Annotated in this window: 57 protein-coding genes (1 of these 57 cut by a window edge); 21 read left to right on the top strand and 36 right to left on the bottom strand. The window is 60.9% G+C overall.

What is annotated here, in order from left to right; translation table 11 throughout:
- Positions 1–73: 73 nt before the first annotated feature.
- Complete coding sequence (locus HX801_RS12275) at positions 74–865, bottom strand: crotonase/enoyl-CoA hydratase family protein (RefSeq protein WP_134326003.1); 792 nt, start codon at positions 863–865, stop codon at positions 74–76.
- A 423-nt stretch (positions 866–1,288) separates the two neighbouring features.
- On the opposite strand from HX801_RS12275, the gene HX801_RS12270 reads away from it, so the two are divergent.
- A complete protein-coding gene (locus HX801_RS12270) occupies positions 1,289–2,962 on the top strand; it encodes a DEAD/DEAH box helicase (protein WP_003209050.1) in 1,674 nt (557 codons plus the stop codon).
- Positions 2,963–3,031: 69 nt separating this feature from the next.
- On the opposite strand, the gene HX801_RS12265 is transcribed toward HX801_RS12270, so the two are convergent.
- Positions 3,032–3,799 (bottom strand): class III extradiol ring-cleavage dioxygenase, encoded by a 768-nt coding sequence (locus HX801_RS12265; protein WP_177022170.1) that lies wholly within the window; start codon positions 3,797–3,799, stop codon positions 3,032–3,034.
- A 102-nt stretch (positions 3,800–3,901) separates the two neighbouring features.
- Here HX801_RS12265 and HX801_RS12260 point away from each other — a divergent pair, with 102 nt between their 5' ends.
- Positions 3,902–4,558, top strand: coding sequence for a thiopurine S-methyltransferase (locus tag HX801_RS12260; protein ID WP_177022169.1), 657 nt, complete (start codon positions 3,902–3,904; stop codon positions 4,556–4,558).
- A 51-nt stretch (positions 4,559–4,609) separates the two neighbouring features.
- Here the strand turns inward: HX801_RS12260 and htpX are convergent, their stop codons facing one another.
- Both htpX and HX801_RS12250 read right to left on the bottom strand, forming a co-directional pair.
- Positions 4,610–5,497: a protease HtpX gene (gene htpX, locus HX801_RS12255; RefSeq protein ID WP_003209055.1), complete on the bottom strand. Its 888-nt coding sequence runs from the start codon at positions 5,495–5,497 to the stop codon at positions 4,610–4,612.
- A gap of 314 nt (positions 5,498–5,811) precedes the next feature.
- The gene (locus tag HX801_RS12250) at positions 5,812–7,023 is read right to left on the bottom strand and encodes a pyridoxal phosphate-dependent aminotransferase (protein ID WP_003209058.1); all 1,212 of its coding nucleotides are present in this window, start codon (positions 7,021–7,023) and stop codon (positions 5,812–5,814) included.
- A 202-nt stretch (positions 7,024–7,225) separates the two neighbouring features.
- Between HX801_RS12250 and msrB the strand changes: the two genes are divergently transcribed.
- The 3 genes from msrB to HX801_RS12235 all read left to right on the top strand — a co-directional run bounded on the left by msrB (position 7,226) and on the right by HX801_RS12235 (position 8,684).
- A complete protein-coding gene (gene msrB, locus HX801_RS12245; RefSeq protein WP_003209059.1) occupies positions 7,226–7,618 on the top strand; it encodes a peptide-methionine (R)-S-oxide reductase MsrB in 393 nt (130 codons plus the stop codon).
- A gap of 131 nt (positions 7,619–7,749) precedes the next feature.
- Positions 7,750–8,235 carry a glutathione peroxidase gene (locus HX801_RS12240; protein ID WP_003209061.1) on the top strand — a complete coding sequence of 162 codons (486 nt, stop codon included), beginning with the start codon at positions 7,750–7,752 and terminating at the stop codon, positions 8,233–8,235.
- Entirely contained in the window at positions 8,232–8,684 is a 453-nt protein-coding gene (locus tag HX801_RS12235) for a MarR family winged helix-turn-helix transcriptional regulator (RefSeq protein ID WP_177022168.1), read from the top strand. Before HX801_RS12240 ends, HX801_RS12235 begins: the two co-directional genes overlap by 4 nt.
- Here the strand turns inward: HX801_RS12235 and HX801_RS12230 are convergent.
- Entirely contained in the window at positions 8,668–10,977 is a 2,310-nt protein-coding gene (locus HX801_RS12230; RefSeq protein WP_003209064.1) for a response regulator, read from the bottom strand. The genes HX801_RS12235 and HX801_RS12230 overlap by 17 nt on opposite strands.
- Before the next feature lie 167 nt (positions 10,978–11,144).
- Between HX801_RS12230 and HX801_RS12225 the strand changes: the two genes are divergently transcribed.
- Positions 11,145–12,035: an ATP-binding protein gene (locus tag HX801_RS12225; protein WP_177022167.1), complete on the top strand. Its 891-nt coding sequence runs from the start codon at positions 11,145–11,147 to the stop codon at positions 12,033–12,035.
- Positions 12,032–12,514: a GAF domain-containing protein gene (locus HX801_RS12220; RefSeq protein ID WP_003209067.1), complete on the top strand. Its 483-nt coding sequence runs from the start codon at positions 12,032–12,034 to the stop codon at positions 12,512–12,514. The genes HX801_RS12225 and HX801_RS12220 overlap by 4 nt, the downstream gene beginning before the upstream one ends.
- Before the next feature lie 44 nt (positions 12,515–12,558).
- On the opposite strand, the gene HX801_RS12215 is transcribed toward HX801_RS12220, so the two are convergent.
- The 8 genes from HX801_RS12215 to HX801_RS12180 form a co-directional block, all read right to left on the bottom strand.
- The gene (locus HX801_RS12215; protein ID WP_032898907.1) at positions 12,559–16,191 is read right to left on the bottom strand and encodes a transporter substrate-binding domain-containing protein; all 3,633 of its coding nucleotides are present in this window, start codon (positions 16,189–16,191) and stop codon (positions 12,559–12,561) included.
- 8 nt (positions 16,192–16,199) lie between these two features.
- Positions 16,200–16,826: a response regulator transcription factor gene (locus HX801_RS12210; protein WP_003209072.1), complete on the bottom strand. Its 627-nt coding sequence runs from the start codon at positions 16,824–16,826 to the stop codon at positions 16,200–16,202.
- Between the two features lie 249 nt (positions 16,827–17,075).
- Complete coding sequence (locus HX801_RS12205) at positions 17,076–17,483, bottom strand: response regulator (RefSeq protein ID WP_003209073.1); 408 nt, start codon at positions 17,481–17,483, stop codon at positions 17,076–17,078.
- Between the two features lie 225 nt (positions 17,484–17,708).
- Positions 17,709–19,040, bottom strand: a complete 1,332-nt coding sequence (locus HX801_RS12200; protein WP_003209075.1) for a deoxyguanosinetriphosphate triphosphohydrolase — start codon at positions 19,038–19,040, stop codon at positions 17,709–17,711.
- A gap of 72 nt (positions 19,041–19,112) precedes the next feature.
- Entirely contained in the window at positions 19,113–20,276 is a 1,164-nt protein-coding gene (locus tag HX801_RS12195; protein ID WP_177022166.1) for an EAL domain-containing protein, read from the bottom strand.
- A gap of 92 nt (positions 20,277–20,368) precedes the next feature.
- Positions 20,369–20,710, bottom strand: a complete 342-nt coding sequence (locus HX801_RS12190; protein ID WP_008432159.1) for a hypothetical protein — start codon at positions 20,708–20,710, stop codon at positions 20,369–20,371.
- On the bottom strand, positions 20,707–21,093 hold the full coding sequence (locus tag HX801_RS12185; RefSeq protein WP_003209078.1) for a phage holin family protein: 387 nt from the start codon (positions 21,091–21,093) through the stop codon (positions 20,707–20,709). The genes HX801_RS12190 and HX801_RS12185 overlap by 4 nt, the downstream gene beginning before the upstream one ends.
- A gap of 2 nt (positions 21,094–21,095) precedes the next feature.
- Entirely contained in the window at positions 21,096–21,410 is a 315-nt protein-coding gene (locus HX801_RS12180) for a YqjD family protein (RefSeq protein ID WP_003209080.1), read from the bottom strand.
- A 348-nt stretch (positions 21,411–21,758) separates the two neighbouring features.
- Here HX801_RS12180 and HX801_RS12175 point away from each other — a divergent pair, with 348 nt between their 5' ends.
- The gene (locus HX801_RS12175) at positions 21,759–22,967 is read left to right on the top strand and encodes an ammonium transporter (protein WP_003209083.1); all 1,209 of its coding nucleotides are present in this window, start codon (positions 21,759–21,761) and stop codon (positions 22,965–22,967) included.
- Here HX801_RS12175 and HX801_RS12170 read toward each other — a convergent pair.
- Entirely contained in the window at positions 22,954–24,675 is a 1,722-nt protein-coding gene (locus tag HX801_RS12170; RefSeq protein WP_177022165.1) for a monovalent cation:proton antiporter-2 (CPA2) family protein, read from the bottom strand. The genes HX801_RS12175 and HX801_RS12170 overlap by 14 nt on opposite strands.
- A 141-nt stretch (positions 24,676–24,816) precedes the next feature.
- On the opposite strand from HX801_RS12170, the gene HX801_RS12165 reads away from it, so the two are divergent.
- The 3 genes from HX801_RS12165 to HX801_RS12155 all read left to right on the top strand — a co-directional run bounded on the left by HX801_RS12165 (position 24,817) and on the right by HX801_RS12155 (position 26,418).
- Positions 24,817–25,053: a glutaredoxin family protein gene (locus HX801_RS12165; RefSeq protein ID WP_177022164.1), complete on the top strand. Its 237-nt coding sequence runs from the start codon at positions 24,817–24,819 to the stop codon at positions 25,051–25,053.
- Positions 25,054–25,127: 74 nt separating this feature from the next.
- Positions 25,128–25,463, top strand: coding sequence for a hypothetical protein (locus tag HX801_RS12160; RefSeq protein ID WP_003209087.1), 336 nt, complete (start codon positions 25,128–25,130; stop codon positions 25,461–25,463).
- A gap of 70 nt (positions 25,464–25,533) precedes the next feature.
- Positions 25,534–26,418, top strand: a complete 885-nt coding sequence (locus tag HX801_RS12155; RefSeq protein ID WP_177022163.1) for a pseudouridine synthase — start codon at positions 25,534–25,536, stop codon at positions 26,416–26,418.
- Positions 26,419–26,474: 56 nt separating this feature from the next.
- On the opposite strand, the gene HX801_RS12150 is transcribed toward HX801_RS12155, so the two are convergent.
- Both HX801_RS12150 and mobA read right to left on the bottom strand, forming a co-directional pair.
- Entirely contained in the window at positions 26,475–26,696 is a 222-nt protein-coding gene (locus HX801_RS12150; RefSeq protein ID WP_003209090.1) for a YgdI/YgdR family lipoprotein, read from the bottom strand.
- An 80-nt stretch (positions 26,697–26,776) separates the two neighbouring features.
- Positions 26,777–27,379, bottom strand: a complete 603-nt coding sequence (gene mobA, locus HX801_RS12145; RefSeq protein ID WP_177022162.1) for a molybdenum cofactor guanylyltransferase MobA — start codon at positions 27,377–27,379, stop codon at positions 26,777–26,779.
- A 75-nt stretch (positions 27,380–27,454) separates the two neighbouring features.
- Here mobA and moaB point away from each other — a divergent pair, with 75 nt between their 5' ends.
- Together moaB and glp are read left to right on the top strand one after the other, a co-directional pair.
- Positions 27,455–27,994: a molybdenum cofactor biosynthesis protein B gene (gene moaB, locus HX801_RS12140; protein WP_177022161.1), complete on the top strand. Its 540-nt coding sequence runs from the start codon at positions 27,455–27,457 to the stop codon at positions 27,992–27,994.
- Complete coding sequence (gene glp, locus HX801_RS12135) at positions 27,978–29,204, top strand: gephyrin-like molybdotransferase Glp (protein ID WP_177022160.1); 1,227 nt, start codon at positions 27,978–27,980, stop codon at positions 29,202–29,204. The genes moaB and glp overlap by 17 nt, the downstream gene beginning before the upstream one ends.
- 144 nt (positions 29,205–29,348) lie before the next feature.
- On the opposite strand, the gene HX801_RS12130 is transcribed toward glp, so the two are convergent.
- The 5 genes from HX801_RS12130 to minC all read right to left on the bottom strand — a co-directional run bounded on the left by HX801_RS12130 (position 29,349) and on the right by minC (position 33,549).
- A complete protein-coding gene (locus HX801_RS12130) occupies positions 29,349–30,638 on the bottom strand; it encodes a M18 family aminopeptidase (RefSeq protein ID WP_003209095.1) in 1,290 nt (429 codons plus the stop codon).
- Positions 30,639–30,809: 171 nt separating this feature from the next.
- A complete protein-coding gene (locus tag HX801_RS12125) occupies positions 30,810–31,445 on the bottom strand; it encodes an RluA family pseudouridine synthase (RefSeq protein ID WP_008432172.1) in 636 nt (211 codons plus the stop codon).
- A gap of 96 nt (positions 31,446–31,541) precedes the next feature.
- On the bottom strand, positions 31,542–31,796 hold the full coding sequence (minE, locus tag HX801_RS12120) for a cell division topological specificity factor MinE (RefSeq protein ID WP_003175252.1): 255 nt from the start codon (positions 31,794–31,796) through the stop codon (positions 31,542–31,544).
- Positions 31,797–31,799: 3 nt separating this feature from the next.
- Positions 31,800–32,612: a septum site-determining protein MinD gene (gene minD / locus HX801_RS12115; RefSeq protein WP_003209098.1), complete on the bottom strand. Its 813-nt coding sequence runs from the start codon at positions 32,610–32,612 to the stop codon at positions 31,800–31,802.
- Positions 32,613–32,811: 199 nt separating this feature from the next.
- A complete protein-coding gene (minC, locus tag HX801_RS12110; RefSeq protein WP_003209099.1) occupies positions 32,812–33,549 on the bottom strand; it encodes a septum site-determining protein MinC in 738 nt (245 codons plus the stop codon).
- Positions 33,550–33,667: 118 nt separating this feature from the next.
- Between minC and HX801_RS12105 the strand changes: the two genes are divergently transcribed.
- On the top strand, positions 33,668–34,603 hold the full coding sequence (locus tag HX801_RS12105) for a lipid A biosynthesis lauroyl acyltransferase (RefSeq protein WP_003209101.1): 936 nt from the start codon (positions 33,668–33,670) through the stop codon (positions 34,601–34,603).
- Positions 34,604–34,635: 32 nt separating this feature from the next.
- Positions 34,636–35,787: a patatin-like phospholipase family protein gene (locus HX801_RS12100; RefSeq protein WP_177022159.1), complete on the top strand. Its 1,152-nt coding sequence runs from the start codon at positions 34,636–34,638 to the stop codon at positions 35,785–35,787.
- Positions 35,788–35,927: 140 nt separating this feature from the next.
- Here the strand turns inward: HX801_RS12100 and HX801_RS12095 are convergent, their stop codons facing one another.
- The 8 genes from HX801_RS12095 to puuE all read right to left on the bottom strand — a co-directional run bounded on the left by HX801_RS12095 (position 35,928) and on the right by puuE (position 43,205).
- Positions 35,928–36,713, bottom strand: coding sequence for an outer membrane protein OmpK (locus HX801_RS12095; protein ID WP_003209104.1), 786 nt, complete (start codon positions 36,711–36,713; stop codon positions 35,928–35,930).
- Complete coding sequence (locus HX801_RS12090) at positions 36,710–37,105, bottom strand: hypothetical protein (RefSeq protein WP_177009495.1); 396 nt, start codon at positions 37,103–37,105, stop codon at positions 36,710–36,712. The genes HX801_RS12095 and HX801_RS12090 overlap by 4 nt, the downstream gene beginning before the upstream one ends.
- A 43-nt stretch (positions 37,106–37,148) precedes the next feature.
- Positions 37,149–38,501: a nucleobase:cation symporter-2 family protein gene (locus HX801_RS12085; RefSeq protein WP_087694784.1), complete on the bottom strand. Its 1,353-nt coding sequence runs from the start codon at positions 38,499–38,501 to the stop codon at positions 37,149–37,151.
- 196 nt (positions 38,502–38,697) lie between these two features.
- Complete coding sequence (locus tag HX801_RS12080; RefSeq protein WP_087694785.1) at positions 38,698–39,999, bottom strand: urate hydroxylase PuuD; 1,302 nt, start codon at positions 39,997–39,999, stop codon at positions 38,698–38,700.
- Positions 40,000–40,049: 50 nt separating this feature from the next.
- Positions 40,050–40,553 (bottom strand): ureidoglycolate lyase, encoded by a 504-nt coding sequence (locus HX801_RS12075; RefSeq protein WP_003209110.1) that lies wholly within the window; start codon positions 40,551–40,553, stop codon positions 40,050–40,052.
- A 137-nt stretch (positions 40,554–40,690) separates the two neighbouring features.
- Entirely contained in the window at positions 40,691–41,686 is a 996-nt protein-coding gene (gene alc / locus HX801_RS12070) for an allantoicase (RefSeq protein WP_177022158.1), read from the bottom strand.
- 80 nt (positions 41,687–41,766) lie between these two features.
- A complete protein-coding gene (gene uraD / locus HX801_RS12065) occupies positions 41,767–42,282 on the bottom strand; it encodes a 2-oxo-4-hydroxy-4-carboxy-5-ureidoimidazoline decarboxylase (protein ID WP_102368455.1) in 516 nt (171 codons plus the stop codon).
- Positions 42,279–43,205, bottom strand: coding sequence for an allantoinase PuuE (puuE, locus tag HX801_RS12060; RefSeq protein ID WP_008432189.1), 927 nt, complete (start codon positions 43,203–43,205; stop codon positions 42,279–42,281). Before puuE ends, uraD begins: the two co-directional genes overlap by 4 nt.
- Before the next feature lie 461 nt (positions 43,206–43,666).
- Between puuE and uraH the strand changes: the two genes are divergently transcribed.
- Positions 43,667–44,020, top strand: a complete 354-nt coding sequence (gene uraH / locus HX801_RS12055; protein WP_003209117.1) for a hydroxyisourate hydrolase — start codon at positions 43,667–43,669, stop codon at positions 44,018–44,020.
- A gap of 130 nt (positions 44,021–44,150) precedes the next feature.
- Here the strand turns inward: uraH and HX801_RS12050 are convergent, their stop codons facing one another.
- From HX801_RS12050 to HX801_RS12040, 3 genes are all read right to left on the bottom strand, one after another.
- A complete protein-coding gene (locus tag HX801_RS12050; RefSeq protein WP_008432192.1) occupies positions 44,151–44,777 on the bottom strand; it encodes a LysE family translocator in 627 nt (208 codons plus the stop codon).
- Between the two features lie 63 nt (positions 44,778–44,840).
- The gene (locus HX801_RS12045) at positions 44,841–46,187 is read right to left on the bottom strand and encodes an NCS2 family permease (RefSeq protein WP_177022157.1); all 1,347 of its coding nucleotides are present in this window, start codon (positions 46,185–46,187) and stop codon (positions 44,841–44,843) included.
- A 191-nt stretch (positions 46,188–46,378) separates the two neighbouring features.
- Entirely contained in the window at positions 46,379–46,813 is a 435-nt protein-coding gene (locus HX801_RS12040; protein WP_003212841.1) for a MarR family winged helix-turn-helix transcriptional regulator, read from the bottom strand.
- A gap of 82 nt (positions 46,814–46,895) precedes the next feature.
- Here HX801_RS12040 and HX801_RS12035 point away from each other — a divergent pair, with 82 nt between their 5' ends.
- A complete protein-coding gene (locus HX801_RS12035) occupies positions 46,896–48,062 on the top strand; it encodes a PLP-dependent aminotransferase family protein (protein ID WP_003212839.1) in 1,167 nt (388 codons plus the stop codon).
- 10 nt (positions 48,063–48,072) lie between these two features.
- Positions 48,073–48,675, top strand: a complete 603-nt coding sequence (locus HX801_RS12030; RefSeq protein WP_008432197.1) for a glutathione S-transferase family protein — start codon at positions 48,073–48,075, stop codon at positions 48,673–48,675.
- Between the two features lie 105 nt (positions 48,676–48,780).
- Here the strand turns inward: HX801_RS12030 and HX801_RS12025 are convergent, their stop codons facing one another.
- Positions 48,781–49,677, bottom strand: coding sequence for a LysR family transcriptional regulator (locus tag HX801_RS12025; protein WP_177022156.1), 897 nt, complete (start codon positions 49,675–49,677; stop codon positions 48,781–48,783).
- 131 nt (positions 49,678–49,808) lie between these two features.
- Here HX801_RS12025 and HX801_RS12020 point away from each other — a divergent pair, with 131 nt between their 5' ends.
- From HX801_RS12020 to HX801_RS12010, 3 genes are read left to right on the top strand one after another with little or no spacing between them, the layout of a single operon-like run.
- The gene (locus HX801_RS12020; RefSeq protein WP_003213142.1) at positions 49,809–51,101 is read left to right on the top strand and encodes a CitMHS family transporter; all 1,293 of its coding nucleotides are present in this window, start codon (positions 49,809–49,811) and stop codon (positions 51,099–51,101) included.
- Between the two features lies 1 nt (position 51,102).
- The gene (locus tag HX801_RS12015; RefSeq protein ID WP_177022155.1) at positions 51,103–52,434 is read left to right on the top strand and encodes an acyclic terpene utilization AtuA family protein; all 1,332 of its coding nucleotides are present in this window, start codon (positions 51,103–51,105) and stop codon (positions 52,432–52,434) included.
- A complete protein-coding gene (locus HX801_RS12010; RefSeq protein WP_087694789.1) occupies positions 52,431–52,751 on the top strand; it encodes a hypothetical protein in 321 nt (106 codons plus the stop codon). Before HX801_RS12015 ends, HX801_RS12010 begins: the two co-directional genes overlap by 4 nt.
- A gap of 42 nt (positions 52,752–52,793) precedes the next feature.
- On the opposite strand, the gene HX801_RS12005 is transcribed toward HX801_RS12010, so the two are convergent.
- The 3 genes from HX801_RS12005 to HX801_RS11995 all read right to left on the bottom strand — a co-directional run.
- A complete protein-coding gene (locus HX801_RS12005; RefSeq protein WP_063031984.1) occupies positions 52,794–53,165 on the bottom strand; it encodes a glutathione S-transferase N-terminal domain-containing protein in 372 nt (123 codons plus the stop codon).
- Between the two features lie 102 nt (positions 53,166–53,267).
- Positions 53,268–53,813: a GTP cyclohydrolase I FolE gene (gene folE / locus HX801_RS12000; protein WP_003204506.1), complete on the bottom strand. Its 546-nt coding sequence runs from the start codon at positions 53,811–53,813 to the stop codon at positions 53,268–53,270.
- A 79-nt stretch (positions 53,814–53,892) separates the two neighbouring features.
- Positions 53,893–54,142: the 3' portion of a Smr/MutS family protein gene (locus HX801_RS11995; protein WP_003213135.1), read on the bottom strand. It continues 308 nt past the right edge of the window; the window shows 250 of its 558 coding nt (coding positions 309–558); its start codon lies off the right edge, out of view; the stop codon is at positions 53,893–53,895.

Here is a 54,142-nt window from a genome sequence, read left to right as displayed (position 1 = left end):
CTGTAAGAGCGGAACCAATAGTGGCCGTTACCTAAATAACGGATATGTACCCCGCCCCAAGCCCCCTCCACAATCAACAGCCTTTAAAAACCCCAGGCCGCTTCTCGACCATCGCCCGTACACCTTCCTTGGCATCCTCACTATTCAGCAGTTTCTCCACCAAAACGGGCAACCCGGCCGCCGCCGCGGTCTCCCCCTCGATCCGTGCCTGGCGCGCCGACATCAGCGTGGCCTGCACCCCCAGCGGCGCCTGCTGGGCAATGCGGTTTGCCAGCGCCACCGCCCGGGGCAACAAATCCTCGCTGGCCATCACCTCCTGCACCAACCCCAACCGCAGCGCTTCATGGGCATCAAACTCATCCCCCGTGAGCAACCAGCGCATGGCATTCCCCCACCCCGCGATCTGATGAAAGCGCAACGTCGCGCCCCCAAAAGGAAAAATCCCGCGCTGCACTTCCATCTGCGCAAACCGGGTATTGCTGGCACACAGATTGATATCCGCCGCCAACATCAACTCGATACCAATGGTCAGGCAGTACCCCTGAGCCGCAACAATCACCGGCTTACTGACCCGGGGCCCCGCGAAAACGCCCCACGGATCACAACCACCCAACGGCGGTTGCCAGCCTTGTGCCATCGTGGGCCCCACATTGGCCAGGTCCAATCCGGCGGTAAAGTGATCGCCATGCCCGAAGACAATGGCCACCCGCGCTTGCTCATTGCGATCAAATTCGCCATACGCCAGGCTCAAATCATTGAGCAATTCCAGGTCGAACGCATTGCGCTTGGCCACGCGATCCAGGCCCAGCAACAGGATATGACCCTGCTGTTCACGGCTGACGCGGCTGTTGGTGGCTTGGTTCATGGGGTGTGCCCTCGGGCGCAAAGGGAGGTTTCGGACCGAAGGGCCCGCTGTTAAGGGTGAACCGTTTAAGCGTCATGACCAACAGGGCCGGGCCTTTGAAAAATAGACCCTGCTGCCTGGATGCGCAAAGCCTTTGATGCAGAGGCGTTTACCTGCGGTTTGCGATAAAAAAAGCTCCCTTTTTCAGCGATTTCCGGTATAGTGCGCGCCGGCCTTTAACCGGGCCGCGTTTAGGTAGCGCAATTCCCCGAAGTCAGCTTCGGCTGCACGTCCGCACAGCGGACTCTTCCTTGACGAATCTTTTTCATTCATTCGTTTTCGCAAATCCCCGCCGACAAAGCAGCCAGGGCGACTCTTGAGTCTCAACACGGCATGCGCAGCTTTGGAGCATGGGTCTTTGCGGATGCACTTAGAGGCAGACCCATGACCCAGGAAACCGGCGGCTTCGCCGCTTTTAATCTTAACCCGAACATTCTTGCTGCCGTCATCGCGACTGGCTACGAAGAACCTTCGGCTATTCAGCAGCAATCGATCCCGATCATCATGGCCGGCCAAGACATGATTGGCCAAGCGCAAACCGGTACCGGTAAAACCGCCGCGTTCGCCCTGCCAATCCTGCACTGCATCGATCCTGCCAAGCGCGAGCCGCAAGCCCTGATCCTGGCGCCAACCCGTGAGTTGGCGCTGCAAGTAGCAACCGCTTTCGAAACCTACGCCAAGCAAATGCCGGGCGTTACCGTTGTGGCCGTTTACGGCGGCGCGCCTATGGGCCCACAACTGAAAGCAATCCGTAACGGCGCACAGATCGTTGTCGCCACTCCGGGCCGTCTGTGCGACCACCTGCGTCGCGACGAAAAAGTGCTGTCGACCGTGAACCACCTGGTTCTGGACGAAGCTGACGAAATGCTCAAGCTGGGCTTCATGGACGACCTGGAAGTCATCTTCAAGGCACTGCCAGCAACCCGTCAGACCGTACTGTTCTCGGCTACCCTGCCACAGTCGATCCGTGCCATTGCCGAACGCCATCTGCGCGATCCGCAACACGTGAAGATCCAGACCAAGACTCAGACCGTTACCGCGATCGAACAGGCTCACCTGTTGGTTCACGCTGACCAGAAGACCTCGGCTGTATTGAGCCTGCTGGAAGTCGAAGACTTCGACGCCCTGATCATGTTCGTGCGCACCAAGCAAGCGACCCTGGACCTGGCCAGCGCCCTGGAAGCCAAAGGCTACAAAGCCGCTGCGCTGAACGGTGACATTGCTCAGAACCAGCGTGAGCGCGTGATCGACTCCCTCAAGGATGGCCGTCTGGACATCGTTGTGGCGACCGACGTTGCTGCCCGTGGCCTCGACGTTCCACGTATCACCCACGTGTTCAACGTTGATATGCCTTACGATCCAGAGTCCTACGTTCACCGTATCGGCCGTACCGGCCGTGCTGGTCGCGAAGGTCGTGCATTGCTGCTGGTGACTCCACGTGAGCGCCGCATGCTGCAAGTGATCGAGCGTGTAACCGGTCAGAAAGTTGCCGAAGTCCGCCTGCCGGATGCCCAGGCCGTTCTCGATGCGCGCATCAAGAAACTGACCAACAGCCTGTCGCCACTGGTGGCTGATGCTGAATCGACCCACGGCGATCTGCTGGACCGCCTGACTGCCGATATCGGTTGCACCCCGCGTGCCCTGGCTGCAGCCCTGCTGCGCAAGGCTACCAACGGTCAGGCCCTGACCCTGGCTGCCATCGAGAAAGAACGTCCACTGGTGCCGAACAACGCTCCGCGCGGTGATCGTCCAGAGCGTACTGGCGACCGTCCGGACCGTGGTGATCGTGAGCGTCGTGCTCCGGTTCCATTGGCTGAAGGCCGTGCTCGCTGCCGTACTGCGCTGGGCGCGCGTGATGGCATCGCTGCCAAGAACCTGCTGGGCGCTATCCTCAACGAGGGTGGCCTGGCACGTGAAGCGATCGGTCGCATCCAGGTGCGTGACAGCTTCTCCCTGGTGGAGCTGCCGGAAGATGGTCTGGAGAAACTCCTGACCAAGCTGAAGGACACCCGCGTTGCCGGTAAGCAGTTGAAGCTGCGTCGCTACCGCGAAGATTGATCCGCCCCCGGGCTGATTGATCGAACATAAAAAATCCCCGACTGGTTCGGGGATTTTTTTTGCCTGCAATCAGGCGAAACGGTAGATGTCCATGCCCAGCGCACCCATGGTAAAGCCTTGGTGGGCCGCGCTGAATTCACCGCCGGCGCCCCGGGCGAAATACAGCGGCAGCAAATGCTCGTCGCTGGGGTGGCTGCGCACGGCATGAGGTGCCTGGCGACGATAGTCGTGCAGCGCGGCTTCATCGTTGGCTGCCAGTTTGCTGACCATCCAATCACGAAAATCCCGCGCCCAAGGCTCGATGCTCTCCGGCCCGGCATGCCAGTCCAGTTCGCCGAGGTTGTGGGTAATGCTGCCGGAGCCGATCAGCAGCACGCCCTGTTCCCGCAGGCTCGCCAGTGCGTGGCCGACACGGGTTTGCAGGGCAGGGCCCATGCGGCTTGGCAGCGATACCTGCACCACCGGGATATCGGCCGCCGGGTACATCAGCGACAGGGGCACCCAAGTGCCGTGGTCGAAGGGGCGCTGATCATCAATGCGCGCTTCCAGGCCGTCAGCCTTGAGCAACTGCACGATATGGGCGGCCAACTGCGGGTCACCGGGTGCCGGGTACTGCACCGCGAACAGTTCCCGTGGGAAGCCGCCAAAGTCGTGCCAGGTCTCTGGTGCGGCGCTGCCAGTCACGAGCAGCCCCTGGCTTTCCCAGTGCGCCGAGACCACCACAATGGCCTTGGGGCGTGGCAGCTCGGCTGCCAGGCGCTTGAGTGCCGGGCCACTGGCACCGGGTTGCAGGGCAAGCATGGGCGAACCGTGGGAGATAAACAGGCTGGGCAGCATGAGTAGGGTCCTGAGGGTTAAGATGGGACCATCTTCAATCAGATCATTGATCTAAATCTAATATAAGTTTTAGCGCTATTTGATCAAGTTTTAGGGTGAATCATGGAACCTGGATTTTGGCATGAGCGTTGGGCGCGCAATCAGACGGGTTTCCACTTGCCCGAAGTGAATCCTTACCTGCTGCGTCACTGGCCCGGCCTGGGCGTGGCGAACGGGGCGCAGGTGCTGGTGCCGTTGTGCGGCAAGAGCCTGGACCTGATGTGGCTGGCGAGCATCGGGCATCGGGTGATCGGGGTCGAGTTGTCGGAAAAGGCCGTTGAAGAGTTTTTCAGCGAGCAGGAGCTGATGCCGCAGGTCAGCCAGCGCGGCGCTTTCAAAGTTTTCCAGGCGGGTTCCATCGAGCTGTGGTGCGGGGATTTCTTCGCCCTGGATGCCGGTGCCGTGGTTGGTTGCACAGCGCTTTACGACCGGGCGGCGCTGATTGCCCTGCCACCGTTGATGCGCGAGCAGTATGCGGCGCACTTGAATGGGATTCTGGCGGGAGGCAGTCGTGGCCTGTTGATCACCCTCGATTATGAACAGTCGCAAAAGGCCGGCCCGCCGTTCGCGGTGAGCGATGAGGAAGTGCAATTGCTCCTGGGCGGCCGGTGGAGCCTGGATGTGCTGCAGGAGCAGGACATCCTGGGGGACAGCTGGAAGTTTGTTAAGGATGGCGTCACGCGCCTGGACGAGCGGGTGTACCGGTTGGCCAGGCGCTGAAGAGCGCCCACAAAAAAGGGGCGATTGAATCGCCCCTTCTTCTTGTCGCTATCAGCCGCGACGACGCAGTGCGTCAATTCGCTCTTCCAGTGGCGGGTGGCTCATGAACAGGCGAGCCATGCCCTGCTTGATGCCACCGTTGATGCCAAAGGCGGTCAGGGTGTTCGGCATGTGCACCGGCAAGCCCTGTTCGGAGCGCAGGTGCTGCAGGGCGCTGATCATCGCGCCGGTACCGGCCAGGCGTGCGCCGGCTTCGTCTGCGCGGAATTCCCGTTTGCGCGAGAACCACATCACGATCGAGCTGGCGAGGAAGCCCAGTACCAGTTCGGCGAAGATGGTCGCCACGTAGTAGGCCATGCCCTGGCCCTGTTCGTTCTTGAAGATCACCTTGTCGACGAAGTTGCCGATGATCCGCGCGAAGAACATCACGAAGGTGTTCACCACGCCCTGGACCAGCGCCAGGGTGACCATGTCACCGTTGGCCACGTGGCCGATCTCGTGGGCCAGCACCGCCTTGATTTCGTCGGGCGAGAACCGCTCCAGCAAGCCCTGGCTGACGGCCACAAGGGCGTCGTTCTTGTTCCAGCCGGTAGCAAAGGCGTTTGCTTCATAGGCCGGGAAGATCCCGACTTCAGGCATCTTGATCCCGGCTTCGCGGGACAGTTGCTCGACGGTCTGCAGCAGCCATTGCTCATGACGGGTGCGTGGCTGGGTAATGATCTGGGTGCTGGTGCTCATCTTCGCCATCCACTTGGAGATGAACAGCGAGAAAATCGACCCGGCAAAACCAAAGACCGCACAGAAGATCAGCAGCTGATTGAGGTTCAGATCAACCCCGTTGGCCGCCATGATCCCATTGAAGCCGAAAAGGCTCAGCGTGATGCTGGCAATCAGCACGACCGCCAGGTTAGTGGCCAAGAACAGCAGAATGCGCATCATGGTTGTAGAATTCTCCTCATGCTTAATATGTCGCGTACTGCGGGGTATATAAGGTGCGGCATGGGGCTATTCAACCGGGGGACTATTTCAAACTGTGTCCTACAGCCTGAATGTAGAGCCTTGAAGGGAATTTCCGAGGCCTGGTGTGGCTCGGCAGCCTCGCCCCATTACCTTGCAGCCCTGTAATTATAGGGTGATGCCCGAGCAAGGGTGGAGCCGGCAGGCGTAAAAGGCGATACCGCCCGCGCAGGGCAGAGAAGTGTTGCCAGATAATCGCTGTACGACCACGGGTGGGCCGTACAGCGCAATGCCCATTACTGGCGATAGGACTTCAGGAAGTTGCCGATGCGACCGATGGCCATCTCCAGGTCATCCACCCGCGGCAGGGTGACCACCCGGAAGTGATCCGGCCACGGCCAGTTGAACGCCGTACCCTGGACCACCAGCAGCTTTTCCGACAGCAGCAGGTCGAGCACGAACTTCTCGTCGTTGAGGATCGGGCACACTTTCGGGTCGATCCGCGGGAACGCATACAGCGCCCCCATCGGCTTGACGCAACTGACGCCGGGAATCGCGTTCAGCAGTTCCCAGGTGCGGTTGCGCTGCTCCAGCAGGCGGCCTTGTGGCAGCACCAGGTCGTTGATGCTCTGGTAGCCGCCCAGTGCGGTCTGGATGGCGTGCTGGCTCGGCACGTTGGCACACAGGCGCATGTTGGCCAGCATGTCGATGCCCTCGATGTAGCTCTGGGCATTGTGCTTGGGGCCGGAAATGGCGATCCAGCCGGAACGGAAGCCCGCCACCCGGTAGGATTTAGACAGCCCGTTGAAGGTCAGGCACAACAGGTCCGGCGCCAGGGAGGCGGTGCAGATGTGCACGGCGTCGTCGTAGAGGATCTTGTCGTAGATCTCATCGGAAAACACCACCAGGTTGTGCTGGCGCGCGAGTTCGAGCATGCCCAGCAACACTTCCCTGGAGTAGACGGCGCCGGTGGGGTTGTTCGGGTTGATGATCACCAGGGCCTTGGTGTTCGGGGTGATCTTGGCCTTGATGTCGGCCAGGTCCGGGAACCAGTCGGCGCCTTCGTCACACAGGTAATGCACCGGATGGCCACCGGCCAGGGTTACGGCGGCGGTCCACAGCGGGTAGTCGGGAGCCGGAACCAGCACTTCGTCGCCGTTGTTGAGCAGGGCCTGCATGGACATGACGATCAGCTCGGACACGCCGTTGCCCAGGTAGATGTCTTCGATGCCGACACCTTCAACCTGCTTCTGCTGGTAGTACTGCATGACGGCCTTGCGCGCGCTGAACAGGCCTTTGGAGTCGCTGTAGCCCTGGGCGGTAGGCAGGTTGCGGATCACGTCCTGGAGGATTTCGTCCGGCGCTTCGAAACCAAAGGGTGCCGGGTTGCCAATGTTCAGCTTGAGGATGCGATGGCCTTCCTCTTCCAGGCGTTTGGCGTGCTTGAGCACCGGGCCGCGAATGTCGTAGCAGACGTTGGCGAGCTTGTTCGATTTGCTGACCTGCATGGCGATGTGATCCTGAAAATGAACGATCCAGACGGTGTGAAGACTACCGTGCTGAGAATCCTGCGTTGGCCTGACCCATAAATACGTTTGAATGCCGGTAACGCGGGTGCCAGACTGGCGCTTTGAAGAGGCGCAATCATACGTGCCGCCTGATCCATGGAAAAGACACAGATCAGGCTTTTTCAGTTGCCGAGGTGTACCGATGGAAAAGTTGCAGAAAACCGTTGAAGAATGGAAAGCCATGCTCGACCCGGAGCAGTACAACGTGTGCCGCCTCAAAGGCACCGAGCGACCGTTCAGCGGCAAGTACAACGGCACCAAGACCGACGGCGTCTACCACTGCATCTGCTGCAATGAGCCGCTGTTCGATTCCAGGGCCAAGTTTGACTCCGGCTGCGGCTGGCCCAGCTTCTACGAGCCGATCGCCGAGCAGGCCATGGTCGAGATCCGGGACGTCAGCCACGGCATGATCCGTACCGAAGTCACCTGCGCCAAATGCGATGCGCACCTGGGCCACGTGTTCCCGGACGGACCGCCGCCGACCGGTTTGCGTTACTGCATCAACTCGGTGTGCCTGGACCTGGTACCGCGCTGAGCCGTCAAGCTCCTGCGGGCTTCGTGCCCGCAGGGGCCGTTATATCAAGGCATAAGTCCCGCCAATTAAATTGCACACAATTGAATTGCCTACTATCGTTCAGTCCTTCTTATCTCTGTAGAGGCACTGCCATGAGCGACAACCTGCTGAGCATCCCTTGCACCACCATCAAGGGTGAGCAAAAGACCTTGGCCGATTTCGCCGGCAAGGCGATTCTGGTGGTCAACACTGCCAGCAAGTGCGGCTTCACCCCGCAATACAAGGGGCTTGAGGAGCTCTGGCAGCATTACAAGGACCAGGGACTGGTGGTATTGGGCTTTCCCTGCAACCAGTTCGGCAAGCAGGAGCCGGGCAACGAAGGCGCCATTTCGGAGTTTTGCGAGCTGAACTTTGGTGTCAGTTTCCCGCTGTTCAAGAAGATTGACGTCAACGGCAGCGATGCCCACCCATTATTCGTACAGCTTAAAAAGCAGGCCCCGGGATTGCTGGGCTCCAAGGGCATCAAGTGGAACTTCACCAAGTTCCTGATCGGTCGCGACGGCCAGGTGGTCAAGCGCTTCGCCCCGACCACCAAGCCCCAGGACCTGACCCAAGAGATCGAAGCCCTGCTCAAATGACCGACCTGTCCCTGGCCCTCGACGACCAACTGTGCTTCAAGCTCTACGCCGCCTCCCGCGCGGTCACCCGGGCCTACAAGCCGATGCTCGATCAGTTGGGCCTGACCTATCCGCAATACCTGGTGATGCTGGTGCTGTGGGAATGGCAGGCTGCAGTGGTGTCGCAGCCTACGGTCAAGGCACTGGGCGAGCGCCTGCTGCTGGATTCCGGCACGCTGACGCCACTGCTCAAGCGCCTGGAGCAGCTTGCCCTGGTGCGGCGTCAGCGCAGTGCGCTGGATGAGCGTGAAGTGCACCTGAGCCTGACCGATGAAGGCCGGCACCTGCGCGACCGGGTGCAGCCGCTGAAGGCCCGCCTGTTGTGTGACAGCGGCGTTGACCTGAACCAGGCCGATGCCTTGCGTGACGGTCTGGATCAGCTGTTGCGCCAGATCAAAGACTTGTCGTAGTCGGCACCCACAGATCGAGCAAGGCCTTGAGTTCTTCCCGGCGAAACGGCTTGGCCAGGTAATCGTTCATGCCCGCAGCCCGGCAGCGCTCGCGTTCCTCGGACATGGCATTGGCCGTCAAGGCGACGATCGGCAAGTCCGGCCAGCGCCCGCTGCGGCGGATCTGCCGACTGGCCTCATAGCCATCCATCACCGGCATATTGCAGTCCATCAACACCATGTCGAAGCCTTGCTCTTCCAGCAGCTTGAGGGCTTCACCACCGTGGGCGGCGACGATTACCTCGCACCCGAGCTTGCCGAGCATGCCCTTGGCCACCAGTTGATTGACCGGGTTGTCCTCCACCAGCAGGATGCGCGCCCGGTGGGCGAGGGGGCCGGTTTCCAGCTGGATCAGGTCCAGGACCAGGTCCGGATCGGTGCGCAAGTTGCGTTGCAGGACCTGGTACAGCGCGGTGCGGCTCAGGGGGCGGGCCTGTTGCTGCAAGGGGGCCAGGGCCGCGACTTCTTCGCTGGGCATGAAGTTGCCGTAGGCGGTTACCACCAGGATCGGGGCGGTGATCATCGGGCGCAGGCGGAACAGGCATTCGGGGCAGTCGGTGATCAGCAGGTCGGGATTCTGCCCGCTCAAGTCATCGTCGATGGAATAACAGCGCGGAGCCAGGCCCCAACTCGGCAGCAGGCTGGTGAGGAGTTCTGCCAGCCCGCTGCTGGTGCTGGTGATGGCGATTACATCTCCAGCCAAAGGCGCCAGGCGCACCGCCGGCAAGTGGGTCGGCAAGGGCAGGTCGGCACAGAACTGGCTGCCAAAGCCAGCTTCCGAGCTGATGCTCAGGCGGCCCTTCATGGCTTCGCACAGGTTGTGGGTCAGCGCCAGGCCCAGGCCTGTCCCGCCGAACTGGCGGGTGATGCCCGCACCGGCTTGGGTGAACGGCTGGAAAATCTTGACCTGGGCATCCTGGGCGATCCCGATACCGGTGTCGCACACCTCGATCCTGACCCGGCCGGCCTGGGCACTGAGGCGTACATCCACCCGGCCGAAACGCGTGAACTTCAGGGCGTTGGACAGCAAATTGCTGACAATCTGCCGTACCCGCGTCGGGTCGCCCAGCACCTGGGCGGGAAACTGCGGGTCGATCAGGCACGTCAGCTCCACACTGGGCGCGGCGTTTTGCGAGAGCAGGTTGGCGGTGTCTTCCACCAGTGAACCGAGGTCGAACGGGATGCTTTCCAGTTCCAGTTGGCCGGCGTCGAACTTCGACAGGTCGAGGATATCGTTGAGTAGCTCCACCAGTACTTTGCCGGAGTCATGGGCGATCGACAGTTGCTGGCGTTGCTCGGCGTTCAGCGGGCTGTCGAGGGAGAGGGCGATCATCCCCAGCAGGCCGTTCAGCGGTGTACGGATTTCATGGCTCATGTTGGCCAGGAACGCCGCCCGTGCCTGGGCCATGCCCAGGGCCGTCATCTTCGCCGCTTCCAGCTCGTCGTTCGACAGCGTCAGCCGATGATTGATCGCCTTGAGCTCGGTGGTGCGGGCGGAGACGATGTCTTCCAGTTGGCCGAGGTATTCGGTCAGGCGATTTTCAGCATGCCGGCGTTGCTGGATTTCAGTCTCCATGTTTTCAAACTGTTGGTTGGCGACGTTGACCAGTACGCCGATCTCGTCGTGCTCGTGCCCCGGCGGGCAGTCCAGGCGCTCGTGCTTGCGTGAGCTCAGCTCGCGGATAATGCGCACCAGCGGCTTGGTCAGCATCACGTAGAAAAGCGCCAACAGAATGCCGGTGAGGATCAGGCTGCGGGCGAAGCCGTTGAGCAGGGTGATCTCGGCGCGGTGCAGGAAGCGGCTGCCGAACGCGTAGGTGTCTACGTCAAGACGCAGTACACCGAGGGAATCGTTGGGCATGTGGGCGAGGTAGAGCCGATCTTCGAATTGGCGGTTGGCGCCAAACAGGAAGTCGCTGATGGGCCGGTAGGTGCTTTCCTTGCGTGGGCGATGGACATCGGCCAGCACCAAACCGTTGTTGTCGATCAGTTGTGCATGGGTGATGGCGGGGGAGTGCAGCAGGCCCAGCGTCAGTTCCTGGGCCAGCTCGGCGTCGATGTTGTAGGCGATGCGCGAAGCCGGGTTATGGCTGATTTCAATCAGCGCACGTATTTCCCGGTTGATGGAAGCGTCTTCGCTGGCATAATCAATCCCAATCTGTATCAGGCTGAGCAAGGTTCCCAAGACGAATCCGACCAGCACTGTCAGTCTGGCTTGTTTATAAGACAAGCGGTGGGCGAACTTGATATCCATCGGGTGCTGTACCACTTTACGTTTCCTTTCGCCCGGCAAGCATAGCTGAACATCCACAGGCTCAAACTTGCCCGGCATGAATCGATTTTATTCGGTGCAGCCCTGCACGGTCTGCCTCAGGGTTGCCAATACGCCATCTTTTACAAGAACTTGCCAGAGGAATAGTCGTGGATTCTCGATTGAATGCCTTTCTTGAGCGTGCCGACGCGGTACTGGCTCGCCTGGAGCCCTTGTTGCCTGCCCCGCGTGAAGCCGTTGACTGGAACCATTGCCTGGCTGCCCGTTGGCAGCGTGAAGGTCGCAGCGGCTTTTTATTGCCACTGGAAGTCAGCCTGGATATGCGCCTGTCCGACCTGATCGGCGTGGATAAACAGCGCGAACAATTGGCCCGTAACACCCAACAGTTTCTCGACGGCCTGCCGGCCAACCATGCGCTGCTCTGGGGCTCGCGCGGCACCGGTAAATCGTCCATGGTGCGCGCCTTGCTGGCCCAGCACGCCAAGGCCGGGCTGCGCCTGATCGAAATCGAGCGCGATCACCTGGCGGACTTGCCGCGGGTGGTCGAGCAACTGATCAAATTGCCACAACGCTTTGTGTTGTTCTGCGATGACCTGTCTTTCGAAGCCGGCGAGAGCGATTATCGTGTGCTCAAGAGCGTACTCGACGGCTCCCTGGAGCAGGCGCCGGAAAACGTCCTGTTGTATGCCACCTCCAACCGTCGTCACCTGGTGCCCGAGAACCAGAGCGACAACGAGAACTGGAAGACCATAGACGGCGAGCTGCATCCCAACGAAGCGGTGGAGGACAAGATTGCCCTGTCTGACCGTTTCGGCTTGTGGCTGTCGTTTTACCCGTTCAATCAGGAGCACTTCCTGAATGTGGTCGAGCACTGGATCGGCGAGTTGGCGAGCAAGGCCGGTCTGCAGTGGCAGCGCGATGAAGAGTTGGACATCCTCGCCGTGCGCTGGGCCACCGGGCGCGGTAATCGCAACGGCCGTTGTGCCTATCAGTTCGCCCGCTACTGGGTGGGCCTCAAGTTGTTGGAGCGTCAACCATGATTGATTTGCAACAGGCTGGAACCGGCCTCGATGGCTACGCCATGCTGCATGCGCAGCTGGAATCGCTGTTGGCGGATGAGCGGGATTTCATTGCCAATGCCGCGCAGTTTTCTGCGTTCCTGTTCAACCAGCTGGATGATTTGAACTGGGCAGGCTTCTACCTCAACCGCAATGAAGAGCTGGTGCTCGGGCCGTTCCAGGGGCAGATCGCCTGTGTGCGCATTCCGTTCGGTCGCGGTGTGTGCGGCGCGGCAGCGGCCTCGCGGCAAACCCAGCGGGTGGAAGACGTGCATGCATTCCCGGGGCATATCGCCTGTGACAGTGCGTCCAACAGCGAGTTGGTCGTCCCGTTGGTCAAGGACGGGCGCTTGATTGGTGTGCTCGACCTGGACAGCCCATCGCTGTCGCGGTTTACCCCGCAGGATCAGGCCGGCATCGAGCAGTTGGCGGCGATTTTCCTGCGGTTGACCGATTGTTGATGGGGTGAGTCTCCTGCAGGAGCGAGCAAGTTCGCTCCTGCAGGCTATCGACAGTCCAGCACGTCCAGTTGCATCTGCAGCATCCTCTCCAGCTCAAGCATGGATTTCTCTATTGCCTTGATGCCCGCCTCGATAACGTGTGGTGTCTCGCGTTCGCCACACGCCTGCTCCAACGCTTCGCATTGTCCGGACAAGGTATCGGCCTGGATGATCCGGGCGGCGCCCTTGATCTTGTGGGCCTGGTCGATCAGGTCGCCGGGCGCGGCTTGCCGTGCCAGCATGGCCATCAGCTCGACCCGATCATTCCGGCTGCTGCTGAGCAACTCCTCGAGCAAACGCCGGCTCAACTGTGGGTCACCGCCCGTCATCGCGTCCAGGCTTTGCAGGGTGAACACGTTGCGGGTGGGCAGCGGATCGACCTGCGCCAGGTGCTGTTCCAGCGCAGTAAGACTGATGGGTTTGAACAGGCAGTCATTCATGCCGGCGTCAAAGCAGCGTTGTTTCTCCTCGGGCTGCGCGTTGGCGGTGAAGCCGAGTATCACGCACGGGGTTTTCTGCTCGCGCTCCTCATACTCGCGAATGGAGTGACTCAATTCGTAGCCGTTCATGATCGGCATATTGCAGTCGGCAATGACCAGGTCGAAGTGTTCCTGGCGCCAGGCCTGGAACCCCGCAGCACCATGATGGGCCGCGGTGAACTGATGCCCGAGGAAACCCAGTTGCTGGCACATAAGCAAGCGGTTGGCCGGATGGTCATCCACCACCAGCACGTTGAGTACTGGCGCCGGCGTGGCCGCGGCCGGTTCGAGCTTGTCTACGGCCTTGACCGGCGGCAGGCTGGTCATCTTCAGGCTGACGTGGACCTGGGTGCCTACCATGGGCACGCTGCTCAGGCTCAATTGCCCGCCCATCATGGCGCACAGGCTGCGACAGATCACCAGGCCCAGGCCGGCGCCGCTCCTGGCCAGGTGCCCGGAGTTGTCGGCCTGGGCGAACGGCTCGAACAGGCGTAGCTGGTCTTCGCGATTGATCCCGATGCCGGTGTCCTCCACTACCAGTTTCATCTCGATCTGTTGAGGTTGCCCGGTCGCCTTCAGCTGCACCTTGATCTTCACCTGCCCGCGTTCAGTGAACTTGATCGCATTGCTCACCAGGTTCGAGAGCACCTGCTTGAACCGCAGAGGGTCGATCAGTACGTCGGTATCCTCGACATCGGGGGTGAACTCCAGCACCAGGCTCAGGGTTTTCTGGCGCGCCAGGCCATCGAACACGCGGACCACCGACTCGATGACTTCGCGCAGGTTGACCCGCTCCGGGGCCAGGCTCAATCGACCGGACTCGATACGTGCAATGTCCAGAATGTCGCCGATCAACTCCAGCAGGTCCTTGGCCGAGTTGTAGGCGACCTCGATCGCAGGGCGATCAAGATGACCCTGATCGGCGCGCTTGAGTGTCAATTCCAGCATGCCAATGACGGCGTTCATCGGCGTGCGGATTTCGTGGCTCATGGTGGCCAGGAACGTGCTTTTCGCGCGATTGGCCTCGTCGGCGCGTTCCTTGGCGGCGCGCAGCTCGTCGAACAACTGGCGCCGTTCGCTGATATCGATCCAGCCGCCAATGATGCCCTGGACCTCGCCCACGGAGTCGCGGTAGGGGAGGATCCAGTGGTAGATCGTGAGTTTTTTCCCGTGCACGTGCAGGGTGCGATCAAGGATCAACGGTTTACCCTCGGCCACTACCCGCTGGTAGTCGGCATGGTACTGCGCCGCCTCCGTCTCAAGGGCCATGCTCATCTGCGTGATGCTTTTGCCGATGACGTCTTCACGCTTGATGTCGAACGTCTGCAGGTAGCTGTCGTTGCAGGTCTGCAGATAGCCGTTGTGGTCGCGTACGTAGATCGGATGGGGCGTTTCATTGACCAGCGCCCGCATGAACTCGAACTGGTCGTTAAGGGCGCGCTCGGCCAGTTTTCGGTGCTTGATCTGGCGCTGCAGGTAGCCGTTCCAGGCCAGGGAAATCAACAGCAGCAGCCCGGTGCCGATGATGATCTGGGCAATCAGGCGATGGTAATTGCGCCAGTAGCCATCGGACGCTGCGTTGTAGCCGCGCCAGCGGCTGTTGATCGCCGCCATCTCATCCGGGGCGATACTCAGCAGTGCCTTGTCCAGGATCGAACTCAGCTCCGTGGCGTGTCGGGACGTCGCCAGGGCAAACGTCGCAGGCAACGTGCCGATGCTGGAACTGATCTGCAGTTTGTCCTGGAATGCCGGAGAAGAAAGCAGGTAGTTGGCGATCACCAAAGGGTTCACTGCGCCGTCGACTTGCCCCTGTGCCAGCAATTCCGATGCCTTGAAGGTATCCCCGGTTTCCACCAGGTTTATCTGGGCAAATGCCTGCTGCAGGAATTTTTCCAGCTGATTGCCCTGGGTAATCGCCAGGCGCTTGCCGGCCAGTTCTTGAAGGCTTGTGGGCGCGCCCGGCTCTTTACGGGTCAGTAATACGTAGGAGTTTTCCAGGTAGGGGCGGCTGAAGTTCAACTGGGACTCGCGCCCGGTACTGGGGGTAATTGCGCCGATGATGTCGGCTGCGCCGGTCTGCACCAGTTCCATCATGTTGGCGACGTCACGCACGTGTTGAATCTCGAAGCGCAGGCCGGTTCGCAGGCGGATCAGCTCCAGCACGTCGGCGGTGACGCCCCGGAACTTGCCGTCGGTATCGAAGAACGTCAGGGGGGCGAGGGTTTCATTGACCACCACCTTCACCACGGGGTTGTCCTTGAGCCAGCGCTCTTCGCGCAGGCTCAGTTGCAGCTTGCGGTCGGTCAGCAGAATGTCGCTGCCCGCACTCCAGCGCTTGGCGATGCTGTCACGTTCATAGGTTGATACGCCATCGAGCACTGAGTCGATGATACTCAGGAGAATGGGTTGATCCTTGCGCAAGGCGAAGCTGAACCCGTGGGCCTCGTGCTTGCCGAAGTTGGCCATGCGGATATTTTTCAGGTAGCCCTTGTTGATCATGTAGTGAGTGGAAATGGTGTCGCCCAGGAATACGTCAGCCTGGTCGAATGCCACGGCATTCAAGGCATTTTGATAGGACGGGTAGGCGTGGATGGTCGCCTTGGGGTACAGCGCCTGCACTTCGTCCATGGGCAGGTAATGGTAGACAAGACTCAGGCGCAGGCCGGCCAGGCCGTCGCCAAGGTCGCGGTTCTCACCTTCACGGGTCACCAGTACCGGCTGATCCACTGCGTAGGGCAGTGACAGGACGATGTCGGGATTCGCCGCTTCAAAACCGTTGGCAGACCCCAGAAAATCGATTTCGCCGTTTGCCAGCGCCTGGATCGCGGCTTCACGGGAGGAGTAGCGCAACACGGTGAGCGGTATCGCCAGTGTCCTGGCCAGCAGCCCGGCGTAATCGGCAGTCAGCCCTTCATAATCACGCCCGCTGGAGGTGATGTCGAAGGGCGGATAGTCGGGTGCAGAGGTGCCCAGTATCAGTTCCCGTTTGTTCTGCAACCACTGGCGCTGTGTCTTGTTCAGCGGGGTGTCCAGTTGAACGGCACCGGCACGCCCCAGCAGGGCATATTGCTCGGGAACAGTTTGTTCGGCAGGCACGGAAGTGCTGAGGCACACCCCGATACTCAATATGATTAGATAGTCCTTTAATCGCCTGGGCATCCGATTTCTCACACTAGCGCGTTACGTTTTGCCATCTCGATAAGTTCTACCAAGGATTTGGCTTTCAGTTTTTGCATGAGCCTTTTTTTGTAAGTGCTGACGGTCTTGTTGCTGAGAAACATGCCCTTGGCGATTTCCTTGTTTGTCCGGCCTTGGGCAAAAAGTTGTAATACCATGAGTTCACGATCGTTGACGACTTTGAAGAGTTCAAGCTCTTCATTGTTATCCGTTTCGTTAGTGCTGCCGTTAAGGGCCTGGCTCGGGAAGTAGTTGTAACCTGACAAGACTGCCCTGATGGCACTGAGCAGTTCGCTCAAGTCACCTTCCTTGCACACATAGCCATCCGCGCCGGAGCGCATGCACCGGGTAGCAAAGAGCTTGGGGGTCTGGGCAGTGAGTATCAACGTCTTGGTCGGCGTACTCATTGCGTTGAACCGGCACAGCACTTCCAGGCCATCGAGTTTCGGAATGCCGATATCAAGGATAATCAGGTCAGGCTGACACTCCTTGACCATTTGTATCGCATCACAACCGTTATCGGCTTCTCCCACTACTTTATAACCTTCGTGTTCTAACAACATCCGAATGGCAAGTCGGATGACGGGGTGGTCGTCAATAATAAAAACTGAGTTCATGATCAAATTCCATACAGGCGCAAATAAAGTCGGCACATTAGCTCACATGGCAATGAAGGAGGATGAACTTGATGTGGAACAAACGTAAAACAAGAATAATCCTACATCAAAAAAAGCAAGGGATTACGCTCTGTGAGGTGTTTGTTGTTTGGGTGTAAGAGTTTTGCGTGGGTGGAATTTAAAAGTAACTGGTCGTGAGAGCGCAGCGTTATAAAGAGGCGTTTTCGGATTGCCCGGGTGTTTAACTTCCTACTTTTCTGTTGAACGAGTAAGGCGTGATTGGCGTATGAGTTCATTCAGCTCAAGGTGGCTTAACGGCTTCGACAAATAGCCAAGTAATGGAAAGTTGCGTCGGGATGCCTGGGCCATCAGGTGTTCCAGTTCATTGACGGGCAGGCCGCTGAGCAATATCGCGGACCTTATAAAGCCTCTGCGGTTGGCAATTTCAATCAACTCCAGCCCGGGCAAGTCGGGCAAACATTGATCACAGAGCAGAATATCGAATGGCACGTCGGTTTGTGTCATCAGCCGCATTGCCTGTTCTGCATTCTCGGCCAGTGCCAGGTCGTGGTAGCCATAGTTTCGTAGCAGGCATTGGGTGGCCAGCAATTGAAAGGGGTGATCCTCCACCAACAGGATGCGAAGTTGTTCGAGCATGGTTTTTTCCATGGAATGGACAAGAGCCCTGAAGACGCTCCACCAGGGCGTGTAGTAAGAAGTTAATGGGCCCGCCAGCTATCGGGCGCAGGAGCAGGTCGAAAGACTGCGGTCAGGGCGCGCGATTATTCATCGCGGCGGGGAAGAACTTCGATCAGGCCGCTCTGTTCCGTGCGTAGGGCGATTCTTTGAAAAGTCGCCCTGGCCATCAGCCAGGGCTCCGATTTATTGCGGGCTGGAGCGGCCGGTCATCTCGCGGGCCATCTCGCTGGCGTAGCTGTCAGTCATGCCGGCGATAAAGTCGATCATGCGCAGGAAGGACGCGTGCAATGACCAGGAGGGATCCGGGGCGCTATTGCCCAACAGGTCGAGGATGCGTCGGTTCTTGAACGACGGGGTGCGACCGCCATGTTGTTCCAGGGCCGCGCCGCAGAAGGCATTCAAGAGGATTTCCAGGGTGGTGTAGGCGCCGATCTCATGCAGGGTCTTGCGCTTGTCCTGGAAAATCTTCTTGCGGGCCATGTCCTTGGCATCCAGCACGCAGCGCTTGGCCGGGCCGTGCATATGTTCCACCAGGTCCCCCGGCAGGGTGCCGGCCAGCAGCGCGTCCTGTTGTTCGACGAACGCCCGGGCCGCGGCGTTGGTCAGGTGTTCGATGGCCTTGCCTCGCAGGATCGCCAGCTTGCGTCGCCGGGAATCCAGCGGGCCGAGTTGCCGATAGGTTTGCGGCAAGTCGTCGCCCACCAGGTCCAGCAGCAGTGACTCGACCTCGGCGTATTCCAGCAGCTCCATTTCCAGGCCGTCTTCGAGGTCGATCAACGCGTAGCAGATATCGTCGGCCGCCTCCATCAGGTACACCAGCGGGTGCCGGGCCCAGCGTTGTTCTTCCAACTGCGGCAAGCCGAGCTTCTGGGCGATCTGCTCCAGGATCGGCAGTTCGCTCTGGTAGCAGCCGAACTTGTGTTTCTTGTAGCCCAGGGAGTCGGCGTGGCGGGCGGTCCAGGGGTATTTCAGGTAGGTGCCCAAGGTGGCGTAGGTCAGGCGGGTGCCACCATCAAACTGGTGGTATTCCAGTTGCGTGAGTACCCGGAAGCCCTGGGCATTGCCTTCGAAATTGAGGAAGTCATTGCGTTCGGCGCTGCTCATGTCATCCAGCCAGCCACGGCCTGAAGCTTGCTGGAACCAGTGCCGGATCGCGTCCTCGCCGGAATGGCCGAAGGGTGGGTTGCCGATGTCATGGGCCAGGCAGGCCGACTGCACCACCATCCCCAGGTCGCTCGGGTCGCACCAGTCGGGCAGGGCACTGCGGATGGTCTCGCCTACGCGCATGCCCAGGGATCGTCCCACGCAACTGACTTCCAGGGAGTGGGTCAGCCGGGTGTGGATGTGATCGTTGCTGGTCACCGGGTGCACTTGCGTCTTGCGGCCCAGGCGGCGAAACGCACCGGAAAAGATGATGCGGTCATGGTCTTTGTGAAACGGACTGCGCCCCAGTTCTTCCGGGCTGTGCAGGGGTTTTCCAAGGCGTTCGCGGGTAAGCAGGGTGGGCCAATCCAAGGCGGGTACTCTCCGTGCGGTGAATGACGGCTCCCAGCTTCCCGGTTCAGCCAGGCCTTCGCAAGCGAAAAACTACAGGCCGGCGGCGTCGATATCGATTAACAGCAGGCGCTGACCATTATCAAAGAATTGTCCGGCAGTCAGGCAGTACTGGTTGGTCGTGGCATCGCGATAGGTTGAGGACAGGGTCAGCCGCCGCTCCTCCCAACCTTCGGCCAGCAAATGATAAAAATACGGACGCCATGACCAGTTGTGGCCCAGGTAGCGGCTGTCGGCTTGCCAGGCGCCCTGGTGCCATTCGAAGTTGGGTGTCAGTTGCGTGCCATGCCGGTCGCACTGGTAAAAACGCAGCAGCCAGGGAAACGCCGGCAATTGCGGCAGGTGGCTCAGCGGTGCGCGGGTGTGGGCCCAGGTTTGCAGGATCTGCATCAGCTCCGCCAGTTGCTGGCGCAGTTGCATGATCCGGCCACGTTCGGCGAGCTTCTGTTGGACATAGCCGGTGCGCAGCTGGGCGAAGCGCGGCACGAATGCGTCGGTGTCGAACCAGTCCAGTTGGGCCTGGGCGAACAGGTAGCCCTGGACATAACGCGAACCGCATTCCAGGGCGAAATTCAGTTGGGCCTCGGTTTCCACCCCTTCGGCGATGATCCAGCAGCCGGTTTTTTCCGCCATTTGCGCCAGTGCCCGTACCACCTCACCGCTCGGGCCACCGCGGGCCGCGGCCTGGAACAGGCGCATGTCCAGCTTGAGAATGTCCGGCTGCAAGGCCAGCACCCGGTCCAGCTGCGAATAGCCGGCGCCGAAGTCATCAATGGCAATCCGCGCGCCGGCCTCGCGGTAGCGCTCGACGACTTCGGCCAGGCGCAGGATATCGCCGCCCAGTTCAGTGATCTCGAACACGATGCGGCGCGGGTCGACGTTATGCAGTTGCAATTGCTTCAGGCTCGGCAGCGCCTGGCCCGGGCGCAGGCGGGTGATCCAGCGTGGCGAGATATTCAGGCTGAGGAACCACTCCTGCGGGGCTTCATGCAGGCGGCTCAGGGCATTGTCACGGATCTGCCGGTCCAGGCGGCGCAAGGCCACCGAGGGCGTGCGCGGGTCGGCGAACAGCGGACCCACCGAGTGCAGTTGGCCATTCGCCTGGCGTAGGCGGCCCAGGGCTTCTACGCCGGCGATGCGGCCGGTGGCGGTGTCGATGAATGGCTGGAAGCAGGCGAGCGGTTGCCCGTCGATCACGGGGCCTCCTTAAAAGACCGGAAATAAAAAAGGCCCGGCCCTCAATGGAGAGGGCCGGGCCTGATCTGTTTGCAAGAATGCAGCCAGCACGCTCAACTTTTGCGCGAAGCACCTTGCATGGCCAGTTTGATCAGCGGGATCAGGCCGGCACCCAGCCGCACCAGGCGGGTCATGGTGCCGATTCCGCCACCCTTGGCGCCTTTGCCGGTGAGAAACCCCAGCAGCGTCACCACGCCCACGCCCCACAGCGGCGCGTGCTTGATGCCAAAACCGTCCTGCCAGCTCTGGCCCATGTTGCGGACCTTTTGCAGCGGCAGCATCAGTTGCTGGGACTCGTGACGGATTTCCTGGCGGTGCATTTCCATGCGCAGGCGGATCAACGCCTTGCGCATCTCCCGCCGGGAAGTGTTTTGCGGCAATTCAGTCATGCTCATGGCAGCAGGCGCTCCCGGTCGTTGGCCAGCTCTTCGAGGGTGGCGTGGAACGGCGTGGACTCATCGAACACCGCCGCCTTCAGGCGCAACCCGCAGAATGCTGCGGCCAGTATGTAGAACACACACAGGCTGATAATCCCGGTCAGGCGGTAGGTATCCCACACCAGGATCATCACCAGCGCCGACAAACCCACCAGCAACAGCAAGGCAAACACCAGCGCCAGGCCGGCGAACAGCAACAGGCTGACGGTGCGGGCTTTCTGCTCCTGCAACTCGATGCCGAACAGCTCGACATGGCTGTGCAGCAAACCCAGGACAGCCGCGCCCAGGCGCCGGGAAGTAGAACTTGGGCCCGTGGACGAGCCGGATTCGCCGATAGACATGATTAGCGCCTTGTAGCCAGCAGGCCGATCAAAAAGCCCACGCCGGCCGCAATGCCGACGGACTGCCAGGGGTTGGCCTGCACATAGTCTTCAGTGGCCGTGACCGCCGCCTGGCCGCGTTCGCGCAGGGAGTCTTCGGTCAGTTGCAGGGTTTCACGGGCCTTGAGCAGGCTTTCGTGAATCTTGCTGCGCAGCTCGTCAGCCTGGTCACCGGCGAGGATCGCCGTGTCGTCCAGCAGCTTCTCGGTATCGCTGACCAGGGTTTGAAAATCCGCCATCAGTATTTCTTGAGCAGTCTTTGCCGTTTTTCTGGCCATGGTTATCTCCGTGAGTGGCTGGTCTGTTTACTTCTGGTTTCGAGTCACCGGTGTCGGTGAAGGTTCACTGCAATTGTCTGGTACAGCTTTTGCTTTGCCTTGGTGCGCGGGCCCGGGGCCTTGCGCTGAATCCGGGCGGTTGGGGCTCAAACCCTGAAAAACCTTACCCTAAATAACTAAAACTCGCGGAAAAACCCTGTCGGATTCTGCCTTTTTCAATGATCGCTGCGCCAAAGCGGTTCACGGCCTCAAACGAGGGTCGGACCGCTGGTGCCAATTTAGTGCGCATCATGAAGGTCATGAACTGCTTTGGTGCTTTTTCCTGCATGTGCAGGCCTGCCATCCTCCATGGAAAATTTGCAAAGCGCGGTGGACACCCTCGTCCACAGCTCCAACACGCTGTTCATTCTGATTGGTGCGGTCATGGTCCTGGCCATGCACGCCGGCTTTGCCTTCCTGGAAGTCGGCACTGTGCGCCAGAAGAACCAGGTCAATGCCCTGTCGAAGATCCTCAGCGACTTCGCGATTTCCACACTGGCCTATTTCTTTATAGGCTATTGGATCTCCTACGGCGTGACCTTCATGCAGCCGGCGGCGGTGATCAGCGCCGACCACGGCTACGGCCTGGTGAAGTTCTTCTTCCTGCTGACCTTCGCGGCGGCGATCCCGGCGATCATTTCCGGGGGGATCGCCGAGCGTGCACGGTTTGTTCCGCAACTGTGTGCCACTGCGTTGATCGTAGCCTTCATCTACCCGTTTTTCGAAGGCATGGTGTGGAACGGCAACTACGGCCTGCAAGCCTGGTTGCTGGCCACCTTCGGCGCCAGCTTCCATGACTTTGCCGGCAGCGTCGTGGTGCACGCCATGGGCGGCTGGCTGGCGCTGGCGGCGGTGCTGTTGCTGGGGCCAAGGCAGGGGCGTTATCGGGAAGGGCGCCTGGTGGCGTTCGCGCCGTCGAGCATTCCATTCCTCGCGTTGGGCTCGTGGATCTTGATCGTCGGCTGGTTCGGCTTCAACGTCATGAGTGCGCAAACCCTGTCCGGGGTCAGCGGGCTGGTGGCGGTCAATTCGTTGATGGCGATGGTCGGTGGCACGGTAGCGGCATTGGTGATCGGGCGTAACGATCCAGGCTTCTTGCACAACGGTCCATTGGCCGGGTTGGTGGCGATCTGTGCCGGTTCCGACCTGATGCACCCGGTGGGCGCGTTGGTGACCGGCGTGGTGGCGGGCGGCTTGTTCGTCTGGTTCTTCATTGCCGCCCAGGATCGCTGGAAGATCGACGATGTGCTGGGCGTATGGCCGTTGCATGGCCTCTGCGGCGTGTGGGGCGGGATTGCCTGCGGGATCTTCGGCCAGACCGCCCTGGGCGGTTTGGGCGGCGTCAGTCTGATCAGCCAGTTGATCGGCACCGCGCTGGGTGTGGTGGTGGCGCTGGCCGGTGGCTTCCTGGTATATGGCGTGATCAAACGCGTGCATGGCCTGCGTTTGAGTCAGGAAGAAGAGTATTACGGCGCGGATTTGTCGATCCACAAGATTGGCGCGGTCAGTCAGGATTGAGGGGCGCGTCCCCTTCGTTCTGGTTGCAGCCATGTAACAGCCGGTACCGGCTCTGGCGCACTTCATCGACACGGCCTTGCACCTGCTGCTGCGACAACCCCAGCAGGATCAACGCATGGGAGGCGAGCATCAGGCTCGACTCCAGCAACTCGGGCACCACTTCAGTGGCGCCGGCGGCTTTCAGTTCGGCCAGCTGACTGTCGTCGCGGGTGCGTACCAGGATCGGCACGGTCAGGTTGATCCGCCGCGCTTCGTTGAGCACGGCCAGGGCGACGTCGCTGTTATCCACCGCGATCACCACCAGGCGCGCACGTTCCAGGCCGACCGCACTGAGCAGGGCGCCACGGCGGCAGTCGCCGTAATGCACGGCGCTGTCTTCGGTAGACGCTTCCTGGACTCGCTCCGGGTCGTCATCAAGGGCAATGAACGCCTGTTGTTCACGGTGCAGGAAGCGCCCGATGGACTGGCCAACCCGGCCGTAGCCGCAGATCACCGCGTGGTCGCGCAGCTCGGCATTCAGGGCCGTAATCTCTTCAAGCTGTACTTGCTGGTTGGGCTTGCGGTGCAGGCGCAGGGCAATCGCGGGTGCAGCCCTGAGCAACAGCGGAGTCAATAGCATCGAGCAGAAGGTGGCAGCCAGCAGCAGGCCGCTGATGTCGGCGGGCAGCAGGCGGCTTTGCTGCATTTGCGCCATCAAGGCGAAACAGAACTCGCCACCCTGGGCCAGCGCCAGGCCGCTGCGCCAGGCGGTTTCACCGTCGCTGCCGCGCAGTTGCACCAATAGCGCGACCACACAGCCTTTGATCAACATCAGCGTGAGGGTCAGGCCGAGAATCAACAGGCTATGACTGACGAACAGTTGCAGGTCGATCAGCATGCCGATGCTGACAAAAAACAGTCCCAGCAGGATGTCGCGAAACGGCCGGATATCGGCTTCGATCTGATGGCGGTAATGGCTTTCCCCCAGCAGCATGCCGGCGAGAAACGCACCGAGTGCCGGGGACAGGCCCAGCAAGTGGGTCAGCCAGGCGGTGAGCAGTACGATCACCAGTGCCAGCAGCACGAACAACTCGGCCGAATGCGACGCCGCCACCTCACGGAACAAACGCGGCAGCAACCAGCGGCTGGCCAGCAGCAGGCCGAGGAACAGCACCACGGTTTTGCCCAGGGTCAGTGGCAATGCCCAGTACCAGGCTTGCTCGCTGTTACCGGCGAACACTGGCACGAGGGTCAGCAGCAATACGGCCACTACATCCTGGAACAGCAATACCCCAATCGCATTCTGGCCATGGCTGCTGAAGATTTCGCCGAGGCTGGTCAGCTCCTTGCTGACGATGGCGGTGGACGACAGTGCCAGTCCAGCACCGAGCAACAGCGCGGTCGTCGGCGACAGGCCGAACAGTGCCAGCAAACCGCTCAGCAGCAACCCGCAGCACAGTACCTGCAGGCTGCCCAAGCCAAACACCACCCGGCGCAGGCTGAGCATTTTGTTGAGAGAAAACTCCAGGCCCAGGGAAAACAGCAGGAACACCACACCCAGTTCGGCAAGGTCTGGCAACTCTTCGCTGTCATTGACCCAGTCGAGGGCGGTGGGGCCCACGGCCAGGCCAACACACAGATAGCCCAGCACCGGCGGCAGTTGCAGGCGACGAAACAGCGCAATCACCACCAGGGAGGAGGCCAGGATAATCAGCAGGTTGGCAAACACATGCAGCTCCATTGCAGGTATTACGGGAAAAAAGTCGCGAGAGTCGCTGAATCAGTTATACGCCATGCTGATCTGGGTCAGGCTTTTGCAGTGTCCCGACGCTGTTAGAATAGGTGCCTGATTCTTCTCGGACCCTTTGCCATGCTTCCTGAATGTCAGTTGTTCGGCACCCTGGGCTGCCATCTGTGTGAGTTTGCCGAAGCCGAAATCATGCCGTTGGTCGAACACGGCCTGCTGGTGGAGTTGGTGGATATCGCCGATTCCGAAGCCTTGTTCGAGGCCTACGGCCTGCGGATTCCGGTGCTGCGCCGGGTAGACACGGGCGCGGAGCTGGAGTGGCCGTTCGACGAAGCGCAGGTAGTGAACTTTCTTAGCTAGCACTCGGCGATGGCGAGTTCCCGATTATTCGGTTACTGTATGTTTGTACAGCGATTGAATGAGAGGGAACGCCCGTGGTGAATGTTGAACAACTGAAAAGCAGCGTCAATCGCATGTCCGCCGACGTCGTGCGCGACGCGGTGAACGAGCTGCGCCTCGATGGCCTGGTCACGGAAGGCAAGACGCCGTTTAACAAAGTGCATTTCAACACCTGCTTTGCCGAGATCGAGGCGCTGTTCCAGCGCGCGGGTTATCACAAGCAGCTGGATGTGGTGGGTTATCAGGGCTTGCTGTATGCGCTTTACGACCCGGGCCGCTGGGAAGCGGTGGATGTGCTGCGCTGGCTCAAGGAATTCACCGAGGCGGCCAGTGCGTCACCGGTGTTGCGCGCGGAATTGGCCAAGGCCTGAATCTGTGCTGGGCCTGATCCGGCTGCATGCGGGATAATGTGCGCCTGTATGTCCACGTCTTGAGCCTGCCATGTCCGTTTTTTCCGCTGCCCAGCACCAAGCCAGCACCTTGTACCTGCCGCCAGGCGCCTGGGCCACCGTGCTGGATTGCCTGTGTGAGCACTTCCAGGCCATCAGCCGTGAGCAATGGCTGGACCGCATCGCCCGGGGCAGGGTGCTGGACATCAATGGCACCCCCATCAATCAGGACCTCGCCTACCGCGAAGGCCTGTGCATCTACTACTTTCGCGAAGTGCCGAACGAGAAAGTGATCCCGGTGCAGGAGACCATCCTCTACGCCGATGAACACCTGGTGGTGGCCGACAAGCCGCACTTCCTGCCGGTCACGCCTGCCGGTGAATACGTCGAGCAAACCCTGTTGCGACGCCTGATCCGTCGCCTCGACAACCCGGCGCTGGTGCCACTGCATCGCATTGATCGGCATACCGCAGGGCTGGTGTTGTTTTCGGCCAATCCCCAGACGCGCTCGGCGTATCAACAGCTGTTTCCCACGCGCAAGATCGACAAGTTCTACGAAGCCATTGCCCCGGCATTACCTGAGCTGGTCTTTCCGCTGGTGCACAAAAGCCGGCTGGTGGATGGCGAGCCGTTCTTTCGCATGCAGGAAGGCGAGGGGGCGAGCAACACAGAGACGGCGGTCGAGGTGCGGGAAAAGAATGGCGACCTGTGGCGCTATGGCCTGTTTCCGGTGACCGGCAAGAAGCATCAGTTGCGGGTGCACATGACGGCCCTGGGCGCGAGTATCTGCAACGATCCGTTCTACCCCGACGTCATCAAGGATGCCGAGGACGACTACGCCAACCCGCTCAAGCTGCTGGCCCAGGGGGTGCGTTTCATCGACCCGGTCACCGGCCTTGAGCGCGACTTTCGCAGCGCGATCAGCCTGGCCTGGTAAACCCCAGGAACGAAAAAGCCCGCATTACGCGGGCTTTTCGTATCTGGCGTTAAGACTTACAGGTCTTTAACGGTGCGAACCTGATCCTTGTTGATCTGGGTGCGCTTGCCATCCAGCTGTTCGAATTCGTAGAAGCCGGTGGACTTGTCGAATTTAGGAGTGTCGACGGCCTGGATTTCGCGACCGTCATTCAGGGTGATCACTGTCGGCGAGGCGCAACCGGCAAGGGTAGCGAGGCCCAGTGCAAGCATGAGAGCGGCGATGGTCCGTTGAGTCATGAGTTTGTCTCCGAGAGAATGCTTTGTTGAGTACTGACCTTGTGACGTGTGCAACGTCGGCAAAGTTCCTTGTTCGACGCTCATTCTGACACGCTGGGCGGGCGGTGCAACAACTCCGGTGTATTGAGGTTGGCCAGGCGCGGATCGTCGGCGGGGCAATTCAGGGCCTTGGCCCCCAGCGCCTGCATGATCTGGCGCGGGCTGCGCTCGCCGGCTGCCCAGGCCCGTTCGAAGGGCTCGCGCAGCGAAGTGGGGATCACGCAGAGCAGCGGTTCCCAGAAATCGCCGTGGCGCACCATCACCGGCAGCAACGGGTTTTGCTGCGCCGTGCTGCGCAGGTCGGCGAGCAATCGTGCATCGATCTGCGGCACATCGCACGGCAATACCAGCAGATGCCCATGCTGCGCCACCGCCAGTCCTGCGCGAATGCCGGCCAGTGGCCCGGGAAAGTCGGGGCTGTCATCGCCGACCAATTGATCGGCGTAGGCCGCGTACTGCGCCTGGTTGCGATTGCAGGAGATGATCAGGTCGTCGGTCAACGGCCGCACCAGGCGATGCAGGTGCGCGATCAGCGGCTGCCCGTGCCAGTCCAGCAAACCCTTGTCGAGGCCGCCCATGCGCTGGCCACGGCCGCCGGCCAGCAAAAGGATCGAGCAGGGCAGTGGGGAAGAATGGCTTGGCATGACGGCTCCTGCGGGCAGTGAAATGGGGGGCTGTGATATAACATCGGGCTGTTCCTTCGACAACCGGACCGAGCCATGAAAGCCAAGGCTGATGTGCCCTTTGTACCCCTGAATATCGCTGTATTGACGGTCAGCGACACCCGCACCCTGGAAACCGACACCTCGGGCCAGGTCTTCGTCGACCGCCTGACCGCCGCCGGTCACCTGCTGGCCGAGCGAGTTTTGCTTAAAGATGATCTGTACAAAATCCGTGCGCAAGTGGCGCACTGGATTGCCGAAGACGTGGTGCAGGTGGTGTTGGTCACCGGCGGCACCGGCTTCACCGGCCGCGACAGCACCCCGGAAGCGGTGAGCTGCCTGCTGGATAAACAGGTGGATGGTTTCGGCGAACTGTTCCGGCAAATCTCCGTGGCCGATATCGGCACCTCCACCGTGCAATCCCGTGCCCTGGCCGGCCTGGCCAACGGCACACTGGTGTGCTGCCTGCCGGGCTCCACCAACGCGGTGCGCACCGGTTGGGACGGGATTCTCGCCGAGCAATTGGATAACCGTCACCGCCCGTGCAACTTCGTCCCGCATTTGAAACAGGCCGAGCCCTGTGAATCCCGTGGGTAAGCCGGGCAAGACCGGCGCGTTGATGGCGGTGGAAGACGCCCTCGAACAATTGCTGGCGATGGCCGAGGCAGCGCCGATTCGCGAGCCGGAAACGTTGGCGCTGGCCGAGTGTGATGGTCGGGTGCTGGCCCAGGCGTTGATCTCCACGCTGGACTTGCCGCCCTGGCCCAACAGCGCCATGGACGGATACGCCCTGCGCCTGGCGGACTGGACCGGTGAGCCACTGGTAGTCAGCCAGCGCATTTTTGCGGGCACGGCACCCGAGCCCTTGGCTGCCGGTACCTGCGCGCGGATCTTCACCGGAGCCCCGGTACCGGAGGGCGCGGACTGCGTCGAGATGCAGGAAAACGCCGTGGTCCATGCCGATCAGCGGGTGAGCTTCACCGAAGCGTTGCAGGTGGATCAAAACATCCGTCCCCAAGGCCAGGAAACCACGGTGGGCGAGTGGGTGTTGCCAGCAGGTACACGCCTGGGCCCGATCGAGTTGGGCCTGGCGGCTTCACTGGGTCGTGATCGGCTGGAGGTGGTACGACGCGCCCGCGTGGCTGTGCTGTCCACCGGCGACGAGTTGATCGAGCCGGGCCTGCCGCTGGGGCCCGGGCAGATCTACAACAGCAATCGCCGAGTGCTGTGCAGCTGGCTGGAGCGCCTGGGCTGCGAAGTGGTGGACGCCGGGATCCTGCCGGATGACCTGGAACAAACCCGCGAACGCCTGGGCGCATTGGGCTCGGTAGACCTGATTCTGTCCACCGGCGGTGTGTCGGTGGGTGAGGCGGATTTTCTCGGGATTGCGCTGCGGGAAGAAGGGGAGCTGGCGCTGTGGAAGCTGGCGATCAAGCCGGGCAAGCCGCTGACGTTCGGGCATTTCCGTGGTGTACCGGTGATCGGTTTGCCGGGCAATCCGGCGTCGACGCTGGTGACCTTTGCCTTGCTGGCGCGGCCTTACCTGTTGCGCCGCCAGGGCGTGGAAGACGTGCAGCCGCTGCGCATTGAAGTGCCCGTGGGATTTGTCTGGCCCAAGCCGGGGAATCGCCGCGAGTATTTGCGCGGGCGGCTGGAGCAGGGCAAGGCGATCATCTACCGCAACCAGAGCTCGGGTGTGCTGCGTAGCGCGGCGTGGGCCGAAGGTTTGGTAGAAGTGCTGGAGGGGACGACGCTGGAGATCGGTGACCGGGTCAACTTCATTCCGCTGAGTGAAGTGTTGAACTGAGCCCGATCTATCAAACAATGAAGATCAAAATGTGGGAGCGGGCTTGCTCGCGAAAGCGGTGGATCAGTCACCAGATGTATTGACTGACCCTCTGCATTCGCGAGCAAGCCCGGCTCCCACAGTTGATTGGTGTCAGCCTGCCGGTTACGGCAAGTCGCGACTCGCGTAAAACGCACTCAACACCTTCACCAGGTGCGCCAGGTCGTGGCTGCCGCACAGCTCGCGAATCGAGTGCATCGCAAACGTCGGCAAGCCGATATCCACGGTGCGCACGCCCAGGTGGCTGGCGGTGATCGGGCCGATGGTCGAGCCGCAACCCATGTCGCTGCGTACCACAAAGCTTTGCACCGGCACTTCTTCGGCCATGCACAGGTGGCGGAAGAACCCGGCGGTTTCGCTGTTGGTGGCGTAGCGCTGGTTGCTGTTGACCTTGATCACCGGGCCGGCATTGAGTTTCGGGCCGTGGTTGGCGTCGTGCTTCTCGGCGTAGTTGGGGTGCACGCCGTGGGCGTTGTCGGCAGACACCAGCAGCGACTTCTGGATAGTGCGTACGAATTCATCACCCTCGGGCAGCAGGCGGCGCAGGGTCTGCTCCAGCATCGGGCCGTCGGCACCGCAGGCGGAGCACGAGCCGACTTCTTCGTGGTCGTTGCATACCAGCACGCAGGTTTCATCGGTTTCGGCGGTGAGCAGGGCTTGCAGGCCGGCGTAGCACGACAGCAGGTTGTCGAGGCGGGCACCGGCGATAAAGTCGCCATTGAGGCCGATCACGGCCGCGCTCTGGGTGTCGTAGAAGCTCAGCTCATAGTCGAGCACCACATCGGCGTTCAACCCGTGTTCACGAGCCAGTTGCTCGGTCAGCACTGCGCGGAAGTCCACGCGCTCGTCACCGGCGAACTGCGCAAGGATCGGCGGCAGTTCGGTCTGGGCATTGATCGCCCAACCCTGGTTGGCTTCACGGTTCAGGTGAATGGCCAGGTTGGGGATGATCGCGATGGGCAGCTTGAAGTCGATCAGCTGGCTTTCGACCTTGCCGTCGCGGCGGAAAGTGACGCGGCCGGCCAGGGACAGATCGCGGTCGAACCACGGCGCCAGCAGCGCGCCGCCGTACACTTCCACACCCAGTTGCCAGAAGCCCTGGCGTTGCAGTTCAGGCTGTGGCTTGACCCGCAGGCACGGGCTGTCGGTGTGGGCGCCGACCAGGCGGATGCCGCCTTGCAGGGGCGAGTGGCGGCCGAGCTTGAAGGCGATGATCGAGGAGTCGTTGCGGGTCACGTAGTAGCGCCCGTTGGCCTCGGTGGTCCAGGTCTCGCGCTCGTCAAGACGCTGGAAACCGGCCGCTTCCAGGCGCTGTGCAAGGGCGGCGGTGGCATGGAACGGGGTAGGGGAGGCCTTGAGGAAGTCGATCAGGCCTTGGTTCAACTCTTCGCGCATAAGTAGCTCCAGACAGCAATGGCGCGAGTTTACCGTCCGACGGGATAAGTGCACAGAACAAATGTGGGAGCGGGCTTGCTCGCGAATGCGGTGTGTCAGTCGCCGAATGAGCTAACTGATCCACCGCATTCGCGAGCAAGCCCGCTCCCACATTTTAATTGCGTTTGCAGCTTAAAACGGCGCGGGGCACTCGAAGCGCAGACGCTCGCCGCTCTGGGGATGGGTGAAGCTCAGCATGCTGGCGTGCAGGCACAGCCGTGGCCAGGCAGCCAAGGCCTGTTCGTGGGCATACAAGCCATCGCCCAGCAACGGATGCCCGATGGACAGCATATGCACGCGCAGTTGATGGGAGCGGCCGGTGATCGGCGTCAGCTCAACCCGGCACCAGTCGCCGCAACGCTCCAGGACTTTCCAGAAGGTCAGCGCGTTCTTGCCGAACTCGTGGTCCACCACGTGCCGTGGCTTGGTCGGTGGGTCGTAGCGCAAGGGCAAGTCGATGCTGCCGCTGTCCAGTTCCGGTTGGCCCCAGCAGAGTGCGGTGTAGGCCTTTTCGGTTTCCCGGTCATGAAACTGGCGGGACAGTTCACGGTGGGTATCCGCGTCTCGGGCCAGCAGGATGATCCCGGACGTTTCCCAGTCCAGGCGATGGACGATGCGGGCTTCAGGGTAGCCGTTTTCCTGCAGGCGGGTGATCAGGCAGTCCTTGTTGTCGTCGGCGCGACCGGGCACCGAGAGCAGCAGGGTAGGCTTGTTCACCACCAGGACAGCAGCGTCCTGATGAAGGATATGGACATTGGACAACGGCATTAAAACAGCCTCGTAACAAACGCCAACGGCGGCTCGCTCACCCGGCCCCGTGAGGGGAGCCAGGTAACCGAGCCGCCGTGGCGACCGCCTTTTCGATCAACGATCAGGCAGGGTGATATTGAGTTCCAGAATCGAGCAGCTGCCGTCATTTTCCAGGGCGACATGCACGTCATCGTTACCGATGTTGACGTACTTGCGGATCACTTCCACCAGTTCCTTCTGCAGGGCTGGCAGGTAATCCGGGGTGCTGCGTTGGCCGCGTTCGTGCGCCACGATGATCTGTAGACGCTCTTTCGCTACCGACGCGGTACTTGGCTTTTTGTTGGCGCGAAAGAAGTCGAGAAATTTCATTGTTTAGTTGCCTCCAAAGATACGCTCGAAGAATCCCTTCTTCTTAACATCGAGGAAGCGATGTTCCACGGTCTTGCCCAGCAAGCGATCTACCGCATCGCTGTACGCCTGGCCGGCGTCGCTCTGGTCGTCAAGAATCACCGGCACACCTTGGTTGGATGCCTTCAGGACGGCCTGGGATTCCGGGATCACACCCAGCAGGGTCACGGCGAGGATTTCCTTCACGTCTTCAACGCCGAGCATTTCGCCATTGCTGACGCGCTCAGGGTTGTAGCGGGTCAGCAGCAGGTGTTCCTTGATCGGATCTTCACCTTTCTCGGCGCGCTGGGACTTGCTGGCCAGCAGGCCGAGCATGCGGTCCGAGTCACGTACCGAGGAGACTTCAGGGTTGGTCACGACGATGGCTTCGTCGGCGAAGTACATCGCCAGGTGAGCACCGGTCTCGATACCCGCCGGGGAATCGCACACCACGTATTCGAAGGTTTCCTTCAGTTCGGCGAGGACCTTGCCCACGCCTTCCTTGGTCAGCGCGTCTTTGTCGCGGGTCTGGCTGGCGGCCAGTACATACAGGTTCTCAAGGCGCTTGTCCTTGATCAGGGCCTGTTGCAGGTTGGCTTCGCCATTGACGACGTTGACGAAGTCGTAAACCACGCGGCGTTCACAGCCCATGATCAGGTCGAGGTTACGCAAGCCGACGTCGAAGTCGACGATAACTGTCTTGTGGCCGCGCAGAGCGAGGCCGGTACCGATAGCGGCGCTGGTGGTGGTCTTACCCACACCACCCTTGCCGGATGTAACCACGAGAATCTTGGCCAAGGTGTTTCACCCCTAAGGAAAAAGGACTTTTTAGTCCCTGAAAAACATCTCTTGTCACTCGCTGCAGGCGGGCAGCTCTTGTAGGAGAAAGCACGGTTTGCCTGGGCAAACCCCACCTTAAAATTATTCCTACACAAGTTTTGCCGTTTTCGCTGTGCTATCAGAGTCCAGAGATGCTTGGAAAATGCGGCAGTATCCGTTAAAGACGAACGATGTTCAACACATCGCCCGACAGGCTGACTTGTACCCCGGCCCCCCACAGCGGATCGCGGCGCAAATCTTCCGAAACCTTGTACTGGCCTGCGATGGACACTAGCTCAGCGGTCAACTGCTGGCAAAAAATACGGGCCTTGGTGTCACCTTTTATGCCGGCCAGGGCACGACCACGCATGGGGCCGTATACATGGATGTTTCCATCGGCGAGAAGTTCCGCCCCCGGGCTGACCGGGGCGATGACGACAAGGTCGCCACCCTGGGCGTAAATCTGCTGCCCGCCCCGTACGGGAGAGGTGATGATCTTTGTCGGCTTGATCGTCGGCTCCGGCGGTTTCTCCGGTTTTTTCTTCTCTTCGCCGACCAACGGGTCGAGCGGACGCTCGCGGGCACCCGACGGCGGCAGTACTGGCAGTTCAATAGCGATTGCCGCGGCGATGTCTTCGATCCGGCTGGCACGGATCGCCAGGGTGCGCAGGCCATGCTGGCGGCACACGCGCATCAGCCCGGGCAGGTCGACCGCGCCTTGGCCGGCCGGGAGCTTGTCCAGGGCCAGCACCAGCGGTGCATTGTTGAAGAAGTTCGGCGCCAGGGCGACCTTGGCGGCGAGCTGGCGGTCCAGGGCATCAAGGTCGTTGCGGGCCAGTTCCAGCACGGTAATGGCGAGCATGCTGCCTTTCAACTGGAACACGGGATCTTGGTCTAGCGGTTCGGTTTGGCTCATGGTCGGCAAAGCGGCTTGTCACGAAAAGTGTCGAGACTTATAACGAGAACATCCGCTAGCCGCAAGCCGGGTCGAACCGTTGTAGAATGCGCGGCCGTTGTCTTTACCGGAATCTTGAATGGATCGCCCGCGTTTTCGAGCTGTATTTTTTCATCCGCGCTTCTGGCTGTTATGGCTGGGGCTGGGTTTGCTGTGGCTGATTGTGCAGTTGCCGTACCGGGCTTTACTGGGGATTGGCCGTGCCTTGGGGGCGGGAATGTACCGGGTGGCCGGTGAACGTCGACGTATCGCCGCACGAAACCTGGAACTGTGCTTCCCGGAAAAGTCCGCTAAAGAGCGTAAACATTTGCTCAAGGAAAACTTTGCCTCCACCGGCATCGCGTTCTTTGAGATGGCCATGAGCTGGTGGTGGTCCAAGCCGCGCCTGGCGCGCCTGGCCCATGTCGAAGGGCTGGAGCACCTCAAGCAGGCGCAACTGGAAGGCAAGGGCGTGATCCTCATGGCCCTGCATTTCACCACCCTGGAAATCGGCGCCGCCTTGCTCGGGCAGAAGCACACCATCGACGGCATGTACCGCGAGCACGGCAACCCCTTGTTCGATTTCGTCCAGCGCCGTGGCCGCGAGCGGCACAACCTCGACTCCCTGGCCGTAGAGCGCGAAGACGTGCGCGGCATGCTCAAGCTGCTGCGGGCCGGTCGTGCGATCTGGTACGCACCGGACCAGGACTACGGCGCCAAGCAAAGTATCTTCGTGCCATTGTTCGGCATTCAGGCCGCCACCGTGACCGCCACCAGCAAGTTCGCCCGCCTGGGCAAGGCACTGGTGGTGCCGTTCACCCAGGAACGCCTGGCCGACGGCAGCGGTTATCGCCTGGTGATCCATCCGCCGCTGACCGACTTCCCCGGTGAAACCGACGAGATCGATTGCCTGCGCATCAACCAGTGGGTCGAAGCCTCCGTGCGCGAATGCCCCGAGCAATACCTGTGGACGCACCGCCGCTTCAAGAGCCGGCCGCCAGGTGAACCTAAACTGTATGAAAAACGCCGCCGTTGATCTGAAGTCCCCAAGCACCATGGAGTGATGCAATGCGCCCAGCTGAACCGGTCACAGGCTTGATTCTTTCCGGCGGCGGGGCGCGGGCCGCCTATCAGGTGGGGGTACTGGCGGCGATAGCCGAGCTGTTGCCGCCGGGCGCGGCCAATCCGTTTCCGGTGATCGTCGGCACCTCGGCCGGGGCGATCAATGCAGTGAGCCTGGCCAGTGGCGCCATGGACTTTACCGCCGCCATCCAGCGCCTGACCGCCTTCTGGCAGGGCTTTCGCAGCCACCTGGTGCTGCGCAGCGACTGGCCCGGGGTGATCAGCCAGGCCAGTCGATTCCTTATCCACAGCCTGCTGGGGATGGGGGCGCAGGTGCCAGTGGCGCTGCTCAACAGTTCGCCGCTGCGGGACTTGTTGCGCGACAAACTGCACCTGGAAGGCATCGCGCAGTCGATCCGCGAGAAACACCTTCATGCTGTGGCGGTGACCGCGTTCGGATACGAGTCCGGGCAAGCCGTGACCTTCTATCAGGGCGGCGGCACCATCGATGCCTGGTTGCGGCATCGGCGCATCGGCATTCCCACCCAATTGACCGTTGAACATTTGCTGGCCAGCTCGGCGATTCCGTTGCTGTTTGCGCCGGTCAAACTCGGCCAGGAATATTTTGGTGACGGGGCGGTGCGCCAGTCGGCGCCGATCAGTCCTGCGTTGCACCTGGGCGCCAGCCGCGTGCTGGTGGTGGGGGTCAGTGGCAACCCGCGCGGCAACGATCCATCGAACCCGGCGCGCACCTTCACCGGCCAGGAGCCGACGTTGGCGCAGATCGGCGGGCACATGCTCAACAGTACGTTCATCGACAGCCTGGAAAGCGATATCGAATTGCTCGAGCGCCTGAACCAGTTCAGCCATGTGTTGCCGGCCAACGCGGCGATACAAGGTTTGGCGCCAGTGGAAGTATTGGTGATCGCTCCCAGTCAGCCAATCGACGAAATCGCGGCACGTCACCGCCAGGAATTGCCGGCGGCATTGCGCCTGTTTCTGCGCGGGCCGGGGGCGACCAAAACCAGTGGCGCGGGTGTGCTCAGCTACCTGCTGTTCGAGGCGGGGTATTGCAGCGAATTGATCGAGCTGGGAAGGCGGGATGCGCTGGCCAAGCGCGAAGAGTTGCAGCGGTTCCTGGGCCTGACACCGAAGTAAATGTGGGAGCGGGCTTGTGTAGGAGCTGGCTTGCTCGCGAATGCGGTGTGTCAGTCGCCAGATGTATTGACTGACCCACCGCATTCGCGAGCAAGCCCGCTCCCACATAAACCCGATTCCACAGGGGATAGGCGGTGTGGTTAGAAGTGGTACTTCACCAACAGGCTCGCAGTGTCCTGGTTGGTCTCGAACGCGCCGCTGTCCTGGATCCCGTACTTGTTCTTCCAGTAGTCGTATTCGATACCGACATACAACTGCTTCTCGCCCCAATGCAACGCCTTGCCCAGGTCATATTTGATCTGCGGGTTGAAGTGCAGGTTGGCGTGGTAAGTGCCGCGGGCGTTCTTGTCGTTATCCACCACCCAGTCCATGAAGCCGTCGATCAGCACATTGGAGTTGCCCACCGGGATCGTGTACGACCACACCGGTGTGATCTGCCATACGCCGTCACCCGGGCGATTGCCTTCGGTCTGGCGCTGGTAGAAGTTCAGCTGGAAGTAGTCGAAACCAGGGATTGCCAGGTCGAAGCCCGGGCCGAGCAAGTACGACTCGTTGTCGCCTTCGCCGAACTCGTAAGTGAACGCCAGCAACACGTCCTTGATCGGACCGAACGACAAGTCCTTGTCGAAAATCTTGCCGAACGACAAGCGTGGGCTGAACTCACCGTAGTAAGTACTCGGGCCGACATTGCCGTCTTCCTTGCCGTTGTAAAAGATGCGGTCGAGGAAGAAGAAGTTGTCGCCGTACTTCCACGCATCGGCGTGTTCGAAGGTCACGGTTTGCTGGATCTGCGGGTTAACAGTGAAGTTCTTGCCCCACAGATAAGTCAGGCTGTTGTTCTGCCACTGCAGCAGATCACCGGCCATGGCCTGGCCCCCGGCCAGCAGGGATCCTGCCAGCATCAGGCTGTTCACGGTACGTTTCATTCGGTTGCTCCCGAGGTAAAGGTTTCTGGTTTTTTTTCTAAGCGGACGCTCTGGTGTGGCGTCTTTTGGCTTGCCGCAAAAATCGTCTGTTCGGTCAGCTTTGATGCTTTTAGCAAGAGCTGCGCCAAGGTGTTTAAAAAGCCAAAAAATCCCCGTCGGCTGTGATGAACACAGTCGAATTCGGAGAGTTTTTGCACACGTTGGCTGCGGACGTGGGGCCCGGATAAGTTGGCCTTGCAGTCAGCTTTTACATTCGCTGTTTTTTTTTGAGTCGATTTGAGCGGGCGCCGAGAATACTGACTCCCAGGCCTGTGCTCAAGTGCGCCGTTAAAGAGCGCGCGGGGCGAGAATGGGGCACGGCGCGTGGCCGGCCCCGGGTGAATGGCGTACATGGTGTGTTCCCTGATCGTTATTGTTTTTGTTGTGACGCAGGAATCAATGTGGGTGTGCGTGAGCGCTTGGGGCAGCGCGTTCGGCGCCACCCAGGATGTTGAATAACAGGTTCAGCGACAGCGCGCTGATCGTGGCCATGGCGATGCCGCTGTGAGTGATCGGGCTCATCCATAGCGGCAGCTGTGCAAAGAATTCGGGACGTACCACCGGGATCAATCCCATGCCGATACTCACCGCCACCAGCAACTGGTTACGACGGTCGGCAATGTCGGCTTCCTGGAGGATCTTGATCCCGGTGGCTGCCACCATGCCGAACATGGCAATCGCCGCGCCGCCCAGCACTGCGGGTGGAATCGACGCTACCAAAAAGGCGGCCTTGGGCAGCAGGCTCAGCACAATCAGGAACGCGCCGGCCACGATCGTCACCGAACGGCAGCGCACGCCGGTCATCTGCACCAGGCCGATGTTCTGCGCGAACGAGGAGTGGGTGAAGGTGTTGAAGAACCCGGCAAAAAACGATGCGCCGGCGTCACACAACAGGCCACGGCGGAGCATTTTCGGCGTGACTTCCTGGCCGGTGATCTTGCCCAGGGCGAGGAACATTCCGGTGGACTCGACGAAGATGATCACCACCACCAGGCACATCGACAGGATCGGCGCCAACTCGAACTTGGGCATGCCGAAATGCAGTGGCGTCACCACTTGCACCCACGGGGCGCGCGCCAGGCCGCTGAGGTCGACCATGCCGATCATCCCGCACAGCCCGTAGCCGAGGGCCATGCCGATCAGCACCGAGATATTCACCCAGAAGCCGCGCATGAAACGGTTGATCAGCAGGATGGTGGCCAGCACCAGCGCGGCAATCGCCAGGTAAATCGGTGAGCCAAACGTGGACGCCGCTGCGCCACCGCCGGCCCAATTGACCGCGACGGGAAACAGCGAAAGACCAATGGCGGTGATCACGGTACCGGTCACCAGCGGTGGAAAGAAGCGCACGACCTTGGACATGAACGGCGCGATCACCATGCCGAAAAAACCGGCGGCGATGGTCGCACCGAAGATCCCCTGCAGACCGATGCCGGGCATGCCGGCCATGGCCACCATGCTGCCGACAGCGGCGAAACTGGCGCCCATCATCACCGGCATACGAATGCCTACCGGGCCGATGCCGAAGGACTGGACCATGGTTGCGATGCCCGCCACCAGCAGGTCGGCGTTGATCAGGAAGGCGATTTCTTCACGGCTCAGGCCCGCGGCCTGGCCGATGATCAAAGGCACGGCGACGGCGCCACCGTACATCAGCAAGACGTGTTGCAGGCCTACCAGAATCAGTTGCAAGAGGGGCAGCCGCACCATGGCGGGCGCGGCAGGAGTCTGCGTTTCTAGCTGGGACATGCAACACCTCGGATCTTTTTATTGTTGTGTTGTTCGGCATTCAATTGCCGGGTGGAACTCATTCGTCAAAGCACACCGCAGATCCCATGTGGGAGCGGGCTTGCTCGCGAACGCGGTGGTTCAGTCACCTGAAGTGTTGAATGACACACCGCATTCGCGAGCAAGCCCGCTCCCACACTAGTCCTGCGTTAATCAGTCAGTTGGTACGCGCCCCCTGAGTGATCCAGGTGCCAATCAAGTCCCGTTCCTGCTGGGTCATCTGGGTGATATTGCCCAGCGGCATGATCTGGCTGGCCACGGCCTGTGCCTGGATGCGCGGGGCCATTTGCTGGATCTGCTGCGGCGTATCAAACATCACCCCGGCCGGTGCGGTGCTGAACAGCGGGCTTGTCGGTTTGGCCGAATGGCACACCGCGCAGCGCTCCTGGATCACCCCGTGGACCTTGTCAAAATCAATCGAGGCCTGGGCCGGTGCTGCTTCGGCAGGTGCCGGTGCAGGTGCCGCTGGAGCAGCCGGTTTAAGCCCGCCACCCAACGCCGTTTCCGGCAGCGGCTGGTATTCGATGGCCGCAGGAGCCTTGGCCACATCCGGTGCAGTCGCCACCGGTTTTGGGCCGGTCACGTAGGCCAGGCAAATCATCGCCAGCGCGCCCACCGGCAAGGTCCAGGCGTATTTCTGGCTGTTGTGACGGGTGTTGAAGTAGTGACGCACCAACACCGCCGCCACCGCGATACCTGCGAGGATCAGCCAGTTGTATTGGCTGCCGTAGGTGCTCGGGAAGTGGTTGCTGATCATGATGAACAGCACCGGCAAGGTGAAGTAGTTGTTGTGGCGCGAACGCAGCAAACCCTTGGCCGGCAGTGCCGGGTCGGGCGTGCGGTTTTCCGCGATGGCTGCCACCAGCGCGCGCTGGGCCGGCATGATGATGCGGAACACGTTGCCCACCATGATGGTGCCGATCACGGCGCCCACATGCAGGTACGCACCACGGCCGCTGAACACTTTGCTGAAGCCGTACGCAGCGGCAATCAACAGTACGAACAGGATCAGGCCGAGCAGGGCAGGGCGCTTGCCCAGTGCCGAGTCGCACAGAAAGGAGTAGATGAACCAGCCGGCCAGCAGCGAACCGAGGCCCAGCAACACACCTTCCGGACCGCTGAGGCTGCTGCCCGGGGCCAGCAGGTACAAGGTCGGGTTGGCGTAGAACACCACGCACAGCAGCGCGATGCCGGACATCCAGGTGAAGTAGGCTTCCCATTTGAACCAGTGCAGGTTGTCCGGCATGGTCGGCGGGGCCAGTTTGTATTTTTCCAGGTGGTAGATACCGCCACCGTGGATCGCCCACAAGTCACCGGCGAGGCCATCCTTGGGGTTGACGCGGTTGAGGTTGTTTTCCAGCCAGACGAAGTAGAACGAAGCGCCGATCCAGGCGACGCCGGTGATCATGTGAACCCAGCGCACGCTCAGGTTCAGCCATTCCATCAAATGTGCTTCCACAGTCTTTACCTCTCGCCTGTCACTCTGTCGTCGAGTGATCAGACCTTCTCTTATTGGTGGGGGGCGAGGATCAACCGCTCATCCTCTTTAAAAAAATGCTCATCGCAGTTATTGCCTGTGCCACTGCGATCAACCACCAGGAAGTCATCCCGCTTTTCGATCGTCAGCACCGGGTGGTGCCAGACGCCGCGATGGTAATTAATGCCCTGCCTGCCGTTGGTAACGAAGGCGCGGACCAAGCCCGATACAGGTTCATCGCCAAGTGGCGCGACCACGATCAGAAAGGGGTTGCCGAGCAGCGGGATGAAAGCCTGGCTGCCCAGCGGGTGTCGTTCCAGCATGCACACGGTCAGCGGCATGTCCTGCGCGTCGGCGCGGAAGATGCTGATGATCGCGTTATCTTCTGGCGTGGCGGTTTCAACCGTCGCCAGTTTATGAAAGCGCATGGTCGACCCGTTGTTGATCATGAAGTGATCGCTGCCATCGGTTTCGATAACGTCTCCGAAAGGGGCGAAGGCTTCTTTGGTCAGGGGTTCGATCATCAGTGTGCGCATGGCTGTCTTCTTAATCTTGTGTATGGATCGTTCCCACGCTCTGCGTGGGAACGCCGCCCTGGACGCTCTGCGTCCGCTCTTGTGACGCAGAGCGTCACGGTATGCATTCCCACGCAGAGCGTGGGAACGATCGGGTGTTACTTCGAGACCTTACCGAGAACCCGCAGGCGGCTCACACCACCATCCGGGAACACATTCAGACGAATGTGGGTGATCGGGCCCAGCGCCTTGATCTGCTCGGCAAACGTGTGTTCAGCGTGCATTTCCAGTTTCTGCGCCGGCAGCAGTTCGCGCCAGAACAGCGATTGGGTTTCGATCTGGCTGTCGGTGCCGCCCTTCACGAACGCGCCCTGGATCGAGCAAGTGTCCGGGTAGTTGCCCTTGAAGTGCAGGGTGTCGACCACGATCGTCTCGATCTCGCCCGGGTGGCCCAGTGCGACGATCACCCAGTCATTGCCCGGCGTACGACGACGTGCGGTTTCCCAGCCGTCGCCCATGTTGATGCCACGGCCCGGGTTGAGGATGTTGCTCATGCGCCCGAAGTGTTCATCGGAGCAGGCCAGTGCGCGGCCGCCGTTCAATGCAGCAGCCAGGTCCACCTGTTCGTTGTCGCCCACCGCCGACCAGTCGCGGAACGGAATGCCGTACACACGCAGACGGGCCACGCCACCGTCCGGGTAGATGTTGAAACGCAGGTGGCTGAAGGCCTGGTCGTTGTTGATCTCGTGGAAGTGATGGCTGTTGCCTTGCAGCTCCACAGCCGACAGCACTTCAACCCATTGGGTGTTGTTATCCGGCTCGCCGGACGCCAGGAAGCAGGCTTCCAGGGACGCCGATGGCGGGAAGTTGCCGGTGAAGAATGAAGTGTCGATGTCCACGCCTTTGATCGAACCCGGTACGCCCAGGCGGATCACGGCGCTGTCGTAGCCTTCGAAGCGCTTGCGGCGCGACTCCCAGCCGTCCATCCACTTGCCGTTGTCATCGAAAACGCCCTCCTTCCACACGGCCGGGGTCGGCTGGAACAGACGGTTGGCGTCGGCGAACCAGTCATCGGTGACAGAGATGATCTTGGTGCCCAGGCGGGCGTCGGCCAGGTTGACGAACTTTTCGAAAGGTACGGGTTGCGCTTTCATTCTTCTTGTCTGCCTTAAAGTAAGTGGCTTGGGATGCTCGCCAGGCCCTGGGCGTTCATGAACCGCTCGGGCCAGGTCTGCTAAAGGGTCAGTAATCGGAACAACGCGATTTTATTGATCTCGGCCAGCGCACATTTGAACTCGGCTTCCACCGAGTTGTGAATGCGCGTTTCAAACGCGGCAAGGATCTGGTGCCGGTTGCTGCCTTTTACCGCCATGATGAAGGGAAACTTGAACTTGGCCTTGTAGCCATCGTTCAGCTCGGTGAAGCGCGAAAACTCGTCGCTCGAGCATTGGTGAATACCGGCGCCAGCCTGTTCATTAGTGCTGGCTTCGGTCAACTGGCCCTGGACGGCCGCTTTGCCCGCCAGGTCCGGGTGAGCGTTGATCAGGGCCAGTTGGCTTGCGTGATCGGCGCTCAACAGGATGTCGCTCATGCGCTGGTGCAGGGTTTCAATCTCGTCGATCGAAGCGTCCTGGCCCAGGTCGAAGGCCTTTTCGGCCACCCATGGCGAATGTTCGTAGATGTCGGCGAAGGCTTTGACGAATTCGTCGCGGCTCAGGGTCGACGGTTTCAGGGTTTGGAACGCGGTCATTTGGCGGCTCCCTGGAAAGGGTGTACGTCATGCCAGTGACGGGCGATGTCGACGCGGCGGGTGAACCACACCTGATCATGGCCCTTGGCGTATTCGATAAACCGCTTGAGGGCGGCCAGGCGCGCCGGGCGGCCGATCAGGCGGCAGTGCAAGCCGATGGAGAGCATTTTCGGTGCGTCCGCGCCTTCGGCATACAGCACGTCGAAGGCGTCTTTCAGGTATTCGAAAAAGTCGTCGCCCTTGTTGAAACCCTGGACCTGGGTGAAACGCATGTCATTGGTGTCCAGGGTGTAGGGGATCACCAGGTGCGGCTTGCCGGTCGGGTTGTTGGGTTCCCAGTACGGCAGGTCGTCGTCATAGGTGTCGCAGTCATAGAGGAAACCGCCTTCCTCCATCACCAGCCGCCGGGTGTTGGGGCCGGTGCGGCCGGTGTACCAGCCCAGTGGGCGCTCGCCGGTGAGTTCGGTGAGGATGCGGATCGCTTCGAGCATGTGCTCGCGTTCCTGGGCCTCATCCATGTATTGGTAGTCGATCCAGCGGTAGCCGTGGCTGCAGATCTCGTGGCCGGCGGCGACCATCGCGCGGATCACATCCGGGTGGCGCTGGGCGGCCATGGCCACGGCGAAGATGGTCAGCGGGATATCGAATTCCTTGAACAACTTGAGGATGCGCCACACGCCGGCCCGGCTGCCGTATTCGTACAGCGATTCCATGCTCATGTTGCGCTCGCCTTGCAGCGGTTGCGCCGAGACCATCTCGGACAGGAAGGCTTCCGACTCTTTGTCGCCGTGCAGGATGTTGCGCTCACCACCTTCTTCGTAGTTGAGTACGAACGACAGGGCGATACGGGCCTTGCCCGGCCAGTGTGGGTGAGGAGGGTTACTGCCGTAACCGATCAGGTCGCGTGGGTAGTCAGCGCTCACTGCAGTCTTCCTTCTTGTTCGTGGTAGCGGTGTGTGTGGCGGCCGGGCAGCGGAAAGACTGGGTGGCGTCACAACGATGACTGATTGTATACAACTTAGTGTGCACTTTGTAAGCCTGTATTTCTGCATTTTTTCCGCAGGGTCTTTGCAGAATAGCACTGCAAGAAACCTGCCTGACTGGTCAGCTAAATTGAAAAAAACCTCATTCACTGTAGGAGCGAGCTTGCTCGCGAAAAACCTGAGAGCGCCTCGTTAACCCTGAAGCGCTGCGTTATCGTTAACGATCTTCGCGAGCAAGCTCGCTCCTACAGTATCGGCGTCAGCAACGGAACGCAGGCTTGTTGAATTTATTGTGTACAATTTTTTTGAAAAGTGTCTTAATCAGCCATCGCCGGCTTTTTCAGTGACCTGAAAAGGTGCGGTCTTTCACTTTTACTGACTTCGGGAGGCGCGCAGACGCTATGGGACGTTTGACCACACACGTATTGGACGCCGCGCATGGCTGCCCTGGCAGCGCAATCAAGGTTGAGTTGTACCGTGTCGAGGGCGCACAGCTTGAGCTGGTTGCCAGCACCCTGACCAACAGCGACGGCCGCTGCGATGCACCCCTGCTGCAAGGCGATGACTACCGCAGCGGTGTCTATCAGTTGCAGTTCAGCGCCGGTGATTACTACCGCGCCCGCGGTGTGCAACTGCCCGAACCTGCATTTCTCGATGTGGTGGTGCTGCGCTTCGGCATCAGCGCCGAACAGGATCACTACCACGTGCCTTTGCTGATTTCGCCTTACAGCTACTCCACCTATCGCGGTAGCTGAGTCGTCACCGCGCTTCACACCCCCAAAGCTCTTCGTTGGTTTTTCGCCCGCTCACACTGCGGGCTTTTTTTCGCCTGCTGATTGCACCATAAAGGCGGCCCCGATCTTCAGTGCGATCGGGGCTGGATCTTCAGCGGCTCAATAGCGACGCAGCGCCGGCGCCTGTGAACAAGCCCGCACTGATCCGGTTGAACCAGCTCTGGCCCCTGCCGCTGCGCAGGTAGCGCGCGGCACCATGGGCGCCGAGGCCGTAGGCCAGTTTGCACAGCAGGTCGAGCACGGTCCAGGTGGCGATCATGATCAGCAACTGCGGCAAAAAGGCCTGCTGGGCACTGAGGAATTGCGGCAGGAAGGCGGCGAAAAACAGGATGTCCTTCGGGTTGCTGGCGCCCAGCACAAAGGCCCGGCCAAACAGCGCACGAAAACGCGGGGTGGCGGCCACTTGCGGTACGTCGGCGACGTGGGCCGGTTGCCGGGATTGCTGCCAGCTCTGCCAGGCGAGGTAGAACAGGTACAGCGCGCCGACGATCTTCAGGGCGCTGAACAGCTGTTCCGATGCCAGCAACAACGCACCCAAACCCAGCGCCGAGGCGCTCAGCAGGCAGATGGAAGCAATCACCCCGCCGAGAAAGGCCGGGTACGAACGGCGCAGGCCGTAGTTCAGGCTGTTGCTGATCATCAGCAAGGACAGGGGGCCGGGGATCAGGATCACCACCAGCGCAGCGCCGCTGAACAGCAGCCAGGTTTCCAGACTCATTGCATTCCTCCATTCGTACAAAAGCCCCACCCGACGGGGTGAGGCAGGGTCAAGCGGGTTGGCCTACAGGAACGCGAACTTGGCGATGAAGATCGCGCAAAGCACCCACAGGCTGATGGAAATTTCCTTGCGTTTACCCGTGCCGGCCTTCAGCGCCACGTAGGTGATGAAACCCAGGGCGATGCCGTCGGCCACCGAGAAGGTCAGGGGCATCATGATGGCCGTGACGATCGCCGGAATGCTGTCGGTGGCGTCGTCCCAATTGATATGGGCCATGCCGCTCATCATCAGCATCGCCACATAGATCAACGCGCCGGCGGTGGCATAGGCCGGAATCATGCCAGCCAGCGGGGCAAAAAACATCGCTGCGATAAACAACACGCCAACCGTAACCGCCGTCAGCCCGGTGCGGCCACCAGCGGCAACCCCGGCGGCGCTTTCCACGTAACTGGTGACTGGCGGCACGCCGACCATGGCGCCGAACACGCTGGAGGCGCTGTCGGCTTTCAGGGCGCGGGAGAGGTTTTCGATCTTGCCGTCGGCATTCACCAGGCCTGCACGCTGGGCCACGCCCATCAAGGTGCCGGCGGTGTCGAACATGTGCACAAACAGGAAGGCGAACACCACGCTGATCATGCTGACGTTGAACACGCCCATCACGTCCATGGCCATCCAGGTCGGCGCCAGGCTTGGCGGGGTGGCCAGGATGCCGTGGTACTCCACCAGGCCCAGGCCCCAACCGGCGAGGGTCACGGCGATGATGCTGATCAGGATCGCGCCGAATACCCGGTGGTAGCTGAGGATCGCAATCAACAGGAAGCAGATGGCCGCCAGCAATGGGGCGGGTTCATGCAGGGAGCCGAGCTTGATCAGGGTGGCCGGGCTTTGCACGATGATGCCGGCGGTTTTCAGGCCGATCACCCCGAGAAACAATCCGACGCCGGCGCCCATGGCATGGCGCAGGCTCACCGGAATGCTGTTGAGCAGCCACTCGCGAATGCGTGAGAGCGTCAGGATCATGAACAACACACCGGAGATAAACACCGCACCCAGTGCCGTCTCCCAGTTGTAGCCCATGGTCCCGACCACGGTGTAGGTGAAAAACGCGTTCAGGCCCATGCCCGGCGCCAGGCCTACTGGCCAGTTGGCGTACAGGCCCATCAGCAGGCAACCCAGCGCGGCGGCGATGCAGGTGGCGACAAACGCCGCGCCGTGATCGATGCCGGCGTCGGCCATGATGTTGGGGTTGACGAAGATGATGTAGGCCATGGTGATAAAGGTCGTGAGGCCAGCGATCAGCTCGGTCTTCACTGTGGTGCCATGCAAGCGCAGTTTGAACAGGCGTTCCAGCCAACCGTTGTGGGTTGGCGAGAGGTCGAGCGTAGGGGCTTCGGATTTGCGGCTTTCCACAGCAAGTACTCCTCAAGAGTTTTATTGTTATTTCCAGCGCCGGACACATGAGTGGGCAGCAGCGCTTTGAGGTACCAGCGGGTTTTGTTGACCAATAGGTCAGGAACTCGCACGAAGCGAATTATGCTTTTGTATACAAATAAAGCAAATAATGTTTTCTATTTTGTGTGCGAAAGGGGATGAAAGGCAATTCAGGATTGGCCACTGAGTGCCTTGTTTACCGCCAGCCAGCCTTCTACCGCCGTCTCGCCTGCCTCGGCAAACGCCCGTTGCAGCAGCTTTACCTGTTCGCGCCGCAGCGATTGTTCGAAACGCCGGCCTTCCTCGGTCAACTCCAGCAGGCGCTTACGCTTGTCGGTCTCGGACGCCACGCTGTCCACCAGGTGCATTTCCTGCAGTTGGCGCAACGGCATGTTCAGCGCCTGTTTGCTTACGCCGAGCAGTTCCAGCAGCTCCTTGACGCTCAAGGCCGGGTAGCGCGCGATAAAAAACACGATGCGTTGATGCACCCGGCTCAAGCCGCGGCGCTCCAGCATTTCGTCAGCCTTGGCGGTGAACGCCTGGTAGCCGAAGAAGAAGGCTTCCATGGCGGTTTGCTGGCTGGTCTGGTTTTTAAGGTCAAGCATATTGACGTATCTGCCCAAGTCGTCGTAATTTCGGTCAAGCAGTTTGACGTATTTTCCCCAGGCTTTGCTACCGGTGACCCTTATGGCCTTCTCAGAACGTGTTTCGCGTCTTAAAAGCTCCCTGATCCGTGAAATCCTCGCGGCGGCGCAAAAGCCGCAGGTGATGTCCTTCGCCGGTGGCCTGCCGGCCGAAGTGATGCTGCCCACGCTGGATTGGGAAGGCATGCCGCTGAATATCGGCCAATACGGCATGAGCGAAGGCGAGCCACAGTTGCGTGAATTGCTGGCGGCCGAGGCGCGGGTGCTGGGTATTGCCTGCGATGCGCGCCAGGTCATGGTGGTCAGCGGCTCCCAGCAAACCCTGGACCTGGCGGCCAAGCTGTACATCGACAAGGGCACCAAAATCCTCCTGGAAGGCCCGACTTACCTTGCGGCATTGCAGATTTTCCAACTGTTCGGCGCCGATTGCCTGACCGTACAGCTTGAGGCGGACGGTCCGGACCTCAGAGCCTTGCGCAGCAGCCTTGAGCAGCATCGCCCGTCCTTCGTCTACCTGATCCCGACGTTCCAGAACCCTTCGGCGGTGCGCTACAGCGATGCCAAGCGCGAGGCCGTCGCCGCGTTGCTGGACGAGTTTGGCGTAACCCTGATCGAAGACGAACCCTACCGCGAACTGACCTTCGACGGCGGCAGCGCACAACCCATCGTCAGTCGGCTGAAAAAGGCCAGCTGGATCTACACCGGCACCGTATCCAAGACCTTGTTGCCCGGCCTGCGGGTCGGCTACCTGATCGCCAGTCCGGACCTGTTCCCGCACCTGCTCAAACTCAAGCAATCAGCCGACCTGCATACCAACCGCGTTGGCCAGTGGCAGGCGATGCAATGGATCGGCACCGAGAAATACCAGCATCACCTGGTAGAGTTGCGCAGCTTTTACCGGGGCCGGCGCGACGCTTTCCAGGCTGCACTGGCGCGGCATTTCAGCGACCTGGCCGACTGGCAAATACCCCAGGGCGGATTATTCTTCTGGCTGACCTTGAAACAGCCGCTCGATACCCGCACCTTGTTGGCACCTGCGCTCGACCAGGACATCGCGTTCATGCCCGGTGAACCGTTCTTTTCCGAGCCGGACAATCATCACGGTCACCTGCGGCTCAATTTCAGCCATATCGACCCGGCGCGCTTGGACGAAGGTCTCAAGCGTCTCGCTGCGGTGGTCCGTCAAGCACAGCACGCGCAAGCGGCATAGGGGAGCCTCCATGTACAAGGTCTACGGCGATTACAAATCGGGCAACTGCTACAAAGTCAAACTCATGCTCAGCCTGTTGGGCATCGACTATGAGTGGATCGATGTCGACATCCTGAAGGGCGACACCCAGACCGCGGAGTTCCTGGCCAAGAACCCCAACGGCAAGATCCCGGTGCTGGAGCTGGAAGACGGCACCTGCCTGTGGGAGTCCAATGCGATTCTCAACTTCCTGGCCGATGGCAGCGAGTTCCTGCCCAGCGAACCGCGCCTGCGCACCCAGGTTCTGCAGTGGCAGTTTTTCGAGCAGTACAGCCACGAGCCATACATCGCGGTGGCGCGGTTTATCCAGTTTTACCTGGGGCTGCCGGAAGATCGCCTGGAGGAATACAAGAAGCTGCACAAGGGCGGATACAAGGCCCTGAAGGTGATGGAGCGCCAGTTGCAGTTGACGCCGTATCTGGTGGGCGACCAATTCTCGATTGCCGACGTGGCGCTGTATGCCTACACCCATGTGGCGGATGAAGGTGGCTTTGACCTGAGCGCCTATCCAGGCGTGCAGGCGTGGTTGAAGCGCGTGGCCAGCCATCCCAAGCATGTGCCGATGCTGGGCTGAAATGCGGTCAAAAATGTGGGAGCGGGCTTGCTCGCGAAAGCGGTGGATCAGCCAACCTATGCATTGGCTGACACACCGCCTTCGCGAGCAAGCCCGCTCCCACATTTAGTTTTGCGGTGCGCTAGGTAATTCTTCACTGAGCAACTCAAAACAGCGCTGCGCCGCTGGGCTCAACGGCTGTCCACTGCGACTGATCAACCCGATCTCCCGGTTCACCCCCGGATGATCAATGGTAATCCGCTTCAACCCCTCCAGACTGTCCGCCGCCGATTCCGGCAACACACTGATCCCCAAGCCCTGCCGCACCAACGCCAACACGGTCGACATGTAGTTGGCCTCCATCCCCGCGAGCATCGTTAGGCGTGTTTCATCGAACAACGCGTCCACCTGTTCCCGCACGCTGCTGTCGCGGCCGGTGAGGATGATCGGCTGGTCGGCCAGTTGCTCCAGGCTCAACTTTGCAAAACGAGTCAGCGGATGATCCAGCGGCACGAACGCACATAACCGATCATTCAGCACCGGCACAAACGCCAACCCGTGGCTCAGCCGCGCCCGCACACCAATACCGAAATCCACCTCGCCCGAACGCACTTGCGCATGAATGCGGTGAGCAACCAGGTCATGCAAGCGCACCTCGATCCCGGCAAAACGTTCGCGAAACAGGCGCAGGGCGGGAGGCAACGCGCCGGCGCACACGGAGGGCAGGGCGGCGATGGTCACCACGCCTCGTCGTAGCGCTGCCAGGTCACGGGAGCCGGTGACGATGTTGTCCAGGTCCAGCAACAGCTTCTCCATCGGCCCGCGTGCATCCAGCCCGGCGGCGGTGATGCTGACGTGGCGCGGGCTGCGGTCGAGCAGCGCGACGCCCAGCCATTCCTCCAGTTGTTGCACCTGCACGGTCAGCGCCGAGGGCGACAAATGCAGTTCGTTGGCGGCCTTGGTAAAGCTGCCCGTGCGGGCAACGGCGAGAAACGCCTGGATATGCTGGATCGAATTTTTCATTTTTATTTTGCTCGAGCGTTTTGTTTTTTCGAATGTGGAGTGCCGAATATTCCAATTTACAAAGCCTAACGCGATTCCAATACTCCAGGGAAAACAATAACCGGCCGAAAACGCCGTTCTGGAGCTACCCCATGCTCGCTACCCTGGGTGTCATCACCATCCTGTGCCTGCTTACTGCCGTCATGAGCAAACGCCTGTCGCCACTGGTGGCCCTGATCGCCTTGCCGATCATCGCCGCGCTGCTGGGCGGTTTCGGCCTGCAAACCAGCGCCTTCATCATCACCGGCATCAAGAACGTCGCCCCCGTGGTGGGGATGTTTGTGTTTGCGATCCTGTTCTTCGGGATCATGACCGATGCCGGCATGCTGGATCCAATCATTGATCGCATCCTGCGCACGGTAGGGACGCGTCCTACAAGGATTGTCGTCGGTACCGCGACCCTGGCCCTGCTGGTGCACCTCGACGGCTCCGGCGCGGTGACCTTCCTGGTGACGGTGCCGGCGATGCTGCCGCTGTACACGCGGCTGGGAATTGATAAACGCATCCTCGCGTGTGTGGCGGCGATGGCGGCCGGGGTCAACTTCCTGCCGTGGACCGGCCCGGTACTGCGTTCCTCGGCGGCGCTGCACGTGCCGGTGGCGGACTTGTTCCAGCCGCTGATCCCGGTGCAGATCGTCGGCCTGGTCTTTGTATTCGCCTGCGCCTGGTGGCTGGGCCACCGGGAAGAAAAACGCCTGGGCCTGGGCGCTGGTTCCAGCGTGGACGCCGTGCCGCAACGGGTGCTCAGCGACGATGACATTGCCCTGCGTCGCCCGCGGCTGTTCTGGGTCAACCTGGTCCTGACGGTACTGGTGATGGTGGTGATGATCGCCGGTTGGGTCGACCCGGTGGTGATGTTCATGCTCGGCACGGTGGTGGCGCTGTGCATCAACTACCCGAACGTCGACGCCCAGCGCGCGCGGATCGACGCCCACGCAAAAACCGCCCTGACCATGGCCAGCATCCTGCTCGCCGCCGGTGTGTTCACCGGCATCATGCAAGGCACCGGCATGCTCAAGGCCATCGCCGAAGTGGCGGTGGCGCAGATTCCGGCGGGCCACGGCAAGTTGATCCCGGCGGTGGTGGGCTTCCTGTCGATGCCGCTGAGCATGCTGTTTGACCCGGATTCCTACTACTTCGGCGTGATGCCGGTGATCGCCGAAGTCGGCAAGGCCTTGGGCGTCGACCCGCTGCAAGTGGCCCAGGCCTCGTTGCTGGGCGTGCACACCACCGGCTTTCCGGTCAGCCCGTTGACGCCGGCGACCTTCCTGTTGGTGGGCCTGTGCAAGATCGAATTGGCCGATCACCAGCGCTTCACCATCCCCTTTCTGTTTGCCGCGTCGGTGTTGATGACCCTGACGGCTTTGCTCCTGGGAGTGATTTGAAATGAAAACCTTGCGCATCGGTTCCGGTGCCGGCTACTCCGGCGACCGTATCGAACCTGCGGTGGAATTGGCCGAACAGGGCGACCTGGATTACCTGGTCTTCGAATGCCTGGCCGAACGCACCATCGCCCTGGCGCAACAGGCGCGGATCAGCGATCCACAAGGCGGTTACGACCCGCTGTTGAGTGAGCGCATGCGCCGCGTGCTGCCCTTTGTCGGCCAGCCCGACGGGCGCCGACGCCTGCGGGTAATCACCAATATGGGCGCGGCCAATCCGGTGGCGGCGGCGGTTGAAGTGCGGCGGATTGCCAGTGAATTGGGGCTTAACCTCAAGGTGCTGGCGGTGGTTGGCGACGACGTGCTTGAGACCTTGCGTGCCCAGCCGGAGCAGTTGCTCGACAACGGTCAGACCCTTGGCTCGTTGGGCGAGCGATTGATTTCCGCGAACGCCTATTTGGGCGCCGACGGCATTATCGACGCCTTGCGCGCCGAGGCCGACGTGGTGATCACCGGCCGGGTCGCAGACCCTTCGCTGTTCCTGGCGCCGCAGATGTTCGAATTCGGCTGGGCTGCGGATGATTGGCAACGGCTGGGGCGCGGCACGCTGGTGGGGCATTTACTGGAATGTGCGGGGCAGGTCAGCGGTGGCTACTTTGCCGATCCGGGTTTCAAGGACGTGGACGATCTGGCACGCCTGGGCTTTCCACTGGCCGAGATTGACCCAGACGGCGAGGCCTTGATCACCAAGGTCGCAGGTTCCGGTGGGCGGGTCAGCCGTGCCACGTGCACCGAACAATTGATCTACGAAGTGCACGACCCGGCGGCCTACCTCACACCGGACGTGTGCGCGGATTTTTCCCAGGTGGCGTTTACCGAAGAAGCCGTGGACCGGGTGCGTGCCCACTGCGCGAGCGGACGGCCACGTCCCGAAGCGTTGAAAGTCAGCGTCGGTTATCTGGACGGCTGGATCGGTGAGGGGCAGATTTCCTACGGTGGCCCGGGCGCGGTCGCTCGTGCGCAACTGGCTCGCGATGTGGTCCTGAAACGCTTGGAGTTGACCGGCGTGCGCATGCAGGACGTGCGTGCCGAATTGATCGGCGTCGACTCCCTGCACGGCCCGCGCAGCACGGTTGAACCGTGGGAAGTGCGCCTGCGCATCGCCGCCCGCTGCGCAGAACGCAGCGAGGCGGTGCGTGTCGGCAATGAAGTGGAAACCCTCTACACCAACGGCCCTTCCGGCGGCGGTGGCGCCAGCAAGAGCCTGCGCCAGGTGGTGGCGGTGGCATCGTTGCTGCTGCCTCGTCACGCGGTCAACCCGAGGATCGAAGCATGAAGCTGCACACCCTGGCCCACTCCCGAACGGGAGACAAGGGCGACACCTCGAACATCTCGATCATCGCGTATCGGGCCGAGGACTATCCGCTGCTCTGCGAGCAACTCACGGCTGAGGTGGTGGCGGCATTTTTTGCGCCGTTGCTGGAGGCGGGAGCTGCACCGGTGCGGCGTTATGAACTGCCCAATGTGCAGGCACTGAACTTCGTGTTGCCGGGGATCCTGCGAGGCGGGGTGACGCGGTCGCTGGCGCTGGACGCCCATGGCAAGTGCCTGGGCTCAGCATTGCTGGATCTTGAATTGGCAATACCAAACTAATGTGGGAGCAAGCCCGCTCCCACACTGGATCCTCGCTGTTTGTCAGACCGCCGCAAACCGCTTGTCGAGGTAATCGATGATCACCTTGGAGTCGTACATCCAGGTGGTCTGGCCGTTCTCTTCGATGCGCAGGCATGGCACCTTGATCTTGCCGCCTTGCTCCAGCAGGGTCTGGCGGTCCTGCTCGTTGTTCTTCGCATCCTTCAAGGCCACCGGCACGTTCAGGCGGTGCAGGGTGCGGCGGGTCTTCACGCAGAACGGGCAGGCGTGGAATTGATACAGGGTCAGGTCCTTGGCCGCTGCGTTCACCTGCGCCTGTTGTTCGGCAGGGCGCTGCTTTTTGCGCGGACGGGTCAGGAAGTCGCCGGCGATGATGACGTGGCCGAGGCCCACTCGAAGTGCTTTGACGAACATGGCTGAAACCTCTTGCCCTAGACTTAAGGGGGCGCAGCTTACCTGATTTTTCACAGGCGAAAAAAACCGGCGATGAACGCCGGTTTTTCCAGGTGCCGCGTATTACTTGATCAGGCTGAGAAACTCGCTGCGGGTCGCCGCGTTTTCGCGGAACTCACCCAGCATCACCGACGTGATCATCGACGAATTCTGCTTCTCCACACCGCGCATCATCATGCACATGTGCTTGGCCTCGATCACCACTGCAACGCCCAGGGCGCCGGTGACCTGCTGGACCGCATCGGCGATCTGGCGGCTGAGGTTTTCCTGGATCTGCAGGCGGCGGGCATACATATCGACGATACGCGCGACCTTCGACAGGCCCAGCACTTTGCCGCTCGGGATATACGCGACGTGAGCCTTGCCGATGAACGGCAGCAGGTGGTGTTCGCACAGCGAGTACAACTCGATGTCCTTGACCAGCACCATTTCGCTGTTGTCAGAGCTGAACAAGGCACCGTTGGTGACTTCTTCGAGGGTCTGTTCATAACCGCGGCAGAGATACTGCATGGCCTTGGCGGCACGTTTTGGCGTGTCGAGCAGGCCCTCGCGGGAAACGTCCTCGCCGAGTTGGCCGAGAATCGCGGTGTAATTCTGTTCCAGGGACATGAAACTACCTAGTGGGATTTTCGCAAAGGGCAAGGGTACGGCGGCCAACACATCGCTGCAAGCCTGACGATGGCACTTGTTACTCGTCGCGGCCTTCCATCATGGTGCGCTTGAGCATCACATACACCGCGCCAGCGCCGCCGTGACGTGGCTGGCATGAGGTAAAACCCAGCACCTGGGAGTGCTGGCGCAACCAGGTGTTGACGTGGCTTTTGATCATCGGCCGCTTGCCGTCCAGGCGCACGGCCTTGCCGTGGGTGACGCGCACGCAGCGGATTTCGAATTTGGTGGCTTCGGCGAGGAACGCCCAGAGGGTTTCGCGGGCTTTT

The organism is Pseudomonas sp. G1002, assembly GCF_013385455.1.
In the GTDB taxonomy this organism is placed as follows: Bacteria; Pseudomonadota; Gammaproteobacteria; order Pseudomonadales; family Pseudomonadaceae; genus Aquipseudomonas.
The sequence above is the reverse complement of the archived record's forward strand: the minus strand, read 5'-3'. Positions and strand labels throughout refer to the sequence as shown.

Coding starts and splice junctions, on each gene's coding strand:
- HX801_RS12155 (WP_177022163.1), top strand. CDS start 25,534: ATGTCCGTTTTTTCCGCTGCCCAGCACCAAGCCAGCACCTTGTACCTG.
- HX801_RS12210 (WP_003209072.1), bottom strand. CDS start 16,826: ATGAACTCAGTTTTTATTATTGACGACCACCCCGTCATCCGACTTGCC.
- HX801_RS12025 (WP_177022156.1), bottom strand. CDS start 49,677: ATGAAAAATTCGATCCAGCATATCCAGGCGTTTCTCGCCGTTGCCCGC.
- uraH (WP_003209117.1), top strand. CDS start 43,667: ATGGGACGTTTGACCACACACGTATTGGACGCCGCGCATGGCTGCCCT.
- HX801_RS12175 (WP_003209083.1), top strand. CDS start 21,759: ATGGAAAATTTGCAAAGCGCGGTGGACACCCTCGTCCACAGCTCCAAC.
- HX801_RS12190 (WP_008432159.1), bottom strand. CDS start 20,710: ATGAGCATGACTGAATTGCCGCAAAACACTTCCCGGCGGGAGATGCGC.
- HX801_RS12165 (WP_177022164.1), top strand. CDS start 24,817: ATGCTTCCTGAATGTCAGTTGTTCGGCACCCTGGGCTGCCATCTGTGT.
- HX801_RS12085 (WP_087694784.1), bottom strand. CDS start 38,501: ATGTCCCAGCTAGAAACGCAGACTCCTGCCGCGCCCGCCATGGTGCGG.
- HX801_RS12205 (WP_003209073.1), bottom strand. CDS start 17,483: ATGCTCGAACAACTTCGCATCCTGTTGGTGGAGGATCACCCCTTTCAA.
- HX801_RS12015 (WP_177022155.1), top strand. CDS start 51,103: ATGAAAACCTTGCGCATCGGTTCCGGTGCCGGCTACTCCGGCGACCGT.
- alc (WP_177022158.1), bottom strand. CDS start 41,686: ATGAAAGCGCAACCCGTACCTTTCGAAAAGTTCGTCAACCTGGCCGAC.
- HX801_RS12185 (WP_003209078.1), bottom strand. CDS start 21,093: ATGTCTATCGGCGAATCCGGCTCGTCCACGGGCCCAAGTTCTACTTCC.
- HX801_RS12075 (WP_003209110.1), bottom strand. CDS start 40,553: ATGCGCACACTGATGATCGAACCCCTGACCAAAGAAGCCTTCGCCCCT.
- HX801_RS12215 (WP_032898907.1), bottom strand. CDS start 16,191: ATGCCCAGGCGATTAAAGGACTATCTAATCATATTGAGTATCGGGGTG.
- HX801_RS12150 (WP_003209090.1), bottom strand. CDS start 26,696: ATGACTCAACGGACCATCGCCGCTCTCATGCTTGCACTGGGCCTCGCT.
- uraD (WP_102368455.1), bottom strand. CDS start 42,282: ATGACCGCGTTCCAAACCCTGAAACCGTCGACCCTGAGCCGCGACGAA.
- HX801_RS12020 (WP_003213142.1), top strand. CDS start 49,809: ATGCTCGCTACCCTGGGTGTCATCACCATCCTGTGCCTGCTTACTGCC.
- HX801_RS12030 (WP_008432197.1), top strand. CDS start 48,073: ATGTACAAGGTCTACGGCGATTACAAATCGGGCAACTGCTACAAAGTC.
- HX801_RS12235 (WP_177022168.1), top strand. CDS start 8,232: ATGACCGACCTGTCCCTGGCCCTCGACGACCAACTGTGCTTCAAGCTC.
- HX801_RS12005 (WP_063031984.1), bottom strand. CDS start 53,165: ATGTTCGTCAAAGCACTTCGAGTGGGCCTCGGCCACGTCATCATCGCC.
- moaB (WP_177022161.1), top strand. CDS start 27,455: ATGAAAGCCAAGGCTGATGTGCCCTTTGTACCCCTGAATATCGCTGTA.
- HX801_RS12275 (WP_134326003.1), bottom strand. CDS start 865: ATGAACCAAGCCACCAACAGCCGCGTCAGCCGTGAACAGCAGGGTCAT.
- HX801_RS12105 (WP_003209101.1), top strand. CDS start 33,668: ATGGATCGCCCGCGTTTTCGAGCTGTATTTTTTCATCCGCGCTTCTGG.
- HX801_RS12265 (WP_177022170.1), bottom strand. CDS start 3,799: ATGCTGCCCAGCCTGTTTATCTCCCACGGTTCGCCCATGCTTGCCCTG.
- msrB (WP_003209059.1), top strand. CDS start 7,226: ATGGAAAAGTTGCAGAAAACCGTTGAAGAATGGAAAGCCATGCTCGAC.
- HX801_RS12130 (WP_003209095.1), bottom strand. CDS start 30,638: ATGCGCGAAGAGTTGAACCAAGGCCTGATCGACTTCCTCAAGGCCTCC.
- HX801_RS12230 (WP_003209064.1), bottom strand. CDS start 10,977: ATGGATATCAAGTTCGCCCACCGCTTGTCTTATAAACAAGCCAGACTG.
- HX801_RS12100 (WP_177022159.1), top strand. CDS start 34,636: ATGCGCCCAGCTGAACCGGTCACAGGCTTGATTCTTTCCGGCGGCGGG.
- HX801_RS12270 (WP_003209050.1), top strand. CDS start 1,289: ATGACCCAGGAAACCGGCGGCTTCGCCGCTTTTAATCTTAACCCGAAC.
- HX801_RS12260 (WP_177022169.1), top strand. CDS start 3,902: ATGGAACCTGGATTTTGGCATGAGCGTTGGGCGCGCAATCAGACGGGT.
- HX801_RS12125 (WP_008432172.1), bottom strand. CDS start 31,445: ATGCCGTTGTCCAATGTCCATATCCTTCATCAGGACGCTGCTGTCCTG.
- minC (WP_003209099.1), bottom strand. CDS start 33,549: ATGAGCCAAACCGAACCGCTAGACCAAGATCCCGTGTTCCAGTTGAAA.
- mobA (WP_177022162.1), bottom strand. CDS start 27,379: ATGCCAAGCCATTCTTCCCCACTGCCCTGCTCGATCCTTTTGCTGGCC.
- HX801_RS12090 (WP_177009495.1), bottom strand. CDS start 37,105: ATGTACGCCATTCACCCGGGGCCGGCCACGCGCCGTGCCCCATTCTCG.
- HX801_RS12220 (WP_003209067.1), top strand. CDS start 12,032: ATGATTGATTTGCAACAGGCTGGAACCGGCCTCGATGGCTACGCCATG.
- folE (WP_003204506.1), bottom strand. CDS start 53,813: ATGTCCCTGGAACAGAATTACACCGCGATTCTCGGCCAACTCGGCGAG.
- HX801_RS12010 (WP_087694789.1), top strand. CDS start 52,431: ATGAAGCTGCACACCCTGGCCCACTCCCGAACGGGAGACAAGGGCGAC.
- HX801_RS12095 (WP_003209104.1), bottom strand. CDS start 36,713: ATGAAACGTACCGTGAACAGCCTGATGCTGGCAGGATCCCTGCTGGCC.
- HX801_RS12035 (WP_003212839.1), top strand. CDS start 46,896: ATGGCCTTCTCAGAACGTGTTTCGCGTCTTAAAAGCTCCCTGATCCGT.
- htpX (WP_003209055.1), bottom strand. CDS start 5,497: ATGATGCGCATTCTGCTGTTCTTGGCCACTAACCTGGCGGTCGTGCTG.
- HX801_RS12180 (WP_003209080.1), bottom strand. CDS start 21,410: ATGGCCAGAAAAACGGCAAAGACTGCTCAAGAAATACTGATGGCGGAT.
- HX801_RS12040 (WP_003212841.1), bottom strand. CDS start 46,813: ATGCTTGACCTTAAAAACCAGACCAGCCAGCAAACCGCCATGGAAGCC.
- minE (WP_003175252.1), bottom strand. CDS start 31,796: ATGAAATTTCTCGACTTCTTTCGCGCCAACAAAAAGCCAAGTACCGCG.
- HX801_RS12250 (WP_003209058.1), bottom strand. CDS start 7,023: ATGCAGGTCAGCAAATCGAACAAGCTCGCCAACGTCTGCTACGACATT.
- HX801_RS12240 (WP_003209061.1), top strand. CDS start 7,750: ATGAGCGACAACCTGCTGAGCATCCCTTGCACCACCATCAAGGGTGAG.
- HX801_RS12050 (WP_008432192.1), bottom strand. CDS start 44,777: ATGAGTCTGGAAACCTGGCTGCTGTTCAGCGGCGCTGCGCTGGTGGTG.